This is a genomic window from Streptomyces sp. NPDC001717 (assembly GCF_042892775.1).
Classification (GTDB): domain Bacteria; phylum Actinomycetota; class Actinomycetes; order Streptomycetales; family Streptomycetaceae; genus Streptomyces.
The window spans coordinates 57672-112071 of record NZ_JBIAUK010000022.1 but is presented as its reverse complement, the minus strand read 5'-3'; the positions used below and the strand labels follow the sequence as shown (position 1 = coordinate 112071).

Here is a 54400-nt window from a genome sequence, read left to right as displayed (position 1 = left end):
CGACCGGCGGCTGGTGCTCATCGACAAGCAGGGGCTCACGGGGAAGAAGGTGGAGTACCACTCCATCCCCTACCGGAGCATCACGCACTTCGCGGTGGAGACCGCGGGGCACTTCGATCTCGACGCCGAGCTGAAGATCTGGATATCCGGCAGCTCGACGCCGATCGAGAAGACCTTCACCAAGGGCGTCGACATCTACGAGGTGCAGGCGATCCTGACGCAGTTCGTCGCCCGCTAGGCCGTCACAGGACGCGGGGGAGGCCGGTCACGGACATCACCATCGAGTAGAGCGAGGTGGTGGCCGTGATGAAGACGCGGTTGTTCTTGGGGCCGCCGAAGGCGAGGTTCGAGACCGGCTCGGGGACGCGGACTCGGCCGATCAGGGTGCCGTCCGGGGCGTGGCACCGGACGCCGTTCTCCATCGCGGCCGCCCACAGCCTGCCCTCGTCGTCGAAGCGGATGTTGTCGACGCCGGGGCAGGTGGCGAAGACCCGGTCGTTCGTGAGGGTGCCGTCGTCGGTGACCTCGAAGGCGCGGATGTGGCCGGCGCGGGTGTCGGCGGCGTACAGCTCGCTCTCGTCCGGGGAGAAGACGAGGCCGTTGGGGCCGAGGAATCCGTCGGCCACCATGCTGACGGTGCCGGTCGTGGGGTCGGCGCGGTAGAGGTTGCAGGCGCCTATCTCGCTCGGCGCCCGGTGGCCCTCGTAGTCGTTGGTGATGCCGAAGTCCGGGTCGGAGAACCAGATGGAGCCGTCCGAGCGCACGACCGCGTCGTTGGGGCTGTTGAGTCGCTTGCCGTCGTAGCGGTCGGCGATGACGGTCAGGCGGCCGTCCGGTTCGGTGCGGGTGACGCGGCGGTTGCCCTGCTCACAGGTGATCAGGCGGCCTTCGCGGTCGAGGGTGTTGCCGTTGGGGTGGCCGGCCGGGGAGCGGAAGACGGAGACCGCGCCCGTGGCCTCGTCCCAGCGCAGCATCCGGTCGTTCGGGATGTCGCTCCACACCAGTTGTCGCCAGGCCGGCAGATAGAGCGGGCCCTCGGCCCAGCGGCAGTCGTCGTAGAGCCGCTCCAGTCGGGCGTCGCCGTTGGCGCAGCGCCCGGTCTGGAAGCGGTCGTCCAGGATCTCGTACAAGGTGAGGTCGGCTATGGCAGACATCATTCCCCCTGAGAGCAGATTGCCGAATTGTGTTCGGCGTGATGTTGAGATTGCAGGATCCGGTACTGTCTTCGCAAGGGCCGACGGGCCCATGAGAGGAACTTCGCGTGGACGACATCGACCGGGCGCTCGTCCTGCGCCTGCAGCAGGACGCGGGGCAGTCGTACGCCGCTCTCGGTACGGCGGTCGGGCTCTCGGCGGGGGCGACCCACGAGCGGGTCCGCAAGCTGCGCGAGCGCGGGGTGATCCGGCGGACCACCATCGACGTGGACCCGGCCGCGGTCGGCAGTGGGGTACTGGCCTACGTCATGGTCGATTCCAACGCCTGGATGGGCGAGTCCGCCCCGGACTTCGCGGCGATCCCCGAGATCCAGGAGGCGCACATCATCGCCGGCAGTGCCTCGGTGATGGTCAAGGTGCGCACCGCCTCGACGGAGGGGCTGCAGGACGTCCTGCGGCGGCTCTACGGCATCGAGGGGGTCAGCGGAACGCACGCCACCGTCGTCCTGGAGACCTTCTTCGAGCGGCCGCTCCCCCTGTGACCTGGTGGTGCACCGGGATCCGGTGGAGCGGGGGCCGGCCGGCCATCGGGTGGTACGGCGAGGGGCGCGGCGAGCGGGTGAGCGGGCTCGTCCACGGCCGGCGGCTGGCCTTCGTGGCACGAGGGGAACGCCACTGCCTGGGTGTGCGGCGGGCCGGGAGGCGGACGGCGTGCCCCACCGCCGCCACCGTGCCGGGGCGGGCGGGGAACGCGCAGTGCCCCGAGTGCGCCCGGCTCGACCGGTCGTTCTCGGTGGCGGCCGACACCAATGCTGCCGATCCGCGCACCTACCGGGTCTACCTGGCCTGGTTCGGGCCCGGCCTGGTCAAGGTCGGCATCACCGCCGAGGAGCGCGGCTCCGTCCGGTTGCTGGAGCAGGGGGCCGTGACCTGGGCGTGGCTGGGACGGGGGCCGCTGATGGCCGCACGGCGCACCGAGGAGTTGTTGAGGGCGGCGCTCGGGGTGCCGGACCGGATCGCGTACGCGCGCAAGCGCGGGGTGCGGGCGCACCTGCCGCCGGCGTCCGAGCGGGCCCTGGAAGTCGCCGAGTTGCACGCGCGGGCGGCGGCGCTTGCGGGCTGGCCGGAGTCGTTGGAGCGGCTCGGATGCGAAGTCGTCGACCATGCGGGGTTGTTCGGGCTGAACGGGTGGGCCGGGTTGCCCGTACCGGCCCGGGTGGTCACGGCGATGGTGCCGGGTGGCGCCGTCGTGGGCACGCTCGTGGGCGCGGCCGGGCCTGATCTGCACCTCGCGGACGGGCTCGTGGTGGACACCCGGCTGCTGGCCGGTTGGGAACTCGTCGCCCCGGAGGCCGAAGCGGGCGCTCGGGCCGTGGTTCCGGTGGCGGAGATCGCTGCCCCCACCGATCCGGCCGCCGGGCAGGACGGGTTGTTCTGAGAGGCGGGGCGTCGGGGTCCGGGTGGGCTGCGGGCTTGGTCAAAACTTGGATCCCTTTGGGCTCCCGGGGCTGATTGTGGTGGACATGGCGGGGGAGCCCGGCCGAGGGTGGTGGTCATGAGCATTCAGCCGGTACAGGCCTTTGAACCGCCTTATGTCATGGCCGTTTTCAGCAATGTCCGCACCGACGACGACAGCGGATACCCCGAGACCCTCGCCCGGATGAACGAGATCGTCCGGGCCAACCCCGGGTTCCTCGGCTACGAGTCGGCTCGTACCCCGGGCGGGCTCGGGATCACCGTCGCGTACTTCCGGGACCACGAGTCGCTGGCCGTGTGGCGCCGGGACCTGGAGCACCAGGCGGCGATGAAGCAGGGTCGCGCCGACTGGTACGAGAGCTACACCCTGCACGTCGGGACCGTCGAGCGGAGCCACGGCTTTGGTCGCGACGCCTGAGGCACTCAGGGCCTTCCGGGAACGGCTCGGGCTGCCCGGACTGGTCGACGTCCACACGCACTTCATGCCCGCGCGGGTCCTGGACAAGGTGTGGGACTACTTCGACGCGGTCGGCCCGCTGACCGGGGTCGAGTGGCCCATCGTCTACCGGCACGAGGAGGAGCAGCGGGTCGCGCTGCTGCGGGAGTTCGGCGTCCGGTCCTTCACCGCCATGCTGTACCCGCACAAGCCGGCCATGGCCGCCTGGCTCAACTCCTGGGCCGCCGACTTCGCCGCCCGTACCCCCGACTGCCTGCACACCGCGACGTTCTTCCCGGAGGAGGGCGTGGGCCCGTACGTCCGGCAGGCCGTCGAGGCGGGGGCGCGGATCTTCAAGGCGCACATCCAGGTCGGCGGGTACGACCCGAACGACGAACGGCTGGAGCCGGTGTGGGGGCTGCTGGCCGAGGCCGGGATCCCCACGGTGATCCACTGCGGCTCCGGGCCCGTCCCGGGCAAGCACACCGGGCCCGAGCCGATCGCCCGGCTGCTGGCCCGCCACCCGCGGCTGCCGCTGATCATCGCCCACATGGGCATGCCCGAGTACGCGGACTTCCTCGACCTCGCCGACCGGTACGGAGAGGTCCGCCTGGACACCACGATGGCCTTCACCGACTTCGCGGAGCAGTTCACCGGCTTCCCGGCCGGTGATCTCGGGCGGCTCGCGGACCTCGGCGACCGGATCCTGTTCGGCACCGACTTCCCGAACATCCCGCACCCGTACGAGCACCAGCTCTTCGCCCTCGAACGGCTCGGCCTGGGCGACGACTGGCTGCGGGCCGTCTGCCATGACAATGCCGCCCGGCTGTTCGGCCTCGGTCCCGGCCTCGGTCCCGGCCTCGGTCCCGGTCCCGGTCCCGGTCTCTGAGTGTTGTCCCTGATCCGTTTCTCAGGGAATTCACAGGAAGGGGCAAGAAGGCTCTCAGAGGCTCGGGACAGCGTAGGGGTATGACTGCGACGACCAGCTTCCACGCGTCCATGTCCACGAGCACTCCCACGAGCCTGGTGCGGCCCGACGGAGGGCCCTGCCGGGTGCTCGTCGTCGACGACGAGGCCTCGCTCTCCGAGCTGCTGTCCATGGCCCTGCGCTACGAGGGCTGCGAGGTCCGCAGCGCGGGCGACGGGGCGGGCGCGGTCCGGGCGGCGAAGGAGTTCCGGCCGGACGTGGTGGTCCTCGACATCATGCTCCCCGACATGGACGGACTCGCCGTCCTCGGGCGGCTGCGTCGGGAGATCCCCCAGGTGCCCGTACTGTTCCTGACCGCCAAGGACTCCGTCGAGGACCGCATCGCCGGTCTCACCGCCGGGGGCGACGACTACGTCACCAAGCCCTTCAGCCTGGAGGAGGTCGTCGCCCGGCTGCGCGGGCTGGTCCGGCGCTCGGGCGCGGCGCAGGCGGCGCGCGGCGGTTCGGTACTCGCCGTCGGTGATCTGCGGCTCGACGAGGACAGCCACGAAGTGGTGCGGGACGGGCGGGACATCCACCTGACCGCCACCGAGTTCGAGCTGCTGCGCTACCTGATGCGCAACCCGCGCCGGGTGCTCAGCAAGGCGCAGATCCTGGACCGGGTGTGGTCCTACGACTTCGGCGGCCAGGCCAACGTGGTCGAGCTGTACATCTCCTACCTGCGTCGGAAGCTGGAGAGCGGCCCCGGCCTCGCACCGATGATCCACACCCGGCGGGGCGCCGGCTACCTGATCAAGCCGGCCGAGTAGTGGCCGTCCGCCCCGAGCGGCCACGCCTTGGGCCCCGACTGCGCCGGCCCTGGTCGCTGCGGACCCGGCTGGTCGTCTCGGCGGTGGCGCTGATCGCCGTCGTGGGCGCGGCCATCGGGACGGTCACCACCCTGGCGCTGCGTTCGTACCTGGTCGACAAGCTCGACCAGCAGCTGCGGATCTCCGTCGACATGGCCACGCGTCCCGGGCTGGGGAAGACGATCAGGGACGGGAGGTCGGTCGTCGGCGGCCCCGGTACCCCGCTGGGCAGCGTCGGGTTCCGCGTCGACTCCGACGGCAAGGTGTTCGAGGCCGACCGCAGCGTGCGCCGGGAAGACCCCGAGCTGGGCGACCGCCAGCCCCTCACCGAGGCGCAGACCACCGTCCTCGCCAAGGCCGCCCGTACGACCGGTCAGGGTCGCACCGAGCCGGTGAACCTGGACGTGCCGGGGCTCGGGGCGTATCGGGTACTGGCCGCGCCCGACGGGAGCGCCGTCCTCGGCTTCCCGCTCGCGGAGGTCGACTCCACCGTCCGGACCCTGGTCGTGGTGGAGGTCTGCGTCACGCTGGCCGGGCTGATCGCCGCCTCCCTCGCCGGGCAGGTCCTGGTCGGGGTCGCCCTGCGCCCGCTGCGCCGGGTCGCCGCGACGGCCACCCGGGTCTCCGAACTCCCCCTGCACAGTGGGGAACCCGCCCTGCACGAGCGGGTCCCCGACGCCGATCCGCGCACCGAGGTGGGTCAGGTCGGCGCGGCCCTCAACCGGATGCTGGGGCACGTCTCCTCCGCGCTCACGGCACGCCAGCAGAGCGAGATGCGGGTGCGCCAGTTCGTCGCCGACGCCAGCCACGAACTGCGCACCCCCCTCGCCTCCATCCGCGGGTACGCCGAACTGACCCGACGCGGCCGGGAGGAGCCGGGACCCGACACCCGGCACGCGCTGGGCCGGATCGAGTCCGAGGCCACTCGGATGACCGGCCTGGTCGAGGACCTGCTGTTGCTGGCCAGGCTCGACGCCGGCCGCCCGCTCGACGCCGGGAACACCGTCGTCGACCTGGCGCCGCTCGTGGTCGACGCCGTCAGCGACGCCCGCGTGGCCGGGCCCGAGCACCATTGGCGGCTGAACCTGCCGCAGGAGCCCGCGCCCGTACGGGGCGACCCGGCGCGGATCCAGCAGGTACTGGTCAACCTGCTCGCCAATGCCCGTACGCACACCCCGCCCGGTACCACCGTCACGGCGGACGTTTCACGTGAAACAACCGAGGGCGCGGTCCGGCTGCGGATCGAGGACGACGGGCCCGGGATCCCGCCCGCCCTGCTCCCCCACGTCTTCGAGCGCTTCGCCCGCGGCGACGCCTCGCGTTCCCGCGCCGCCGGCTCCACCGGGCTCGGCCTCGCCATCGTCCAGGCCGTCGTCACCGCCCACGGCGGGCAGGTCGACGTGACGAGCGGACCGGGGCGGACCCGCTTCGAAGTCCTGCTGCCGCAAGCCCCCGAGGGGGCGGTCACGGACTCACAGCCGGGGCACAGGCTCAGCACACATCGGTGACAGGGCGTCCGGCGACTGTCGGACCATGCCAACCGACACCTCTCCCGGGGCCCTGCCGGCGCGGGCGCCCCTCGCGCCCGTGCCCGGCCGGCCCGTCCTCGACGTGGTGATCCCGGTGTTCAACGAGGAGAAGGACCTCGGCCCCTGTGTGCGCAGGCTGCACGAGCACCTCACCCGCACCTTCCCCTACCCCTTTCGGATCACGGTCGCCGACAACGCGAGCACCGACCGCACCCCCGAGGTCGCGGCGGCCCTGGCCGCAACCCTGGACGGCGTACGGAGCGCCCGGCTGGAGGAGAAGGGCCGGGGCAGGGCCCTGCGCACCGTCTGGTCGGCCTCCGACGCCCCCGTCCTCGCGTACATGGACGTGGACCTCTCCACCGACCTCAACGCGCTGCTGCCACTGGTCGCCCCGCTGATCTCCGGTCACTCCGACCTCGCCATCGGCACCCGCCTCGCCCGCTCCTCGCGGGTGGTGCGGGGAGCGAAGAGGGAGTTCGTCTCCCGCGCCTACAACCTCCTCCTGCGCTCCTCCCTCGCCGCCCGCTTCAGCGACGCCCAGTGCGGGTTCAAGGCCATCCGGCGGGAGGTCGCCGAGCGGCTGCTGCCGCTGGTAGAGGACTCGGGCTGGTTCTTCGACACCGAGATGCTCGTGCTCGCGGAGCGGGCCGGACTGCGGATCCACGAGGTCCCGGTGGACTGGGTCGACGACCCCGACTCCACCGTCCACATCGTCCGGACCGCCACCGAGGACCTCAAGGGCGTCTGGCGGATCGGCAGGGCGCTGGCCGTCGGCGCGCTCCCGCTGGACCGGCTCGCCCGCCCCTTCGGCGACGACCCGCGCGACCGCGCGGCCCTGCCCGGGGTGGAGGGCGGGCTGGCCCGCCAACTCCTCGGCTTCTGCGCCGTCGGGGTCCTGTCCACCCTGCTCTACCTGCTCCTGTACTCGGCGTTCCGCGTCGGGACCGGCCCGCAGATCGCCAACGGCGCGGCCCTGCTGCTCTCCGCCGTCGCGAACACCGCCGCCAACCGGCGGCTCACCTTCGGTGTGCGCGGCCGGGACCGGGCCGTGCGCCACCAGGCCCAGGGCCTGGTGGTGTTCGCCATCGGACTCGCGCTGACCAGCGGCTCCCTCGCCGCCCTGGGAGCGGCCACCGCCGACCCCGCGCACAGCACCGAGTTGGCCGTGCTGATCACCGCGAACCTCGCCGCCACCGTGCTGCGCTTCCTGCTCTTCCGCGCCTGGGTCTTCCCCGAGCGCCGCGACACCCCCGTGAAGGACGACATTCGATGACCACGGCCGCACCGCCGCTCCACCCCGTCCCCGAGGCCCGGCCGCACACCGGCCGGCACGCCGTCGACAGGCCCCGCTGGGAGCGGCCCGCCTTCGCCGGGCTGCTGATCGCCACCGCCGTCCTGCTGCTGTGGGACCTGGGCTCCTCCGGCTACGCCAACTCCTTCTACTCCGCGGCCGTGCAGGCGGGCAGCGAGAGCTGGAAGGCGTTCTTCTTCGGGTCCTCGGACGCCGGCAACTCGATCACCGTCGACAAGCCCCCGGCCTCGCTCTGGCCGATGATGCTGTCGGTCCGACTGTTCGGGCTCGGCTCCTGGCAGATCCTCGTCCCGCAGGCCCTGATGGGCGTCGGTACGACGGCCGTGCTCTACGCCGCGGTGCGCCGGCAGTTCGGTCCCGGTGCGGCGCTGCTCAGCGGTGCGGCCTTCGCGCTCACGCCCGTCGCCGCGCTGATGTTCCGCTTCAACAACCCCGACGCGCTGCTGACCCTGCTGCTGACCGTCACCGTGTACTGCGTGCTGCGCGCCCTCGACGGGGCCCGTACCAAGTGGCTGGTCTGGGCGGGTGTCGCCGTCGGCTTCGCCTTCCTGACGAAGACGCTGCAGGCCTTCGTCATCCTGCCGCCGCTCGCCGTGGTGTACGCGGTGTGCGCGCCGACCCGGCTGCGCAGGCGGCTGGGTCAGCTGTCGCTCTCCGGGCTCGCGATGGTGGCGGCCGGTGGTTGGTGGGTGGCCATCGTGGAGCTGTGGCCGGCGTCCTCCCGACCGTACATCGGTGGTTCGCAGACCAACTCCTTCCTGGAACTGACCCTCGGCTACAACGGTCTGGGCCGGATCAACGGCAACGAGACCGGCAGCGTCGGCGGCGGTATGCGCACGGGCGGGCCCGGCGGCGCCGGGGCCTACGGGCTGCCCGAGGGCATGCCGGGCCTGCGGGGCGGGGGCGGTGGCTGGGGCGAGACCGGCATCGACCGGCTCTTCTCCGGCAACATCGGCGGTCAGATCTCCTGGTTGCTGCCGGCGGCCCTGGTGCTGCTGGTCGTCGGACTCGTGGTCACCTGGCGGGCCGGCCGGGCCGCCGATTCGCTGGAGGGCATGGCCCGGGCGGCGTTCCTGGTCTGGGGCGGCGCGCTGCTGATCACCGCGGTGGTGTTCAGCTTCATGCAGGGCATCTTCCACGAGTACTACACGGTGGCGCTGGCGCCGTTCGTGGCCGCGCTGGTCGGCATGGGCGTGGCCGTGCTGTGGGAGGAACGGGGCGGCAAGGCCGCCGTGTTCACCCTGTCCGGGGTGCTGGCGCTGACGGCGGTCTGGTCGTGGGTGCTGCTGGGCCGGGCCACCGGATACCTGCCGTGGCTGCGCTGGACGGTGCTGGTGGCGGGGCTGCTCGTCGCGGCGGCATTGCCGTTCGCCGGGGTGTTGGGGCGCAGGGGCGTGCAGGTGGTGGCGGCGGTCGGCCTGGGCGCGGCGCTGGCAGGGCCGTTCGCGTACTGCATGACGACCGTGAGCACCGGGCACACGGGGTCGATCGTGACGGCCGGGCCGGCGGTGGCGGGCGGTCGGGGCGGACCGGGCGGACCGGGCGGGATGAGGTTCGGCCCGGCCGGTGGACCGGCCACAGGAGGGCCCGGCGCCGGTCAGGGCGCCGGTCAGGGCGGAATGCCGGGCGCGATGCCCGGTGGAATGCCGCAGGGCGGCCCCGGAGGTCAGGGCGGCATGCCCCAGGGAGGCGTTCCCCAGGGCGGCATGTGGCAGGGCCAGGGCCAGGGCAGGGGACAGGGCTTCGAGCGCTTCGGCGGCGGTCAGGGCGGTGCCGGCGGCCTGCTGAACGGCGCCCGGGTCGGCGCCGAGGCGAAGGCGGCCCTGCGGGCCGACGCCGGCAAGTACACCTGGGCAGCGGCAGCCGTCGGCTCGCAGAACGCGGCGAGCTACCAGCTGGCTTCGGGTGAGCCCGTGATGGCGCTCGGCGGCTTCAACGGCAGCGATCCCTCGCCGACCCTGGAGCAGTTCAAGAAGTACGTGGCGGAAGGGAGGATCCACTACTTCATCGCACAGGGCGGAGCCGGCGGCGCGGCCGGCGGCGGCGAGGCCGGCGGTGGCCGCGCCGGCGGTGGTCCGGGCGGTGGTGCCGGCAGTCGGATCGAGAGTTGGGTCAAGGCGACCTTCAAGACCTCCACGGTCGGCGGTGCCACCTTCTACGACCTGACGGCCCCGGTGTCCGGAAGCTCCTGATCCGGCCCCACCGGCGCAACACCCCCTGGTGCTCTGGCATCGAGAGGGCGGACCGGGCATTCCGGGCTGATCCACCTGTCATGAGGAGGGTGCCTCCATGATGACCGCGGGCGATTCCGGTGAGATCCGGGCCAGTGTGTGGCTGGCCGACAGGTCCGCCGCACCCGCGAGACGTCGCAGTGAGGCACCCTCCGGGCTGGACCGGGAACGGATCACCGCCGCCACCGTCCGGCTGCTCGACGCCGACGGGCCGGCTCGGTTCTCGATGCGGCGGTTGGCCGCCGGGCTCGGGGTCACCGCGATGTCCCTGTACTGGTACGTGGACACCAAGCACGATCTGCTCGAACTCGCCCTGGACAGTGCCCTGGGCGAGCTCGCGCCCCCGGCCGGGCCCGACGGGTCCGAAGGCCGGCCCGGTCGGCTGAGGGCGCTGGCCCGCGGCTACCGGCGGGTCCTGGCGGACCACCCCTGGGTGGCTCCGCTCACCGCCGCCTACCCGAACATCGGCCCGCACGCCCGGGCCTTCGACGCCGGCCTCCAGCGACTGCTGGATTCGACCGGTCTGGCGGGTACCGCCCGGACCGGCGCCCACCTGGCCGTCTCGCAGTTCCCGCACGGCTGCGGGGGCACGGTCCGGCGGGCGCCGGAGGGCGACTTCTGCCTGGCGCTCGACGTCCTGATCGCGGGCATCGAGGCGAAGTCCACCGCCTGGCGCCGAGCGGGCGGCCCGACCAGGCCACAGCCCGGTCGAGCCGCCCGCTCACGTCGCCCGACGGGCCCGTCCGCTCAGGCCCGCAGCGAGGCCGTCTCCGCGGCGGAAGTCCCCTCCTCGGCCGACGACCCGCCGGAAGCCGCGGACGGGGCGTGGGCGGCCGGCTTCGACTTCAGCGCGACCTCCTTGATGAACAGCACCAGCACCAGCGAGAGCAGCGCGAACGGGGCGGCGTAGAGGAAGACGTCGCCGACGCCGTGCCCGTACGAGGACTCGACGACCGTGCGGATCGGCGCGGGCAGCTTGTCGAGGTCGGGGATCCCGCCACCGGCGGTGCCGCCGTGGCCCATGGCGGCGGCGGCCTTCGGGCCGAGCGCGGCGATCCCGTCCTGGACGTAGTGCGTGACCCGGTTGGCCATGACCGCGCCCAGCGCCGAGACGCCCATCGCGCCGCCGAGCGAGCGGAAGAACGTCACGACCGAGCTGGCCGCGCCCAGGTCCTCGGGGGCCACCTGGTTCTGCGTGGCGAGGACCAGGTTCTGCATCATCATGCCGAGGCCGAGGCCGGTCAGCGCCATGTAGATCGCGATGTGCCAGTACGGGGTGTCGTAGCGCAGCGTGCCGAGCAGACCCAGTCCGGCCGTCAGCAGCACGCCGCCGGAGACCAGCCAGGCCTTCCACTTGCCGGTCTTGGTGATCACCTGACCGGAAAGAGTGGAGGAGACGAAGAGCCCGCCGATCATCGGAATCGTGAGGATTCCGGACATCGTGGGGGACTCGCCACGGGCCAACTGGAAGAACTGGCTGAAAAACACGGTCCCCGAGAACATCGCGATGCCCACGAAGAGGGACGCGGCCGAGGCGAGGCTGATGGTCTTGTTGCGGAACAGCCGCAGCGGGATGATCGGGTCGCTCGCGCGGGACTCGACGAGGACGAAGAGCAGGCCGAGCAGCACGGCGCCGCCGGTCATCGTCCAGGTCTGCCAGGAGATCCACTCGTAGGAGCCGCCGGCCTGCGTGACCCAGATCAGCAGCAGCGAGACGGCGCCGCTGATCAGGAAGGCGCCCAGCCAGTCGACCTTCACGTCACGCCGGACGACGGGCAGGTGCAGCGTCCGCTGGAGCACGATCAGCGCGATCACCGCGAAGGGCACGCCGACGTAGAAGCACCAGCGCCAGCCCAGCCAGTCGGTGTCGGTGATGACGCCGCCGAGCAGCGGTCCGCCGACGGTGGCGACGGCGAAGACCGCGCCGAGGTAGCCGCTGTACCGGCCGCGCTCGCGCGGGGAGATCATCGCGGCCATGACGATCTGGGCGAGCGCGGACAGGCCGCCGACGCCGATGCCCTGGACCACGCGGCAGGCGATGAGCGTGCCGGTGTTCTGGGACAGACCCGCGACGACGGAGCCGAGTACGTAGATCACCAGGGATATCTGGACCAGCAGCTTCTTGCTGAACAGGTCGGACAGCTTGCCCCACAGCGGCGTCGCGGCCGTCATCGACAGCAGGGCGGCGGTGACGACCCAGGTGTACGAGGACTGGGTGCCGCCGAGGTCGCTGATGATCTGGGGCAGGGCGTTGGAGACGATCGTCGAGGACAGGATCGCCACGAACATGCCGAGCATCAGCCCGGACAACGCCTTCATGATCTGCGGGTGGGTCATGGACGGGGTGTCGGGGGCGGTGCCGGAGGCGGTGGTGGACGTGCCGCCTGTCGGCTTCTCCGTCGTGGCCATGTGTTTCCTTTGGTCTAGAAGCTCGATCGGAGTCGGGCCAGCAGGGTGTTGAGTACGTCGATGTCCTCGGCCGACCAGTCGGCCAGTGCCTTTTCCAGCGCTGCCGTGTACCGGGCTCCGAGCTCGGCGAGGAGCGCGTGCCCGGACGGGGTGAGCCGCAGGATCCGGCAGCGCCCGTCCCCCGGGTCGGTCTCCCGCGCGATCCAGCCGCGTTCGGCGACGTGCGTGACGTGCCGGCTGGTCACGGAGATGTCGACGGCCATGAGCTCGGTGAGCCGGCTCAGCCGCATCTCGCCGTGCCGGTCGAGGACGGTGAGGACGGCGGCCGCGCCGGGCGGGCAGTCGGGGGGCAGGACGCGGGCGAGGTCGCGCTTGACCGCGCCGATCCCGGTGAGCCGGCGGGCCAGCTCCTCGTACCGAGTGGTGGTGGTCACCGCACGCCCTCCCCATCTTGTTGCTTGAAGCAACCATAGAAGCGGATGGTTGCTACAGGCAAATGAATTCGGAGGGTGGAGCGGTAAAGGAATCGGAAAACCCGCTAGGGTCCTGACCCATGGCTGCGAACCACACCCCACAGGGCCCCGAGGGCGACTACGACCCCGCGGGCAGCACTCAGATGTTCCGGGCCTTCGTGGAGGAGGCCGCTCCGGTCTCGCCGACGGGGGCCGGCTCCCGTCGGCAGCGCCGCGAGGCGCAGGCGCAGGAGCGGTCCGGGACCCCGGTCGCGAAGATCGCGCTGGTGATCGCGCTCGTCGTCGTCATCGGCGCGGCGGCCTGGGTCGTCCTGCACTGAGGGCACTGCGGGCACTGCGGGCGCCGAGGGCGGGCCGAGGGCGGGCCGAGGGTGGGCCGAGGGCCCCGAGGCCCTAGTTCCAGGTGGCCGTGACCTTCCGGGTCTCCACGTGCATGCCCAGCGGCACCCGCCAGGCTTCCACGCACACCGTGTAGCCCTGGGTCTTCGAGCTGCCGCCCGCGATGGGCGCGGGCAGGGCCTGGGCCGTGGTGATCGTGGCCCAGTCGACGCCGAGGGCGCCGATGATGTGGGTCGCGAAGCTCACCGTGCCCGAACGTGCCGCCGTGGTGCCGGTGTTGGTGAAGGTCACGGTGACCCGCTCGCACCAGCGGTCGCCGGCGGCCGATCGGGTCGGTGTGGACAGCGTGAGGTTCGCGGGGGTCGTGGGCGGCGCGGGGGGCGTCGTGCCGGGCTTCGGCGGCGTGCCGCCGCCCGAGCCCGGGGTGCTGCCCGAGCCCGGTGTGCCGCCCGTCCCGGGCGGGGTGCCGGGGGCGGTGGTGGCCGAACCCCGGCCGGGGGCGTTCGCGGAGCCTCCGGAAGCGGCAGGTGCCGCTCCGCCCGGGGTGGAGCCGCCGGCGGACCCGGATCCCGCCGGGCCTGCGGACGTATCGGCCGACGTGCCGGCCGATGCCGTACTGGCGGAGACGGAAGCGCCGCCCGCCGCCGACGGACCGCCGAGCTGCTGGAATTCCACGGCGCCCTGGGGGGCCACGTTCTCGCCCGCCCCCCGCTCGGGGCCCGGGGCGGCGGCGCCCACGGCGACGTAGCCGTCCCGTGCCGGGCCCCCGCAGCCGGTGAGGGCGGCGACGGCGGTGCAGCACAGGGCGAGGAGGGCGGCCGGGGCGGCCGTACGGGATCCCGTTCGCATCGCGCCAGTCTTGCTGACGCTCCGTCAATTGGGAACCCGCGCGGCCCGATCGGCCCGGAGTGACCCCGGGTCGACCGTGGGCCGACCCCGCGTCACTCTCCGATGAGACCCGCGCGCAGCTGCGCCAGCGTGCGCGTCAGCAGCCGGGAGACGTGCATCTGGGAGATGCCGACCTCCTCGCCGATCTGCGACTGGGTCATGTTCGCGAAGAACCTCAGCATGATGATCTGCCGTTCCCTGGGCGGGAGTTTGGCGAGCAGCGGCTTGAGGGACTCGCGGTACTCCACGCCTTCGAGCGCGGTGTCCTCGTAGCCGAGACGGTCCGCGAGCGAGCCCTCGCCGCCCTCGTCCTCGGGTGAGGGCGAGTCGAGCGAGGAGGCGGTGTACGCGTTGCCGACGGCGAGGCCGTCGACGACGTCCTCCTCCGAGACCCCGAGCACGGCGGCGAGCTCCGGCACGGTCGGCGACCGGTCCAGCTTCTGCGCGAGCTCGTCACTGGCCTTGGTCAGCGCGAGCCGCAGCTCCTGGAGCCGGCGCGGGACGCGGACGGACCAGGAGGTGTCCCGAAAGAATCGTTTGATCTCGCCCACGACGGTCGGCATCGCGAACGTCGGGAACTCCACGCCGCGTTCGCAGTCGAACCGGTCGATCGCCTTGATCAGGCCGATGGTGCCGACCTGGACGATGTCCTCCATCGGCTCGTTGCGGCTGCGGAAGCGGGCCGCCGCGTACCGAACGAGTGGCAGGTTCAGCTCGATCAGGGTGTCGCGTACGTACGCCCGTTCGGGGCTGTCCAGGTCCAGGGTGGCAAGTCGCTGGAAGAGGGAGCGGGAGAGAGTGCGGGTGTCGATGGCTTCCGAGCGGTTGGACACTGCCGGCGGCGCAGCGCTCTTGACGAGCGTGAGCACCTTGGAGCTGCCCTGGTCTACGGACATGCCACCCCCTTGAGGTCGCGGACGGACGCGTACTGCGCGCCCGTCGGAGGAACGCAGCCTCCACCTGAATACCGGAGGCGGGGCTGCGGCAAACGCGGTTCCAGCAGAATGTCACATGTCGGCAACGCGCTGTAGCGCCATATCGACATATGTCTCCAGCGACAGAACAGGTCAGAAGGGGATCGGCCGGTTCTGTCGGGAAAACGGGTGGATGATCTCCACCCGTTCCGGTTACGCCTCGATCCTGTTTGCGGATCGCAGTCGGGCGAAGCTGCGGGCGAGCAGCCGGGAGACGTGCATCTGGGAAACGCCCAGCTCGGCGCTGATCTGGGACTGCGTCAGATTGTTGTAGTACCGCAGGAGCAGGATGCGTTGTTCGCGCTCGGGCAGTTGTACGAGGAGATGGCGTACGAGGTCACGGTGTTCGACGCCGGCCAGCTCGGGGTCCTCGTACCCGAGGCGGTCGAGCAGCCCGGGCATCCCGTCGCCCTCCTGGGCGGCCTCCAGCGAGGTCGCGTGGTAGCTGCGCCCCGCTTCGATGCAGGACAGCACCTCGTCCTCGGTGATGCGCAGCCGCTCGGCGATCTCGGGGGTGGTCGGGGTGCGGCCGTGGAGGGTGGTGAGGTCCTCGGTGGCGGCGTTGACCTGCACCCACAGCTCGTGGAGGCGGCGCGGGACGTGCACGGTCCGGACGTTGTCGCGGAAGTACCGCTTGATCTCGCCCACGACGGTCGGCATCGCGAAGGTCGGGAACTGCACGCCCCGGTCCGGGTCGAAGCGGTCGATGGCGTTGATCAGGCCGATGGTGCCGACCTGGACCACGTCCTCCATCGGCTCGTTGCGGCTGCGGAAGCGGGCGGCCGCGTAGCGGACGAGGGGGAGGTTGGCCTCGATGAGGGCCCCGCGCACCCGGTTGTGCTCGCTGGTGCCCGGTTCCAGGGCCTTCAGCTGGCCGAAGAGGACCTGGGTGAGGGCCCGGGTGTCCGCGCCCCGGCTCTGCGTCCGCTGGGCGCCGGGAGTGGGCGTGGGCGCCACCGGGGTGGTCGCCGGGGCGGGGGCCGAGGTGATGGCCGAGGTGATGGCCGACGTGGTCGTCGAGGTGGTCGCCGGGACGGGTGCCGGGGGCTCGTCCTGCTGGGGCGGGACCTGGGGGTCCTGATGGGCTTGATGGGCCTGATGCGCCTGGTGGGACTCCTGCTGAGGATCCTGCTGGGGTGGCACCTGAGGCGCTGTACTGGCCGGCACGGTCACGCCACCCCTTCAGTCAACTTCAGTCAACGCATCCGTCAAAAGCGGTCATAGCATCACAAGAGATGTGCACTGTGTGCAAGCACCGTATATAGCCGTGTTGAGGGCAAGTTGGGCATATCGTGGTATTCCATCCGGCTGCGGGTACGCAAAAAACCCCCACCCGTCGGAGTGGGGGGCCGGAAGTCCGGGAACCGCTTCAGCGTACGGGTCAGCGCACCAGTTCGGTCATGAACTCGCCGATGCCGGAGGCCGCGTCCGATATCCCCTGGAAGCCGATTTCCACGATCTCGGCCGCCCTCTTCGGCTGGGTGATGATGACGAAGAGGACGAAGACGGTCAGGGCGCTCGTGATGAGCTTCTTGGTGTCCACGGGCGCGCGGCCTCCCCAACCGGTCCTTTGTGAGTCGGGTGAGTCTAACCGGTCAGGATTGGGCACTCACCTGTCCTTTAAGGACCAATGACCCGGTGGGACGGGTCCTTTGCCGCTGGGGCGGCTTTCGCACGGGGCGCATGCTTGTGGTGAGCCCACCGGTTCTGGCAGGAAATCGGTGGGTGAGGGACAGGGCCTCACTGCGGGGTCCGAGCCGCAAGCTTCCCCCTGACTGCGGCCCGGGTCGGCAGGTTCCGTCCTCAACGGGGGAAGTGGCTTGTCCCCCCGATGCCACTTCCCCCGTCCCATACGTCGAAGGTCCCGGCCCCCGCGGTCGGGGCCTTCTTCGTGTGCGTGGTGGCCCGCGGCCCGCGCCCGCTGTTCCGGGTGCCTTATTCGATGCCGCCGGCGAGATCCGCGATGGGCTGTACGGGGGCGATGACGGGCGCCAGCTGGTTCGGCAGCTCCATCAGCTGGTTGAGCTGGTTCGCGCCCTCGCTGAGCTTCGAGCCGATCTCCTGGACCGAGGCGGGCGTCGCGCCGGCCGGCATGCCGGGGGCCGCCGTCGGCAGGTCGGGGAGGGAGAGGGGCGAGATCGGGGCGTCTGCGGCGGAGGCGGCGGGAGCGGCGAGGCCCGCGGCGGCCCCCGCGAGGGCGATGGCGGCGAGCATGCGCTGGGTCTTGGTCATGCCGTGACAACGGCCGAGGGGGCGGGCGGTCACGCCGTTGTCCTCCGGACAGGCGGGCGGTTGCTCCGGGGGTGCGGGTCGTGGGCCGGTGCAGGGCCGCTGCCGGGACTCCGCCCCGGACCCCGCGCCCCAAGCGCCGGCGGGGCCGGGTGTGGCCGGGTCGGGGCCGGGTGCGGCCCGGCCGAAGGTGGATGTGCCCGGATACGCCGAGAGCCCCGTCCCTTGCGGGGCGGGGCTCTCGATCGGAGCGGTAGTGGAGGGATTTGAACCCCCGATGGGTTGCCCCATACTCGCTTTCGAGGCGAGCTCCTTCGGCCACTCGGACACACTACCGAGATGGATCCTAGCCTACGGAGAGGCATCCTCTGAAATCGGCGTCCGGAGAGCCGGTCAAACCGGGCTAAACCCGCATCAGAGGGTGCGGAAGAAGTCCGTCAGCTGCCGGGCGCACTCCTCCGCGAGGACGCCCCGGACCACCTCCGGTCGATGGTTGAGCCGACGGTCCCGTACGAGGTCCCACAGCGAGCCCGCGGCGCCCGCCTTGTCGTCGTCCGCGCCGTAGACGACCCGGGCGACGCGTGACTGCACGAGCGCGCCCGCGCACATCACGCACGGTTCCAGGGTCACCACGAGGGTGCACCCCGGAAGGCGCCATTCCCCGAGGGCGGCAGCCGCCCGCCGCAGCGCGACCACCTCGGCGTGCGCGGTGGGGTCGCCGGTCGCCTCGCGCTCGTTGTGGCCCGTGGCGAGGAGCTCCCCCGCCGGGCCGAGCACGACGGCGCCGACCGGCACGTCGCCGGCCGGCACCGCCAGGGCGGCCTCCTGGAGCGCGAGGCGCATGGAGTCCCGCCAGGGATCCCGTACGGGATCCGGAGTGTGCGCGTCCTGCATGTGGATCACTAGCGGACGGCCTCCAGGACCTCGGTGGCGCCGAGGGACTCGGCGATCTCCGAGAGAGCGTCCCCGTCGAGGGTCATCAGCTGCTTGTTGGTCACCCCGAGGTCGTCCAGCAGCCGGGGGTCACCGAGCGGACCGGCCGGAACCGGCTCCGCGCCGCTCCCGCCCGCCTCGTCCTCGTCGGCGTCCTCGTCCGCGTAGGCGGACACGGAGTCCTCCTCGCCGTCCTCGGTGCCGTCCAGGTCGAGCTCGTCGAGTTCGTCGTCCTCCTCGTCGTTGCCCAGCAGCTCTTTGGTCAGCATCGAGCCGTAGGAGCTGCGGGCGGCCGCTGCGGCGTTCGATACGAAATACCGCGGGTCCTCCTCGCCGTCCACGCGGACGACGCCGAACCAGGCGTCCTCCTGCTCGATGAGGGCGACCACCGTGTCGTCGTCGACAGCGGCGGAACGGGCGAGATCGATCAGATCACTGAGGGACTCGACGTCGTCGAGTTCCATGTCGCTCGCTTCCCACCCGTCTTCGGTGCGCGCGAGCAGTGCGGCGAAGTACACCGTGACTCTCCCACTGGTCATAGGCGTGCCGGTTGGAGGTCCCCCCGGCCGGAGGTTGGGGCGGAACGGCTGTGGTGCGTCGTGCGGTGCTGCGGTGCTGCTGCGTTGCCGTCCGTGCCCCGCCCAATCGGCATCGTGGCAGAAACGGCGGCTTTGCGAGAGGTCTTCCGCGGTTGCGTCGTGCCGTGGCGCCTCCCGGGCCGGGGTCGTACGGGATCGGGAACGCGGCGTGTCGGGCCTCGGGTGCGGCATCGCTGCCGGGGCTCTGCCCCGCACCCCGCGCCTCAAACGCCGGCGGGGCCGGCGGGGACGGGGCGGCGGGACGGGAGGGCGGGTCTACCAGCGGAAGGTGCGCATGCGCATCTGCTGGCGCATGCGGGCCGCGCGGGCGCGTCGGGGCTGGACCCGGTCGCGCAGGGCACGGGCCTCCATCAGGTCGCGCAGGAACTGCGCTCGGCGCGCTCGGCGCTGTGCCGCGGTCTCCGGCGGTTCCGCCATGTCGTCGCTCGGCTGCGTGTCGGGCATCGGCCACCACCCCGTGCTGGTCGGTCGTCCCCCTCGCACCCACCTTCCCCCGAACAGCCGGTTTGATGCCACCCAAGTGCAGGTCAAGCAGGTCAGGCGTCGTCCGTGAGGGTCGGGACGACCGCCACCGGCCCGTGGGCGTGGTGGAGCACCGCGTGCGCCACCGAGCCGATCTGGAGGGACATCGCGGTGCGCCTCGGGTGATGGCGGCCGACCACGATCAGGGCCGCCGACCGGGAGGCCGTGACGAGCCGGCCCGCCGGGTCGCCGGGCACGGCGGCCTGCTCGACCGGGACGTCCGGGTACCGGGTCCGGAAGGGCGCCAGCCGCTCCGTCTGGGAGCGCAGCATCTCCAGCTCGGCCGGTACGGCGTCCTCCCCCTCCTCCGGCAGTCCCTCGGGCGGGATCACCACGAAGGGGGCGTCCACCACCATGGTCGGGACGGGCGGGATGACGTACGCGGAGACCACCTGGACGGCGGTCCCCCGCGCGGCGGCCTCCGCGAAGGCGAAGGCCAGTACGTCGTCGGGGGTCTCGGAGGCGTGCAGGCCGAGCACCACCCGCCCCGCCGACTCCTCCTTCTCGGCTCCCGCGGCACGTTCCGCGTGCGGGACGACCACGACCGGGCAGGGCGCCGTGGACGCCACGGCGCGGCTGTTGGAGCCCAGCAGCAGGCTGGCGAAGCCCCCGCGCCCCCGGGAGCCCATGACCAGCATCATGGCCTCCGCGCCGATGACGCGCAGGGCCTCGGGTACGGAGCCCTCCAGCGACTCGTACCGCACCCCTGCGGGCAGCTCGCCGCCGCTGCTGTCCAGCAGGGCCCGGATCCGGTCGTTCACCGGGTCGGCGTACTCCTCCGGCGCCGAGGCGTCGTGCAGCGAGGAACGGCGGCCGGCATACAACTGGGCCTCGTCGGGCAGGACATGGGCGATCAGCAGCTCCGTCCCGTGCCGGACGGCCGCCGCCCGTGCCCACTCCAGGGCCCCCAGGCTGTGTTCGGATCCGTCGACGGCTGCGATCACGGGTGCGTGCGTCATCAGTCCAGCGTGCGGGGCGTGCGGGAGGTCCGCATCCGGGGCCGTCCGGGGGGCGGGGTCGAGGGCGACGCGCGAAGGCGGCGTGTGGGGGCGGCGTGCGGGGGCGGCGTGCGGGGCGCGAAGGGGCCCGCTCAGCGCGTAGCCTTTTGGGTGTGGGTCGCGTCTCGCGGCCGTTTTTGCAGGTCGCAGGCCGAATTTTGGAGGATGTTGTGCGTTTGCAGGTAGTCGATCACCCCTTGGTGGCGCACAAGCTCACGACCCTGCGCGACAAGCGCACCGACTCGCCCACGTTCCGTCGCCTCGCCGACGAGCTCGTGACCCTGCTCGCGTACGAGGCCACGCGCGACGTGCGGACCGAGCAGGCCGACATCGAGACCCCGGTGGGCCCCACGACCGGCGTGAAGCTCTCGTACCCGCGTCCGCTGGTCGTGCCGATCCTGCGCGCCGGCCTCGGCATGCTCGACGGCATGGTGCGGCTGCTGCCGACGGCCGAGGTGGGCTTCCTGGGCATGGTCCGCAACGAGGAGACCCTGGAGGCCTCCACCTACGCGACGCGCATGCCGGAGGACCTCTCGGGCCGCCAGGTCTACGTCGTCGACCCGATGCTCGCCACCGGCGGCACGCTGGTCGCGGCGATCCAGGAGCTGATCAAGCGCGGCGCCGACGACGTGACGGCCGTGGTGCTGCTGGCCGCGCCGGAGGGCGTGGAGATCATGGAGCGCGAGCTGGCGGGCACGCCGGTGACGGTGGTGACGGCCGCCGTTGACGAGCGGCTCAACGAGCACGGCTACATCGTGCCGGGGCTGGGCGACGCGGGCGACCGCATGTACGGCTCGGCCGAGTAGCCCTCCCTGAGCGGTCGGGGTTTCGGCACTTCAGGGTTTCAGCACTTGACGGGCGCGGGCGCGGGGTTGGCCAGCAGGGCCAGCGCCTTGTCCGCCTCCGCCTTCGCGGTCAGCTCGGTGAAGGCGTCGCCCAGGATCAGGTCGATGTCCGCGCCTTCGCGGGTGTCGGTCTGCTGGGTGGCGCCGGCGAGCTGCGCGCCGAGTACCGAGTAGGCGGCCTTGTCGGTCGACGGGGAACCCAGCAGTATCCCGGCGCCGGGGACCTTCTTGTCGAAGTCGGCGGGGGCGTTGCCGACCTTGCCGATGACGAAGCCGCGCTTTTGCAGTTCGTCGCCGACGGCCTTGGCGAGGCCGGCCCGCGGGGTCGCGTTGTAGACGTTGACGGTGATCTCGCCGGGCTGCGGGAGGGCGACCGCCGGTTTCGGGGAGGCGACCGCGGGGGCGCCCTTGGCGGCGGCGGCCGCCGCCTTCTTCTTGCAGTCCTCCGCGGCCGCGGCCGCGTTCCGTTTGGCGGTGTCGCCCTGGAACACGTCGATGAGCTGCAGGGCTCCATAGCCGAGCAGGGCGAGCGCGAGGACCGAGCCGAGCACGGCGAAGACGATCCGACGACGGCTCCGCTTACGGCTCATGCGAGGGTAGGCGGCTCCCGTGACGCGGTACTTTCCGCCCATGCCGGGGGGAGTGAGCATGCTCATGGGCGCAGCGTAGTGCCGCCCGGGGGCGATGCCCACTCAATGATCTGCTGATAGGTCAATCGAGACCCGAAAGGCGCAATCCGCCGCGAAGCGGTCAGTCCATTTCGAGGACGCGCGCGTGCAGCACCTGGCGCTGCTGGAGGGCCGCGCGCACGGCGCGGTGCAGCCCGTCCTCCAGGTAGAGGTCGCCCCGCCACTTCACGACGTGGGCGAAGAGGTCGCCGTAGAAGGTGGAGTCCTCGGCGAGCAGCGTTTCCAGGTCCAGCTGCCCCTTGGTCGTCACCAACTGGTCGAGCCGGACCGGGCGCGGCGCGACGTCCGCCCACTGCCGGGTGGTTTCCCTGCCGTGGTCGGGGTACGGCCGTCCGCTTCCGATGCGCTTGAAGATCACACGGAAAGCCTACCGGGCCCGCGCCTGCGGGCGCAGCCTCGCGACGTTGGTGCAAAAGTGTCAGGCAGGGCTATTTCGGGAGTGATGCATGAGCGAGAGCACCGACGCCGCCGTCTCGACGGACCATGCCGAGCAGACCGGACCGGCCGCGGAGATCGCCGCCGGATACGCCTTCACCGGGCCGGCGCTCGACCTGGGAGCCCTGCTCTGGGACGGGTCCTGCCTGCCCGAACGGCAGATCCGCATCCCCCTGTCGATGCTGGGCCGGCACGGTCTGATCGCGGGCGCCACCGGCACCGGCAAGACCAAGACGCTCCAACTGATCGCCGAGCAGTTGTCCGCCCAAGGCGTACCCGTCTTCCTCGCGGACATCAAGGGAGACGTCTCGGGGATCTCCGCGCCGGGCACGGCGGGCGAGAAGGTCGCCGGGCGGGCCCGGGAGGTGGGCCAGAACTGGGAGCCCACCGGATGCCCGAGCGAGTTCTACTCCCTCGGCGGCATCGGGCCCGGCATCCCGATCCGCTCCACCGTCACCGGCTTCGGCCCGGTCCTGCTGTCGAAGGTGCTCCGGCTCAATCAGACGCAGGAGCAGTCACTCGGCCTGATCTTCCACTACGCCGACTCCAAGGGCCTGGAGCTCATCGACCTCAAGGACCTGCGCGCCGTCGTCGCCTTCCTCGTCTCCGACAAGGGAAAACCCGAGCTCAAGGGGATCGGCGGACTGTCCACCGTGACCGCCGGGGTGATCCTGCGGGCCCTGACCGCCTTCGAGCAGCAGGGCGCCTCGGAGTTCTTCGGCGAGCCCGAGTTCGACACGAGCGAGCTCCTGCGCACCGCCGCCGACGGCCGCGGCACGGTCTCCCTGTTGGAACTCCCGGCCGTCCAGGACAAACCGCAGCTCTTCTCCACCTTCCTGATGTGGCTGCTGGCCGACCTCTACACCGACCTGCCGGAGGTCGGCGACCTGGAGAAGCCCAAGCTCGTCTTCTTCTTCGACGAGGCGCACCTGCTCTTCAACGGCGCCTCGAAGGCCTTCCTCGAATCCATCACCCAGACCGTCCGCCTCATCCGCTCCAAGGGCGTCGGCGTGTTCTTCGTGACCCAGACCCCCAAGGACGTACCGGCCGACGTGCTCGCCCAGCTCGGCAACCGGGTGCAGCACGCGCTGCGCGCCTTCACCCCCGACGACGCGAAGGCGCTGAAGGCGACGGTGAAGACCTTCCCCAACTCCCCGTACGACCTTGAGGAACTGCTCACGGGGCTGGGCACCGGAGAGGCCGTCGTCACCGTGCTCAGCGAGAACGGCGCCCCCACCCCGGTGGCCGCGACCCGACTGCGCGCCCCGCGGTCCCTGATGGGGCCGATCGACGCGGCCGCACTGGAGCAGGCCGTGAAGTCCTCGCCGCTGTGGTCGCGTTACGCGGAGCCGGTCGACCGCGAATCGGCGTACGAGAAGATCAGCGCCGAACAGGCCGCCGCCGAGGCCGAGGCGGAGGCGGCAGCGGCCGCCGCGGAGGCGGAGAAGCAGGCGAAGGCGGCCGAGAAGGAAGCGGCCCGGGGTGCGCGGGGCGCTCCCAAGCCGGAACCGTCACTGGCCGAACAGGTCGTGGGGAGCGGCCTGTTCCGCTCGCTGGCCCGGTCGGTCGGGACCCAACTCGGCCGCGAGATCTCCCGCTCGATCTTCGGTACGGCCAGGCGGCGGCGGTGATCGGGGCGCGGCGCGGGCCGTCGGTTCGAGGCGGAGTCGAGCGAACCGATTGCCGCTGTGCGGCCGCTCGCTGACAGACTCGACGCATGCGGACCGAACTCACCGACACCACCTCCAGCAAGGTCAACCGGGCCCTGCTCGACGCCCGCCGGGCCATAGGCAGTCCCACCATGGGGCTGGTGCTGACCCTCGTCGTCGTCACCGACGAGGAGAACGCGTACGACGCCGTGCGCGCGGCCTCGGAGGCCTCGCGGGAGCACCCGTGCCGCATCATCGCGGTGATCAAGCGGGTCTCGCGCGGCCCGCTCACGCTCCGGGCGACCCGGATGGACGCCGAGCTGCGGGTCGGCACCGACGCCGGCACCGGGGAGATCGTGATGCTGCGCCTGCACGGGGCGCTGACCGAGCACACCGCCTCGGTCGTGCTGCCGCTGCTGGTGCCGGACGCTCCCGTGGTGGCGTGGTGGCCGGCCGACGCCCCCGCCGACCTGGCCGGGGACCCTCTGGGCGCGCTCGCACAGCGCCGGATCACCGATGCGGCGGCCGCCGCGGACCCGGTGGCCGTGCTCGACGAGCGGGCCGCGGGCTACCACCCGGGCGACACCGACCTGGCCTGGACGAGGCTGACCCAGTGGCGGGCGCTGCTGGCCGCCGCGCTCGACCAGAAGCCGCTGCCGGTGACGGGGGCGACGGTGGAGAGCGAGGCCGACAACGTGAGCGCCGAGCTGCTGGCCCGCTGGCTGGAGGACCGGCTCGGGGTGCCCGTGGAGCGGGTGGAGAGCCCCGGCCCGGTGATCACCCGGGTGACCATGCGCACCACCGGCGGGGAGATCCGCGTGGACCGCCCCGCGGGTGCGCTGGCCACGCTGGTGCTGCCGGGGAGCGTCGACCGCAAGGTGGCCCTGAAGATCCGCGGCAACGCCGAACTGATCTCGGAGGAGCTGCGGCGCCTCGACGCCGACGTGGTCTACGGCTCCGCGCTGCGGCGACGGCCGCTCCAGGCGGCGCTCTCCGCGTAGTGGTTGTCGTAGGCCGTCGAGCTGTCCTTGATGTCCTGCACGGTGGCCTCGCCCGCGTTGACCCGGCCCAGGAGCCGGTAGTAGTCGAAGCGGCCCATGCCGGGGGTGAAGCCGACGAAGACGCTCGCGGTGTGTCCGGCGGCCGGGGCGAAGGCGTGCTTCACGCCCGGTGGGATCGCGATGAAGTCGCCGGCCCCGAGGGTCTGGATCTCGTCGCCCACGAGTACGTCGAGCCGGCCCTCGGTGACGTGGAAGAACTCGGTGGCCTTGGTGTGGAAGTGCACCGGGGCCCCGGCGGCGCCCTCGTCGAACGTGGCCGTGTTGCAGGTGAGTTCGGCCGTGTCCGTGAGCAGCGTGATGAGGCTGCCGGGGGCGTCCTGGATGGCTTCGGCGGTGGCGGCGCGGGTGGCGGCGATCTCTGTCATGTCCCCCAATCTACGGTCCGGATAGACCGGCCACTGGGGTCAATCAAGGGCCTGTCAGGCCGGTCAATTCCCGTGATTCGCCGGCCACGTCCAGCCCCGCCGGAGGGAGCAGCCGTCTCGGCCCCGCCGGCGTTCGATGCGCGGGGTCCGGGGCGGAGCCCCGGGCGGCCGGGCGGCACCCGAAGCGCCGCGTCACCGGACCGGGTTCACTCGCCGCCCCGGGCGGCCCTCGCCGCGGCCTTCATCTCCTGCTTGTGCGCCCGCACCTTGGCCAGCGACTCCGGACCCGTGATGTCCGCCGCCGACCGGTAGACGTTCGCCTGCCCGTAGCCGCCCGCCGCCTCCCGCCAGCCCTTCGGCCGCACCCCCAGCCGCTTGCCCAGCAGCGCCAGGAAGATCTGCGCCTTCTGCTCCCCGAAGCCCGGCAGCGCCTTCAGCCGCTTCAACAGCTCCGCGCCCGTACCCGCGTCGGCCCAGACGGCCGCCGCGTCCCCCTCGTAGTGCTCGACGAGGTACGCGCACAGTTGTTGGACGCGCTTCGCCATCGAGCCCGGATAGCGGTGCACGGCCGGCTTTTCCGAGAGCAGCGCGGCGAATGCCTCGGGGTCGTAGGCGGCGATCTCGTGCGCGTCCAGATCGTCGGAGCCCAGCCGCTGGGCGATCGTCCACGGCCCGGAGAACGCCCACTCCATCGGCACCTGCTGGTCCAGCAGCATCCCGACCAACGCGGCGAGCGGGCTCCGGGAGAGCAGCGCGTCGGCCTCGGGCTGCTGCGCCAGCCGGATGGTGATCTCGTTGTCCATGGCTCCAGGGTCCCCCGCGGACGCGCTTCCCGCGCGGTTGTCAGACCCCGCCCCTAGCGTGGTTCGTGCAGTCGAACAGTCGAAGAGCAAGCCAAGGAGTCGATCGATCATGGTTGAGTTCACCGAAGGCGCGCCGTGCTGGGTGGACGCGATGTTCGCCGATGTGGAGGGCGCCAAGTCCTTCTACGGCGATGTGCTGGGCTGGACCTTCGGGGATGCCGCCAGCGAGTACGGCAATTACACGCAGGCGTATTCCGACGGAAAGGCCGTGGCCGCCGTCGTCCCGCCGATGCCGGGGGTCGAAGCGCCCTCGCAGTGGTGTCTGTACTTCGCCTCGCCCGATGCGGCGGCCACCTCCGCGAAGGTCACGTCGGCCGGCGGCGAGGTGCTGATGGGCCCGATGCAGGTCGGCACGTTCGGCACGATGCTGATCGCGAAGGAACCGAGCGGGGCGGTCTTCGGCGTCTGGCAGCCGGGCGACCACAAGGGCTTCGAGAAGATGGGCGAGAACGGGTCGTTCGCCTGGGCCGAGGTCTTCACGCGGGACGCGGCCAAGCCGGACGCGTTCCTGCCCAAGGTCTTCCCGTACGGCGTGCAGCAGATGGATCCGGGCGAGTCCGGGATGGACTACAAGATCTTCAGCGTCGGCGGCCCCGAGAACCCGGTCATGGGCCGGATGCCCATGGGCGAGGAGTTCCCGCCCGAGATCCCGTCCTACATCCAGATCTACTTCGCCGTCCCGAACTGCGACGAAGCGGTCGCGAAGACCCAGGCGCTCGGCGGAAAGCTGCACTTCGGCCCGATGGACAGCCCGTTCGGCCGGTTCGCCGCGGTGACCGACCCGCAGGGCGCGGCCTTCGCGGTGATCGACCCGGCGACCACGGTCGGTGAGATGCCGAAGTTCGAGTGACCCGAATGGGAAGCCCCGGCTCCCGTACGCATGCCCGTGCCCCTGCCGGGGATTCACGCCAGGGGCACGGGGGTGTGGGGGTGTCGGCCTCAGCCGCGGGAGTCGTCCGCGACGAGGGGGGCGTAGGCGAACCACCCGCGGTCCGTGGGCCGGACCGGCACCACCGCGGGCCGGAGCGGGGCGGGCGCGAGGAGCACGTGCCCGTACGGGGGCCACGGGTAGGCGCTGCCGCTCTGCGGGGCTGCGGCCTGCGCGGGGGCGCAGGTGATGAGGGCCGAGCTGAAGGCGAGTACCGCGGCGGCGGCGATGTTCTTGATCACGGGTGGAGGAATATCGGCCGGGGGCGCCGCCGAACAGGTTTCTGATCCCGCCTTCACCCGTATGCCGGAGCCGGTTCACCGCAGAAACGAACCTTCACCGTCAGCCACGGATCAGCGACATCAGCAGCCCGTGGGTCTCGGCGTCCGCGGCCACCACGAGTCCACGGCCCGACTCCCCGAGCGGGGCGCCGTCGATCCCGGTGACCACGCAGCCCGCGGCCCGGCACAGGGCGATGCCCGCGGCGAAGTGGACGCTCCCGGAGAGGTCCCCGCCGTCGGTGACGTACGCGGCACGCTTGCCCGCGGCGACCCACGCCAGCGCCAGCGTCGTGGACACGACGCGCGGCCGGAAACGCTCGACGAACACGGGGTGGGCCAGCAGGTCCACGGCCCGGAAGCCGGGAGCGCCGGGGAACGGCGGGTCGAGGTTCACGTCCACCAGCCGGGTGGCGGAGGACGGCTCCAACTGCGCGTCCGCGGCCCCCTCCCGGCGCAACCAGGCGATCTTGCCGTCGGTCGCGAACACCTCGCCACCGAACGGGTCGGCCACGGCGGCGGCACCGTCGCGCAGGGCCACGTTGACGGCCACCAGCATGGTGCCGACGGCGTAGTTCAGCGTGCCGCACAGGGGATCCACCAGCCACTGCCGCCCGGCCCCCTCGCCTCCACGCCGCCCGCCCTCCTCGCCGAGCACCGCGTCGTCCGGTCGCGCGGCCCGGATGACACCGAGGATCGCCTCCTCGGCCTCGATGTCGGCGGCGGTGGCGAAGTCCCCGGCACCCTTGTCGATGCGGTCGAGCCGCCGGCCGTACATCCCCCGGACCACGTCCGCACCGGCCTGCGCCGCGGCTATCGCGACTCCGGTGTCGTCGAGCTTCGCGTATGAGTCGATCATGACGGGCAGGCTATCCGCGTAACGCGGTCAAGCGACGTAAGCGGTGTAGATCTCCGTGCAGTCACCACACCTGCCGGGTGCCGGGCTGCGGAAGGCGCGGTCGCAGGTGGGGCAGGTTTGGAACGGGTCCGGCGGTACGTGGTCGTGCGCGCGGTGCACCGGCCCGAGCAGCGGCGGCAGTTGGGCCGAGAGGCGGTGCGCGATCAGCCCGGCCGGATTGCGGGGCTGGGCGGGGAGGTTGGCCGTCAGCGCGCACACCACCGCGTCCGCGGACGCTCCGCGCTCCAGCCAGCTCTCGACGCCGGGAGCGAGCCGGCGGATGTCCCGCTCACCGAGCAGCAGCCGGTGGTCGACGCGCCGCAGCCGCGCGAGCAGCTCGCTCGCGGCCCGGTGCCGGGCGGGGGAGACGTCGCTGGGTGTCGGAACGGGCGGTGCGGGGGTCGCGGCAGGGGCTTCGGGCCGGGGCTCGGGCGCGGGCTCCGGTTCGCGTGCCGGCTGCGGCTGCGGCTGCGGATCGGGCCGGAGGTTCGCCTCGGGTGCCACGGGTGCGGGCACGGGCACGGGCACGGGCTCCGCGTGAGGACGGGAACGCGGCTTGGGCGGCGGCGGCGGGGGCGTCGGCTCGGGGCGTCGCACCTCGGGGACGGCTCCCGGGCGGTTGTGGGACACCGTACGGGTGATGATTCGCCCACCGGGCAGATGTTCCCGCGTTCGGCTGAGATAGCCCGTGTGCTCCAACTCCCGCAGGGCGGCGGCGATCCGGATCTCCCCTTCGGTGAACCGCCCGGCCAGGTCCTTGATGCCGATGCGCGTCCCACCGGGCACCGACTGGATGTAGACGGCGAGCCCGATCGCGGTGAGCGACAACTCGCGGTGCTGGGCGAGGTGGTTGCCGACGACGGTGAAGTGCGAGGTGTGCTTGACGTGTGCGTGGCGTACTCCGGACGGGAAGACCGGGCGCGCGTTAAAGTGCTTGGAAGCCATGGGAAGCCTGTTACTTCCTCGTTGGTCAGGCCCTCGTCCGGGATTGCCGTCCCGGCGGGGGCCGTCTCATGTCTGGGGTGGTCGGGCAGAGCATATGCCAGCCAACCGCCGCCAAATCCAGCTGAGTTGGCATATGTCACTCGTGTGAGTGAGCGGCCGATTCCGGGAGGCTGGAGGGGTCTGGCGGGGTTCTTTCTCTCGTTATTGCGGAGCAAGAGAAAAATCGTGGATCCCCGCATCGCGTCGGCCCACGAACCGGTGGACCCGCTCCCCCGCCCCTGAGACCCAGGTCACATTCACGACCTGTCACAGCCTCCCGAGCAGCGGTGTCTCAAGGGTCGTAGCCACCGAGAACGGCAGAGGAGAAGACCATGGGTCCCCGACTGGACATCTTCGGCAACGAGACCGCGGGCAAGGTCATGAAGCATTTCATGGCGGCCGGCACGGCGATCAAGGGCTCCGCGCTGCCGGCCGCCACGCAGGAGCTGGTGGCGCTGCGCGCGAGCCAGATCAACGGGTGTGGTTTCTGCATCGACATGCACACCAAGGACGCGACCGCCGCCGGTGAGAGCGCGGTACGCCTCCACCTGGTCGCGGCCTGGCGCGAGGCGACGGTCTTCACCGAGGCCGAGCGGGCGGCGCTGGAGCTGACCGAGGAGGGCACCCGCATCGCGGACGGCGCCGGCGGCGTGCCGGACGAGGTGTGGGAGAACGCGGCCAAGCACTACGACGAGGACCAGCTGGCCGCTCTGATGATCCTGATCGCCATGATGAACACCTTCAACCGACTGAACGTCATGCTCCAGATGCCCGCGGGCGACTACCAGCCGGGCCAGTTCCACTGACCGATCAGGTCATCCGCAGGACCGGTACAGGTCCCGGAGCAGGGCGATCTCCGCTCCGTGGTGCAGGAGTTCCTGGTTGACCCACCACGCGATCTCGATGAAGGGCTCCTCCGCGTCGCCGCCGTGCGGGTACGTGCAGTACCCGACGGTGTCCAGCGCGGCCTCGTCGACACTCAGCAGGGCTCGGCGCCAGGCCGTGGCGGCGGTGGCGAAGGCGGTCACCGCCCCCGCGGCGGTGCCCTTCGCCCGGTAGTCGTCCCGGGTCAGGGTGTGGGTGCCCGCCGTGTGGTCGGCGCGGAGGGTCAGCATCTCGGTGAGGTGGCTCAGGCGCCACGCGATCGTGGTGAACGGCGGCGGCCACGGGTGCGGGTACGCCGCCGCGTCGCGCCCCCAGTCGCCGGCGCCGGCCAGGAACGTGGCGCGGGAGCCGGGGCCGTCCGCGTGCCGTCGTATGGACCAGCAGTCCGGGACCGGCTCCCAGAGGTATTCCTCGTCCGTCATGGGGCCGACCTTGATGTCCGTGCCGTCGCCGCTGTCCATGGCGGGCCCCGACATGCGGTCGGCGAGGCGGGTGCGCGCGAAGTCGAACTGGGCGAGCAGCGGGGCCAGGCGGGGCGGGGTCACGAGAGGGCTCCTGTCAGACGTCGAAGGGCTGGAAGTGCACGAGGGCGGTCTTCCCGTCGGCCTCGTACCGCACGGTGATGTCGACGGCCATCGCGCCGCCGATGGCGGGCGGCTTCAACTCGACGTGGGCGCAGGCGTCGACGGTGCCGGGGCGGCAGGAGTCCGGGCCGAGGGCGGTACCGGGATAGGTGGCGGTCAGCCACGTGTCGAAGTCCGCCCGGTCGATGCGGAATTCGACGTCGTAGGAGATGTCGCGCGAGCGCATCGCCGCGCACGTCGCGTCGTGCGCGCCGCTCGGGAGCCCGGGCCGGTCCGCGAAGTGCATGGCCTCGGCGCAGGATGCGGGCTCCCGGGCGCCTGGGCCGTCGTCGTCGGTCAGGACGCCGACGGCCTTCCAGGCAAGCCAGCCCGTGCCCGCGAGAACGGCGGCCCATACCGCGACGAGTGCCCAGGTCTGTTTCACGCCGGGGAGACTAGTCGCTGATCAGTTCGGGACGTACGGGTTTTCGTGGCCGGGGGCGGGGGTCCGGGCGGGTGCAACGGCAGCCACCAGCCGACCGGGTGGTTGCGGTTGGCGGATGCGAGGGGGTGAATGCGTGTCGGTGCGAAGGGGCATACGGTCGAACTCGTGCGGTTCCCAGCCGACCCGCGCGAAGTCGCTACGTAAGAGGTCGAACCAGCATGAGCCTGAGCATCCGCAACCAGATCGCCGGCACCGTCACCGCCGTCACCGCAGGTGAGGCCATGGCGACGGTCAAGGTCCGGCTGGACGGCGGTCAGGACGTCACCGCCGCCATCACCGTCGACGCCGTCAAGGACCTCGGCCTCTCCGAGGGGGACGCCGTCAAGGCGCTCGTCAAGGCCACCGAAGTCGCCCTCGCCACCGGGCCGGTCGACGGGATCTCCATTCGCAACCAGATCGCCGGGACGGTCACCGACGTGTCCGCCGGGCCCGCCATGGCGTCCGTGAAGGTCGACGTGAACGGCGGCTCCCTGACCGCGGCCATCACCGCCGACGCCGTCGAGGCGCTCGGGCTGGCCGCCGGGTCGTCCGTCACCGTGCTGATCAAGTCGACCGAGATCTCGCTCGCGACCGCCTGACGCCCTACGTGCCCAGGTTCGGCGGGGAGAGCGCGCCGAACCAGACGTGGGTGACCGCGCTGACGTAGCGCGCCCCGCACCGGTCCGTCGGGACCACCAGCTGGCAGCCCGGTCCGTCGAGGTCCTCCCCGTCGAGCCGGGTGGCCAGCAGGACCGGGCCGTCGGCGAAGTCGGCGTCCAGTTCGGCCCAGGACAGCACGCTGTGGTGGCCGTCCCCGCCGCTGATCGCCAGCATGAAGCGGCTCCGGTCCTTGCGCCGCCGCGCGTCGAAGGCCGGGCCCGCGTCCAGGATCACGTCGTGCAGCAGCGCGCCCTCGAACACGTGGTGCTGTGGCCCGTTCGTCGCGCAGTCGAACGTGACCGCCGCGCGGTGCTGCCGCCATTCACGCAGGTCGGCGACGCTGAGGGTCGCCGGGTGGTCCAGATCGCCGTGCAGGATGAGTTTGGCCATGGGTACCTCATGCCCGGCACGCCCACCCTCGGAACCTCATATGCCAGGTTGATGGGTTGATGCAAGTGGCAGCTGAGCGTGTTTCAGGCATTCTCACCTTGCATTTTCGCGTCCTCCATCCTCTGCCACACCACGTCGCGCAGCACCGGCATCTCCGTGAACCGGACCCCCGTCGCGTCACGCAGCGCATTGGCGAACGCGGGCCCCACCGGGTTGAACGGGCTCTCGCTCATCGACTTCGCGCCCAGCGGCCCGATCGAGTCCGAGGTCTCCGTGAAGTGGACCTCGGTGCGCGGGACGTCCGCGTACTGCGGGAGCCGGTATCGGCGGAAGGCGGCCGTCGTGACCTCCCCGCGCTCGTCGACCCGTACGGTCTCGAAGAGGGTGGCGCCCAGGGCCTGTGCGACGCCGCCCTCCACCTGGCCCAGGCACTGCATCGGGTTCATGACCTTGCCGGCGTCCGCCGCGTGCACGCTGCGCAGGATCTTCATCTCGCCGGTGTCGGGGTCCACGGCCAGCCGGAACCACTGGGCGTTGAAGGCCACCGAGCGCGGAGTGCCGCCGAAGTGCCCCTCGGCGGTGATCTCGCTCGCCTTCCCCTTGGTGTGGGCGGCCTCGTACAGCTCCTTGAGGGTGACGGTCCGGCCCGCGCAGTCGAAGGACTCGGGGCCGAGCACGCACAGGTGCCGGGCGACGCCCGTGTGCGCGGAGGCGAAGGTCTTCATGCGCTCGGCCAGCGAGGTCGCGGCGAGCATCACCGCCTTGCCGGCCACCACGGTGCCGGCCGATCCGAAGGCGCCGGTGTCGTGCCGGACCACGTCGGTGTCGGCCTGGCGGACGGTCAGCCGGTCGGCCGTGGTGTTCAGCATGTCCCCGGCGAGCTGCTTGTGGACGGTGGTGGTGCCGTTGCCGAACTCGGCGGTGCCGACGGCGATGTCGTACGTACCGTCCTGGAGCAGGGTGATGGTGGCGTCGGCGTAATGGCCGCGCGGCGGGCTCGTGGCGATCATCGACACGGCGGTGCCCTGGCCGGTCACCCAGCCCGGGGGCACGTCCTCGTGGCCGGCGTCCTCGGCGATGGCCTGGCGCACCACGGCGAGGCACTCGGCCAGGCCGTAGCCGGCGATGAACAGGTCGTCGTCGTGGCCGATCGGGGTGTGCATGTGGTCGAGCGGCCCGATGATGTTCTTCTCGCGGAACTCCAGCGGGTCCATGCCGAGGCGCCGCGCGACCTCGTCCATCGCCGACTCCAGGGCGAAGGTGGTCTGGCCGAGCCCGTAGCCGCGGAAGGCGCCCGACGGGACGACGTTGGTGTAGACGGAGTACGCCTCGACCTTCTTGTGCGGCGCGTTGTAGATGACGAAGGACTCGCCGGCGCTGTGGTACATCACGCCCGGGCCGTGGTTTCCGTACGCACCGGTGTTGGACACGATCCGCATGGAGATGGCGGTGAGCTTGCCGTCGGCGCGGGCGCCCAGCTTGATCCGGACGGTGAACGGGTGCCGGGTACTGGCGCCGTGGAACTGCTCGGCGCGGGTGAACTCCAGTTTCACCGGTCGGCGCAGCTTCAGCGCGGCCAGGACCACGATGTCCTCGGTGAACATCTCCTGCTTGCCGCCGAAGCCGCCGCCGACCCGGCCCGCGACGACCCGGACCTCGTCCTCGCCGAGCCCGTGGAGCGCGCACAGGGCCCGCCGGGTCAGGAACGGGGTCTGGGTGGAGGAGCGTACGGTGATCCGCTCGCCGGTCCCGTCCTCCTTCGGCTCGAAGTACGCGACGCAGCCGTGCGTTTCGAGGCTGGCGTGCTGCACGCGCTGGGTCCGGAAGGTCTCCTCGTAGACGACGGCGGCCTCGGCGAAGCCCTGCTCCACGTCGCCGATCTCGCCGTGCACCTCGCCGGCCACGTTGCTCTGGACGCGGGCGATGCGCGCCTCGGGTCCCTTGCCCGCGTGGATGACGGGGGCGCCGGGGGCCATGGCCTCTTCCGGGTCGATGACGTGGGGGAGTTCCTCGTACGTGACCCGGACGCGGCGGCAGCCCTCCTCCGCGGCACCCTCGCTGTCGGCGACGACGGCGGCCACCCGCTGCCCGATGAAGCGGACGACGTCGTCCAGCAGCCGGGTGTCGTCCGGGTCCTCGTGGGGGTGCTCGTGGCGGGCGCTGGAGTAGAGGACGTCGGGGACGTCCTCGTGGGTGAAGACGGCCCGCACCCCGGGGACGGCCAGGGCCTCGGAGGTGTCGATCGCGGTGATCCGGGCGTGCGGGTGCGGGGAGCGCAGCAGCTTCATGTGCAGCAGCCCGGGCACCTCGATGTCGAAGGTGTAGCGGGCGGTGCCGGTGACCACCTGGGGGGCGGCGGGCGCACCGAGGTTGCGGCCGACGGCGCAGCCCGCCTCGGGCTCCTCGACGTGCTTCACGCCGCGTACGGCGTCCTCGATGGCGCGGTAGCCGGTGCAGCGGCAGATGTTGCCCTTGAAGGCGCGCGCCAGGTCGTCGAGCTTGCCGTCGCAGTGGGGGGTGCCCTTCTCGGCCTCCAGGGCGGCGGTGGTCATCACGAACCCGTTGGTGCAGAAGCCGCACTGGAAGCCCTGCGCCTCCAGGAACCTGCGCTGCACCGGGTGGAGTTCGCCGTCGGGGTGGGCCAGGCCCTCCAGGGTGGTGACCGAGCGGCCCTCGGCGCGGACGGCCGGGTAGAGGCAGGAGTGCACGGGCTGTCCGTCGACGTGGACGGTGCAGGCGCCGCAGTCGCCCTGGTCGCAGCCCTTCTTCACGCCGAACCAGCCGCGCTCGCGGACGTAGGTGCGCAGGCACTGGCCGGCGCGCGGCTCGTCCTGGAAGCGCTGCTTGTTGATCTCGATCTCGTAGCTCATCGGGAAGCCTCCTCCAGGGTGTGCCGGGTGTGCCGGGTGGGTCGGGTGAGTTCGACGCGGATCTGCTCCGCGAGGTGCAGGGTCATGTGGCGCCGCCAGGCGGGCGCCCCGTGGATGTCGTCGAACCACTCGTCGGGGCGGACGGTGTCGTCGATCGCGGCCCGCAGCTCGGCGGCGGTCGGCCACAGGGGGAACCAGAAGCGGAAGGGGCGGGTCGTGGCGGCCGTGACGGTCGCGGTGAAGGAGCCGTCCCGGGGGTCGGCCGTGCCGATGATCAGCGCGGCGGAGCGGCCCAGTCCGTAGAGGGAGGCCTGGCGGAAGGCCGTACGGCACTCCAGCGAGCGGGCCGGGATGCGGACCGAGCGCAGCAGTTCGCCTTCGTACAGGTCCTTGATGCCGGCGCCGCGGATGAACTCGGTGACGGCCAGGCGGCGGGTGGCGCCGTCCTGTCCCTGGAGCAGGACGGTGCCGTCGAGGCCGGCGGCGAGGGAGATGATCGGGCCGGCGGGCAGGCCGTTGCAGAGGTTGCCGCCGACGGTCGCCATGTTCCAGATCTTGAAGCTGGCCAGGAAGGCCCGGCAGCACTGCTCGATCAGTGGGGCGGCGGGGGCGGACAGGCTGCGGCCGAAGCGGGAGAGCTCGGTGATGGTGCAGGTCGCGGCGATGTCGAGGGAGCCGTCGGGCTGCCAGGTCAGGGGCGGCCAGCCCATCCGGGAGAGGTCGATCAGCCGGCGGAGGTGCGGTTGCGGCTCGGAGAAGAGGTACGTGCCGCCGCCGAGCCAGGCGTCGCCGGGGCGCCACGGTTCGCGGCGGCGCGCGTCGCGTACGTCGAGCACCGTGTTCAGATCCATTTGCGCCACCAGCCTTCCCCGAGCGTTCCCCATTCCGGGCGTCTTTCGCCAGTGAAGCAACGCGATCGGGGGTGGGACGACTGGTCCCGGGCACGGAATCGAAGGAGCCCGGGAGGGTTCTCCATGGATAATCATCCAAGAGGCTGATTGGCTGGATCACCTTGCATTTACGATGAGAGTCCCCGTATTCACCTGGCGAATGTGGATCACGGTCCACCGCAAGGAGTCCCTGCCATGCGCGTCCTCGACCTGCTCCAGTCCGACGATCTCGGCCTCACCCTGCTCTGGGGCGAGGAGACCCTTCTCGGCCACGAGGTCAGCGGGGTCACCTCCACCGACCTGGAGGACCCGGGCCGCTTCCTGGGGCCCGGGGACCTCGTCCTCAGCGGGCTGGTGTGGTGGGCCGACGGCGAGCCGGCGAAGGCGGATCGTTTCGTCGGGGCCCTCGCCGACGCCGGAGCCAGCGCCCTGCTCGCGGGCGAGGAGACCCACGGGCGGGTCCCCGAGGAGGTCGTCGCCGCCTGCCGGGCCCGCCGGGTGCCCATCGTGGCCGTCCCCGCGCAGACCAGCTTCCGGGCGGTGACCGAGGCGGTGTACCTGCGCCAGTGGGGCGACCTCAGCCGCCGCCCGACCCGCAACCCGGTCTTCGCGCTGCCCGAGAACGTGCGCGGCGACCTCAGCCGCCTCGTCGAGAGCGGCGCCGGCCCGGCGGAGCTCCTCGAGCGGGCCTGCGGGTATCTGGGCCGGGTGAGCGGCTACCTGCTCACCGCGAGCGGGCGCACGGTGGCCCGTACGCCCTCCGCGCCCGCGATCCCCGCACGGCGGGCGGTGGCCTCGGGCGCGCGGGCGGGGCTCTGGCTCCGGGTCGAGGCGGAGAGCAGCCCGTACGACGCCTGGCAGCTGCACGTACCCGACCCGGACGCGGCGCCGCCGCGCGTACTGCACGAGATCGCCGAGGTGCTGGCCCGCCACCGCGACGGCCGACGGCGCCGGGACGAGGCGCGCCGGGCGGTGGGCGAGGAACTGACCGGGCTGCTGTCCGCCGAACCGGCCCCGGAACCGACCGCGTTGGAAGAGGCGCTCGCCGCGGCCGGCCTCCCGCCCGGCGGTCCGTACCGCGTGCTGGCGTCCACCTCGGGCGACGCCCTGGCCGAGGCGCTGGAGCACCTGGGCGGGATCCCGTACGCCGTGGGTCGCTCGGTCGCCGTGCTGTACGAGGACCCGGGCGAGGGGAGGGACGTCGTGGGCGGGCTGCGAGGGGTGTGGCCGCTGCTGCGGGCCTGCGCGCCGCCGGAGACCGAACTGCACCTCGGCGTGGGGGCGCCGGCCACCGGGGCGGAGGCGCTACGCGCGTCGCTCATCCAGGCCCGCTTCGCCCTGACCGCGGCGGACGAGACGGTGCCGGTGCGCGGGACGGAGCAGTTGGACACCCTCGGCGAACTCCTCGCGGGGGTACCGCCGCAGGTGCGGTCGCTGTTCGCGAGCCGGACGCTGGGGGAGCTCGGCGACGGGATGCTGCGGGAGACCCTGGAGGTCTTCCTGGCGAACAACTGCTCGTGGGCGCGCACGGCGGAGGCCATGCACCTGCACGTGAACACGGTGCACTACCGGATCGAGCGGGTGGAGACCCTGACGGGCCGTGACCTCTCGCGGCTGGACCACAAGCTGGACCTGTACGCGGCACTGCGCTGCGGGTGAGCCGCCCCCCCGGGGAGCCGTTCGCGCACGCGGCTCCCGGGGAGGTCCCGACGCCCTGTTTCAGCGGCCGAGCACCGCCGGCTGGTCCTCGGCGCGGAACGGTGCGAAGCCCCGGTTGTCCTTGCATCCGAGGTTTTCGTACGTGTTGACCTTGGTCACCGGGTCGGTGCCGGTCAGGTGGATCTTGCAGGCCTGCTTGATGAACCGGCCCTCGACCCCGCCGGGGAAGTCGATCTCCTTGTTCCACAGGTACGGGGAGCTGTAGTCGTTGGCCCAGGCGGTGGAGTTCACGTCGATGCCGCCGGGCGCCTCGATCTCGTACACCCAGCCCGTCTTGGCGCTGCCGTAGGTCGCGAACTTCTCGGCCACCCACTTCTCGCAGCTGGTGCTGAGGTGGGCGCTGGTCTGGCCGCCGCCCTTGACGATGTACTCGGCGAGCGGGGTCAACTGGTCGCCGCGCGGGGTGAATCCGGTGCGGAAGAGCTCCTCGACGTTCTCCCGGGTGTCGCCCCGCCACAGGGTGTTGTCGTCGACGCGCCAGTGCCAGTTCTCGGACTTCGCCGCGGCCTCGACGGCGCGGGCGATGAACGGGTTGGTGGTCGTGCCGTACCAGTCCCACGCGTCGAACTCGGCGACCGGGCCGCAGGGGCCGGTGTCGGGGGCGGGCGCCGGGAGCGAGGGCGCGGCCGTGGCGGGCGACGCGAGGGCGGCGGGTGACGCGAGGGCGGCGGCGGAGGCGAGCGAGGTGGCGGCGAGGACCCGCAGAGCGGCCTTCAGCATGGTGAGAGCCCATCAGTTGATCAACGTGACGGGCCCTTTTATAGCGAGATGTCCGGGCCGGGATCGAGGCCGACGGAAGCCGATCACTCGGACGAGTGGCTCGGCCGCGCGGGGCTCTCTCCGGAAGCGATGGCCCGAGCGGGAGGGGTGGGTGCCTCCAGATTGAGCGCCATGCGCTCCAGGACGTCGACGGCGGTGCGGTACTCCTCGTCGGAGATGCCGTGCGCCGACAGGGCACGGAAGGCGTCGACGCGTGCGGCGACCTCCGTCAGGCGGGTGCGCCCGTCCTCGGTGAGGGCCAGGCGGCCCGGCCGGGAGCGAACTGCCCAGCCGTCTCCGACGACCGTCCCGATGGCGTCGGCCAGAGCGTCGGGAGTGGCGTTGGCGGCGAGGAAGCCCATTACGGAGGCGTCGGTGGCCTCCGGGTCGTCCGCGACGACGTTCAGGACCTGCCAGGCGAGCCGGGTGAGGCCGAAGTCGGCCAGGGCGGCGTTCATGCGGGCGGTGAGGGCCTTGTCGGTGCGGCTGAGCCAGTAGCCGATGGGCTTCACGTCGGGTTCCCGTTCTGGGTGGTGGCGGGCAGCAGGCGGACGAGACCGCGGCACGGGAGCGTGGCGGCGGCCGCCACGGTGAGGCTGTGGACGGCGGCGGCACCGCTGCCGCCCGAGGCGTGGATGGGGATCCCTTGGGGGTCAGTGCCCGGTGAAGGCGGCGGAGTTCTCCTCGGCCCACTGGCGGAAGGTGCGCGCGGGGCGGCCCAGGAGGGTGGCGGTGGTGTCGGCGATGGCTGCGGGGCCCTGTTCGGCGGCCTCCCACAGGTCGAGGAGCGAGCCGACCATGTGGGCGGGCATGTGGGCGCCCATCTGCTGCGCGGCCTCGGCGCGGGTGATGTGCTCGACGCGGATCGGGCGGCCGATGGCGTCGGAGAGGACGGCGAGCTGCTCGCGGAAGGTGAGCGACTGGGCGCCGGTGAGGGTGACGGTGCGGCCGGTGAGGGAGTCGCCGGTCAGTGCCTCGACGGCGATGTCGGCGATGTCCTCGGGGTGGATGGGCGCGATGTGCGCGTCGGGGTGGGCGAGCTGGACCGGCTCGCCCCGGGCGATGGACCGGGCCCAGCCGAAGGCGTTGCCGGCGAAGGCGTCCGGACGCAGGAAGGTGCAGGTCAAGTCGGAGTCGGCGAGGGCGCGCTCGACCTTGAGGCTGTGGCTCGCGAGCGGGTCGTTCTCGGCGTTCGGGCCTGCGACGGAGGACGAGGAGAGCAGGACGACGTGCTCGACGCCGGCGGCCTCTGCGGCCTTGACCAGCTCGCGGATGCCGGCGGGCTGCGGATAGAGGAAGACCTGGCGGACACCGCGGAGCGCGGCTTCGTACTCCTCGGGGGGGCCAGGGCGGTCGAGGACGAGCCGTACGGTCTCGACGCCGTCGGGGACGGTCAGCTCGGTGGGGTCGGCGCTGGCGGCGCGGACGGTGAGGCCGGCGGAGTGGAGGCGGGCGATGACGGCCCGGCCGACCTTGCCGCGGGCGCCGGTGATGAGGACGGTCATGGGAATCTCCGGTCGTTTCGTTGTCTGCGTACATATGCATGCTTGCATGCACACGTTTTCAGGTCAACACATGTATTCATGGGGTCACATAGGTAGGCTGCGGCCATGACGAAGCACGAGCCGGAAACGGCGGAAGAGCTGCTGAACGCCGTCGGCCCGGCGTTCGGCAAGCTGCGGCGCTCCTCGCTCCTGGAGGTCGAGAACCCGATCTCCCAGAAGGACCTCAGCCGCACCCTGGTCCTGAACGTGGTCCTGGAGGTCGGGGGCGCGGGGGGCGAAGGCGGTGAAGCCCGCGAGGTCACCGTCGGCGGCGTGGCCGAGCACCTGGGCGTCGACCCCTCCGTGGCCAGTCGCATGGTGTCCGACTGCATCTCCGCCGGCTATCTGATCCGCGCCGCCTCCCAGCAGGACGGCCGCCGCACGGTCCTCCACCTCAGCCCCGAGGGCGAGGAGTTGATGGCCCGCTTCCGCCGCCACCAGCGCGCGGCCTACGACTACATCACCGCGGACTGGTCGGAACGCGACCGCCTCGACCTGGCCCGCCTGATGCTGAAGTACGTCGCCTCGCAGGAAGCGCTGCGGCGCCGCTGATGATGCGGGAGTCGGCCGCGGCCGGGCCATAGGGCCACCTTATGGCCCTATGGATTGCGCGTCCCTACCGCTCGTTGGGCTTTCGTTCGAAGGTGGAATGGCAATCCCCCCAATGAAGTAGGGACGCCATGTACACCATCCTCTTCCTCTTGATCACCGCATGCGTGTGGGCGGTCGTGCGCGACCGCCCGCGCGGGTCACGGCTGTTGCCGTGGGCGGGGACCCTGGCGCTCACCACGCTCGCGTTCCTCCCCCACCTCGACCGTGCCTTCGGCCTGAGCTTCTGAGGAGGAGCCCACGATGACCAGCACCACCGCCCCCGCACCCGCTCTCGCCCCCGCGGCCCGGCTCTCCAACCGCCTCGGCCTCTGGTTCGCCCACGCGTATGTCCTGGGCATGTGCGCCACCATCGGCGGCGCGTACGTCTTCCAGTTCGGGCTGTGGGAGTACCCCTGCCCGATGTGCCTGCTCCAGCGCATGTTCATGCTGCTCAGCGCGCTGGGCCCCGCCATGATCGTGGCCCGCTCGCGCAAGGGCCCGGTGACCACCGCGGAGTTCGCCTCCGGATGGGGCGTCGCGATCGTCTCGGCGCTGATCGGCGGCACCGTCTCCGGCGCGCAGGTCCTGATGCACATCGTGCCCCCGGACCCCGGCTACGCCGGCGCCCTGTTCGGCCTGCACCTCTACACCTGGGCCGCCATCACCTTCGGCCTCGCCGTGCCGGCCGGCGCCGTGAACCTGGTCCTGACCCGCTCGGCCCAGCCCCTCGACGCCGCGCAGTCCTCGCCCGCCCTGCGCCGGACGGCCGCCATCACCCTTGGCGTCCTCGCCTTCTTCGCCGTGACCAACCTGCTGGCCTGCTTCTTCCTGCAGGGCTTCCACTGGCAGATGCCCGGCGACCCCACCGGCTACCAGTTCTTCGCCGACCTCTTCTGAGGCCCGGCGGACCAGACGGCCGGTGCCCGCCTGACGGCGGCGAGGGCGGGCGCCGGCTCCTCGGTGGGAAAGCCGAGCGCCAGAGGAACGCCGCGCCGGCGATGGTCTTGAGGCTGGGCTTCCCCTTGGCCTTCTCGATGTCGTCGAGGATGTCCTTCGCGGCCTGCACCATGGCCCGTTTGAGCTCTTCGAAGACGTCGTGGTTCAGCTCCACGGCGGCCTCCGCGTACTCTCGCAGGCAGTCGCTGATCTTGATCGCCACGTCCTTCAGCACGGTCATCACCGGCTCGCTGCCCGTGGCCGCCTGTGCGCCGTACGGGCCTGTGGTGTGCGCCCATTGGATGCCGTGCCGGGACTGACCCCATGCCGTCCCGCCCCACAGGGCGCTGCAGAACGTCCGCATGGCCGCTTCCCAGTCGGCCTTCTGGTGGTTGGTGATCGTGCCGACGATCATCGTCAGGCCGTCCGCCGCGCCGGTCACGACGGTCGAGACGTTCATCCAGCTGTGGCAGTGCGAGTTGAGGCAGTGCTGCTCCGGGAAGGGGTGGACGTCCGCCACCTTGCCGAGCCGGAAGACGTGCTTCGCGACGGGCTGCAGGATGTCCCGGACGATCTCCGGTATGCCCTCCATCGCGCCGCGGATCAGGTCGTCACCGCCGTCGTCGTCGCCCCACTTGATGTCGGGGACGCTGCCGAACTTGGGCTCCTTGTCGATGACCGTAGGCAGCGGGCGCTGCTCCGGTGCCTGGCCGGGCTTGGGGTGGGCCGCCGCATCGGCCTTGGTGAAGGCGTTGGCGGTCTCCGTGAAGCCGACGGCGACGCCGCCGACGCTGACCACACTCTTGGCCCACACCTCCAGCCAGCGGTTGCCGATCTTCTTGTAGGCCTCGGCGAACGCCTGGGCGTTCGTGCCCGCCCCGCCGGCGTCCGGGTACTTCTGCAGTTCCTGCAGGAGCGTGTGCGCACCGCGCATCATGCCGTCCTGCTGCCCGGCGACCCGGCGACCCGGCCCGACACGGTCCACAGGTGCGACGGCTTGACGTCGATGTTGCTGCCTCCCGCAGGCGGCGACGGGTGGGTCCGGCCATCAGGCACCGCCTCCCCAGCCCTGGAGCACGGACTTGTTCGCCGCGGCGTAGTTGAGGTGGCCCTTGACCACGACCTCATGGAGCCAGGCCTGCGCGGCCTTGAGGTCCTGGGCCGAGCGGTCCCACTTGTCCAGCTCGTCGATGAAGGCCTCCCGGGCCTCGCCTTCCCAGCTCAGAACGGCCTTCTTGGCGCGCTCGTAGAGCAGTTCCAGCTTCTCGTTGAGGGCCTTGAGGATCTCCTCCAGATCTTCCGACAGGCGCTGCAGGGTGGCGAAATCGACAGTTATCCGGTCGTCGTCCGACATGGCGTTGCTGTTCCTCGCTGCTCTCAGATGTCCTGCAGACGGCTGTGCGGGGCCGCGGCCGGCTGGTTCGGCACGGTCAACGCCTCGGCGGAGACGGACACGTCCTCCCGGCTCTGTACGCGCTTGAATGCGGCCAAGACCTCCAGCTCCTGGGCCGTGAAGCCGTCACGGGAGGCCCTGGTGGCCTCTCCGAGGAGGGAGAGCACCTGCCGGATCCGCACGGCGTCCTCGGCGGCTCCCCGGTGCAGGGCGCGGTACGCCGTGGCCGTGGGCCCCAGCCAGCCCGCCGCGATGCTGTCGACCACCCGGTCCATGTCGCGGATCTGCCGCTCCAGATGCCCCTGCATCTGATCGAGGTCGTCCGCGAGCTTCGTGAGGTTGTCCTCCGAAACATTGAGATCGCCGTCCGCCATGTCCACCCCTGAGACCAGGGCATGCCGAAGAGCCGGACCGCAATCAGCGGTCCGGCTCTTCGTTGCATGGCGGGCTGGGCCGCTCTGCGGGATGGGCTTGACCGGGTCGGTCTCCCACCTCCACACTCGGTGTATGACATTTGTACGACAGTTTGGAGGAGGCGTGGAGACCACAGCAGCTCAGAAGAGGAAGGCCGCCAAGAAAGCCGCTGCGACGGCGGTGAAGCGAAGTGCGGCGGCGGCTGGGCTCGGGCCGAGTCGGTTGGCGCAGGTCCGGCTCCGTGGCGATGAGATGCAGGCCCTTCAGGAGGTCATGCGGACACTGCACCTCAACTCGACCTCGGATGCCCTTCGCGAAGGGCTGAGGCTGCTCGCGCGGGAAGCGGCCGAGGTTGGGGCAGTGGAAGAGATCCGCGCTTTCTACCAGGAGCAGGGCGCGCCTCTGCCCGAGGGCGTGGTCGAGCCGACCGATGAAGAGCTCGCGGCAGCGGACGAGATGCAGTGGTGAGCCCCGGCACGGCGCTGCGTGGCGAAGTATGGGTCTGCGCACTTCCACAACCGGTCGGGCCGCACCCCGTCGTCGTCCTCACCGTCAACCGGATCGCGGAGCCGCTCGCCTCGGTGACGGTCGCGCTGATCACCGGCACGTCCGGTCCGCAGGTCACGCATGTTCCGATCGGGCCTGATGCCGGACTGACGAAGTACGACGAGTCGTACGTGAACTGCGCTGACCTTCACACGGTTGCGAAGTCCAGGTTGCGGAGGAAGCTGGGGCTGCTTGCTCCGGGTGAACTGCACCGTGTGGAGGATTCGGTCCGTCTCATCCTCGGGCTGCAGCGCTGACCTCGTGCGCTGCCTGACCTAGGTCGGCATGACGCCCTGGATGCGGGACAGCGTGAAGACTCGTTCGGCGTCTCGCAGGTGGCACCACGCTTCGAGGTAGGGCGGGTCGAGTTCGAGGCGGCTGAGGGTACGGACAGTGCGGCTGCCCGAGGCGGCGACGTAGTCGACCGTGATGGCGGTGCCTGCGTCGAGGGCGTGGGCGAGCTGGCGGACGTCGGTGTAGGTCAGCTGTGTGGCGTGCCCGGCGACGATCTCCTCGGTACCCGTTCCGAAGGCGACTCCGGTGCCGAAGGGATCGGGCTCGGGGGCGGTTGGCGGGACGGTCAGCAGCCGGGCTGCCGCAGTGTGTGCGTCCACAGTCGTCGACACCTCTACCCCCCGGTGCGCCGTGGAACCCGCGCCCGTCTTCGCGGAGCCCTTCCGTGGAGTTGGAACAGCACTGGTCAGCCGAGGCGGGACCTTTTCGATGCGCACTGTTCCGTCGGCGGCCTCGGCTACGGGGGCGTAGCCCGCGCTCCGGAGCGCGGCCAGGGCCTTGTCGGGCGCGGCGGCGCTGACGAGCACCGTCGGCGCGAGATGCCGCAGCCCGAGTGGGGCGAGTCCTCGGTGGGCCGCGAGCTCGGCCAAGAGAGCCGGCTCGTCGCCGTGGATGACGCAGGTGGCGGGGGCGATGCGTACCCGGCCGTGACGGCGTGCCGCATCGGCGATGAGGTAGGACAGCGGCTGTGGCAGAGGCCCCGCCGCAATGGCGGCCAGATCGGCCGAGATCTCGTCCGGAGTGCGGCCGGCGTCCAGGGCGCGGCGGATGCTGTCGGCGCTGAACCGCCATACTGAGGCCGCCCCGCTGCTCTCACGTGCCGCGGTCGCATCCAGGAGCCCGGCGAGGCTCGCCGTGGGCGTGCCGCTGACGACGGCCGTGAGGTCGCCGCCGAGCCGGGCTGTTCCGGTGGCGTCGGGCAGCAGTCGCCGGCACTCGGCGGTCAGTTCCTCGGCGTTACCGGCCAGCAGAGCCGCGCCGATCGGGGAGAGGGAACCTCGGGCGACGACGCCCAGCAGCTCGGCCTCGCGGACCGTAGTGGCGAATGGTGTCTCATCCTGGAATGACGGGTGGGCGAGCGGGCGGTGCCATGCCACGAGCGGGCCCAGATCCGTGGCGACCCGCGCGCGCCGCCCTTCCGGGAGCTGTGCCGCTGCGGCGAGGAGCCCACCGCGCGCCTGCAGGCAGCCGTCGCAGAGAGGCATTCCGGCCAGGGCGGGGAGCACCTTGTCGTCCTCGTCGCGGGTCTGGGACGGGGTGAGCGGCAGCTTCCACCAGGCCTGAAGGAGCACGGCGAACTGGGCCGCGGGTTCCTGCGCCGCCCAGGCGTCGTACTCCTTGCTGGGCGCGACCAGGCGCCCTTCCGTGGCCAGGAGCCCGACCGAGTACGCGGTCTCCAAGGCGATGCGCACCACGACGTCAACGGCATGTGCGGCCTTGCCGATTCGGCCCAGTTCGCGCGCGCCGACCCCACCGGACTTCAGTCGGGCCGGTGGAGCCGCCGAGCAGACCGACAGGACCGAGGCGGCGTGGGCCGCGAAGGCCGTGGCTGCCGCTGCTGCCTCTCGGTTCACTTCCACAGCGGTGACGGGCACCAGCTCCACGGCGGGCGGTACGGGTTGGAACGGGGCGTGCCAGTCGGGCCCGCGCAACGCGAGCGCCACCTCCGCGGGCATGCGATCCCTCCCGTATCCGTGGTGATCGCGGACAAGGAAGCCCCGGTCCAGGGCCCATCGTGTGCCCGGCCGGGAATCGGTCCCGGGAGCCCCGAACACGATGAACTCCGTCTGCGGTGAAACCGACTCCGCTCGTCGCTGAAGCAGCTCCCGGGCGGCAGAAGGCGCCTTCGCGATCAGGGAGGTCACACGCTCCGGATCGCCGTGGTGTTCCGAGACAGCGGCCGCGCGCTGCTGCCTGGTGCCGGCCGGCTTGATGCCCAGTGCCACGAGCATGCCGCGCAGTTCCTCGGAGGTCACGCCCTCCAGCAGCTTCTCCAGTGGAGCGTCCAGCCCCAGGGGGGCGTCCCACGCATGCCGCAAGGGCGCGGCCATGTGGAGATGCCCGTCACCGTCCGGCCAGACCAGCGCGTGATCGGCCAGAGTCTCCAATACGACGTCGAGTTCCCGGGCGGCAGCGGGCGCCGTCGCTCCCAGCGTCCTCGCCAGGGCGCCGCGCGACGACACCCCCAAGGCGGCCAGCGTTTCGGCTACCTGCAGGCACGGCAGCGGGAGCCGCGACACAGCGGGCGCCACCGACCCCCGCCGCTGAAGGCGTTCCGCCACCTCCTCCATCGAGCGGGGCTCCGGAGCGGCCACAGCGTCCTGCCGCGCCGCGATGACGCGTGCCAGCCGCGCGCCGTCGAGACCGGCAAGCCAGGCGGTCAGCGTGGATCGGGACGTCATGACAGCACCTCGCCCGGCGGAGAACGTACAAGAAGGCCAGATCCGGCCCACACCGGGACCAAGCATTGCGCATCCCATCGATCCGCAGGTGCCGTACGGACGGGTTCACCCGACGGGCGAGCCACCGACAGGCCGATCGCCGACGCTCTCGACATACGCCCTACATGTCATGAATGTCGGGAACAAGTGAGACCGCACATGAGACCAGGAAACGCCGAAGACCCCGGCCGCTGAAGCGGTCCGGGGTCTTCGTTTCGCCTTGTCAGGCGACTGCGGAGGATACGAGATTCGAACTCGTGAGGGGTTGCCCCCAACACGCTTTCCAAGCGTGCGCCCTAGGCCACTAGGCGAATCCTCCGCCGCAAACAATACAAGACGTTGAGGGGTGCTCGCGAACGTGATCGTCGGGCGGAGGAGCGGACCGGGGTCGGGGCGGGGTCCGGCTCGATTCCGGGGGCTTCCATCCGCTAGGGTGGGCGCAGCCCCTCACGTGGCGCTATCTCACCCAACTCCCCCAGGGCCGGAAGGCAGCAAGGGTAAGTGGGCTCTGGCGGGTGCGTGGGGGGCGCTTTGCGTTCCGGGGCGGGTCCGGGGGCGTCGGCGGGCCGCCGTTGTCGGTGGGCCCGGATAACCTCGTAGACGTGTCGTCCCTTGCGCTGTACCGCCGCTATCGCCCCGAGTCGTTCGCCGAGGTCATCGGGCAGGAGCATGTCACTGCCCCGCTGATGCAGGCCCTGCGGAACAACCGGGTCAATCACGCGTACCTGTTCAGCGGGCCGCGCGGCTGTGGAAAGACGACCAGCGCGCGCATCCTCGCCAGGTGCCTGAACTGTGAGCAGGGTCCCACTCCGGACCCGTGCGGGGAGTGCCAGTCCTGCCGCGACCTCGCCAGGAACGGGCCGGGGTCCATTGACGTCATCGAGATCGACGCCGCCTCCCACGGCGGTGTGGACGATGCCCGTGACCTGCGGGAAAAGGCCTTCTTCGGGCCCGCGTCCAGCCGGTACAAGATCTACATCATCGACGAGGCCCACATGGTCACCTCGGCGGGCTTCAACGCCCTGCTGAAGGTGGTCGAGGAGCCGCCGGAGCACCTCAAGTTCATCTTCGCCACCACCGAGCCCGAGAAGGTCATCGGGACCATCCGGTCCAGGACGCACCACTACCCCTTCCGGCTCGTGCCGCCCGGCACGCTGCGGGACTACCTCGGTGAGGTCTGCGGGCGCGAGGGCGCCCAGGTCGAGGACGGCGTGCTGCCGCTCGTCGTGCGCGCCGGCGCCGGATCCGTGCGTGACTCGATGTCCGTCATGGACCAGCTGCTGGCCGGTGCGGGTGAGGAGGGTGTGACGTATGCCATGGCCACCTCCCTGCTCGGCTACACGGAGGGCGCGCTGCTCGACTCCGTCATCGACGCGTTCGCCTCGGGGGACGGTGCCGCCGCCTTCGAGGTCGTCGACCGCGTGGTGGAGGGCGGGAACGACCCCCGGCGCTTCGTCTCCGACCTGCTGGAGCGGCTGCGCGACCTCGTGATCCTGGCCGCCGTGCCCGACGCCGGGGAGAAGGGGCTGATCGACGCCCCCGCCGATGTCGTGGAGCGGATGCAGGCCCAGGCGTCCGTCTTCGGGGCCGCCGAGCTGTCGCGCGCCGCCGATCTGGTCAACACCGGCCTGACCGAGATGCGCGGCACGACCTCGCCGCGGCTGCAGCTGGAGCTGATCTGCGCCCGCGTGCTGCTGCCGGCCGCCTTCGACGACGAGCGGTCCCTCCAGGCACGGCTCGACCGCCTGGAGCGCAGCGGTGCCGCCGCCTTCGCCGCCGGGCCGCCGCCCGGCATGGCGCCCGCCATGGGCTACGTACCCGCGCCCGAGGCGCACGGCATGGCGCCCGTCGGGCCGGGCGGGGGCGTCGCCGCCGCGCGTGCCGCCGTACAGGCCCAGGCGCCCCAACAGGCTCCCGCGCAGGTCCCGCCGCCCGTCGCCCCGCCCGTCGCGGTTCCCGAGCCGGTACGAGCGCCCGAGCCGGCGGCGCCGCCCGCCGCCGCCCCCGCCGCAGGGGCCTGGCCGACCGCGGCCGCGCCCGGTCAGGGCGTCCCCGCGGCGGCGCAGCCCCCGGTCGCGACCCCGGCCCCGGCCCCGGGCGCCTGGCCCGGAGCAGGTGCCGGTGCGGGTGCCGGTGCCGGTGCCGGACAGGGTGCCCCGGCCGCAGGGGCCTGGCCGAGTGCGGCCGCGCCCGGCCAGGGGATCCCCGCGGCTGCCCAGGCCGCCCCCGCCGCGCCGGCGCCCACCGCCGTGGCCCCCGCGGCCCCGCCGTCCCCCGGGATGGCCGCCGGAGCCGGCCAGGTCCAGGCGATGTGGCCGGGCATCCTGGAGGCCGTCAAGAACCGCCGCCGCTTCACCTGGATCCTGCTCAGCCAGAACGCCCAGGTCACCGGCTTCGACGGAACCACGCTCCAGCTCGGCTTCCCCAACCCCGGAGCCCGCGACAACTTCGCGAGCAGCGGCAGCGAGGACGTGCTCAAGTCGGTCCTGGCCGAGCAGTTCCAGGTCAACTGGAAGATCGACGCCGTGGTGGGCGGCGGAGGCGGCCAGCCCGCCCCCCAGGCCGGGTACTCGGCTCCGCCCGCGCCCGCCTACAGCCCGCCGCCCGCCGCCCCGCAGGCCCAGGCTCCGTACCAGGCCCCGGCGCAGGCGCAGGCCCCCGCGCACGCCCCCGCCCCGCAGCAGCCGCAGTACCAGCCGCCCCAGCAGTCCGCCCCCGCGTCGCAGCCGCCCGCGCAGCAGGCGCCCCCGCCCGTCGCCCCCGAGGACGACTTCGCGGAGGACGACGACCCGGACCTCGTCGAGAGCGCGCTGACCGGACACGACCTCATCGTGCGCGAGCTCGGAGCCACCGTTGTGGAGGAATACACGAACGAGTAGGGGCATCCCATTGGGTGGCCGCACGAAAGGGAATCCGGAGCGCGGGCTACGCTTCATGGCGTGAAGGTCCTCGTCATCGGCGGCGGCGCCCGCGAACATGCCCTGTGCCGCTCTCTGTCCCTCGACCCCGACGTCTCCGCGCTGTACTGCGCCCCCGGTAACGCGGGGATCGCGGAAGTGGCCGAGCTGCGGGACGTCGACCCCCTCGACGGCGACGCCGTGGCGCGCCTCGCCACCGAGCTCGACGCCACCCTGGTCGTCGTCGGCCCGGAGGCCCCGCTGGTCGCCGGAGTCGGCGACGCCGTCCGCGCGGCCGGCATCCCCGTCTTCGGCCCGTCCGGCGAGGCCGCGCAGCTGGAGGGCTCCAAGGCCTTCGCGAAGGACGTGATGGCCGCGGCCGGCGTCCCGACCGCGCGCAGCTACCTGTGCACCACCCCGGAAGAGGTGGACGCGGCCCTCGACGCCTTCGGCGCCCCGTACGTCGTCAAGGACGACGGCCTCGCGGCCGGCAAGGGCGTCGTGGTCACCGAGGACCTCGCCGCCGCCCGCGACCACGCGCTGGCCTGCGACCGCGTGGTCATCGAGGAGTACCTCGACGGCCCCGAGGTCTCCCTCTTCGCCATCACCGACGGCGTCACCGTGCTCCCGCTCCAGCCCGCGCAGGACTTCAAGCGCGCGCTCGACGGCGACGAGGGCCCCAACACCGGTGGCATGGGCGCCTACTCCCCGCTGCCCTGGGCCGACCCGAAGCTGGTCGACGAGGTCATGGCGAGCGTGCTCCAGCCGACCGTCGACGAGCTCCGCCGCCGCGGCACCCCCTTCTCCGGCCTGCTGTACGCGGGCCTCGCGCTCACGAGCCGCGGCGTACGGGTCATCGAGTTCAACGCCCGCTTCGGCGACCCCGAGACCCAGGTGGTCCTGGCCCGGCTGCGCACCCCGCTCGCGGGCGTGCTGCTGAACGCGGCCAACGGCACCCTGGACACCCAGGCCGAGCTGCGCTGGAGCGAGGACGCCGCCGTGACGGTGGTCATCGCCTCCCACAACTACCCGGACACCCCCCGCACCGGGGACCCGATCGAGGGCCTCGCCGAGGTGGCCGCCGAGGACGGACCCGACGCGTACGTGCTGCACGCCGGCACCCGCCGCGAGGGCGACGCCGTCGTCAGCGCGGGCGGCCGCGTCCTGTCGGTGACGGCGACCGGTTCCGACCTGGCACAGGCCCGCGAGAAGGCGTATAAGGCCGTGGCGCGGATCCGGCTGGACGGATCCCAGCACCGTACGGACATCGCCGCCAAGGCGGCTCGCAACGGCTGAGCCCCTGCTGACCAGTGGCTGCGCGAACCCGCGGGCCCGGAGCGCACACCCCGCGCCCGGGCCCGCGGGCGTGTTCGCGTACGAGTGCATCCGGCCGCGTTCGAACGCACCCAGCTTTACCCAAAGCCATTCCATCGGGTGATCTCACCCGGTCTGCCTGACGCCCGGACGAGCCCCAACTAGGGTGCGATGCCAAGCATTCCGGCACTTGGCCCACCGGCATTGCGATGTCGGTGGCGGGTGTCACAGTGGGGGAGTGAGCAACGTCGCCGCAGGGCAGAGGGGGTGAGGTCCGGCCGTGTCCGGAACCGGTTCGATCGTGGAAGTGAGCGCGCCGTCCGCGCGTTCCCGAGCCCTGGCCGTGCTGCGCGTGCGCAGTACGGCCCTGGCCCTCGGGCTGCTGCCCGCCGCCCTCGCGGTGGTGCTGGTGAGCGCCCGGATGACGGGCCGGCTGGCCGGTGACCCCTGGCCCGTGGTGACCCTCGTCGTCTGCGTGGTCGCCGCCCTGGTGCTGCTCGTCGGCGGGATCTTCGCCGCCGTGGTGCTGAGGGCGAGCCCCGCCGTCACGCCCACCGTGCCGCTCCCGGAGGGCTCCGCGCCCGACCTCTACCGGCTCGTACGGGACCTGGCCGACCGGATGGACGTCCCCGCGCCCTCCGCGATAGCCCTGACCCCGGACTGCGACAGCTGGCTGGAGGACCGCTCCCACGCGGCGCACCGCCAGGGCGGCACGCGCACGTCCGCCGGCGGCGGACCCACGGGCCCGGAGACGGAACCGGGCGCCGCACCGGTGCTGGTGATCGGCTCGCCGTTCCTGTGGTGGATGCGGGTCGCCGAACTGCGGGCGGTGCTCGCGCCGGTCGTCGCCGGCACGGGACCTTCCGCGCACCCCGACATAGCCGACGCCCGCGGTTTCGTCCGCGGACTGGACGCCGCCGTGGACGTGGGCAACCGCCGCGGCCTCGGTTGGATCGCCGCCGGCGCCCGGCTGCTGCTGCGGCTGTGCCGGGTGGACGCCGCCGAGATGGAGCGCGGGGTGGCCGCGGCCGCCTCGGACCGCGCACAGGGTGTGGACTACGGGCTGCGCATCGTCGCCCAGGAGCAGGTCGGCCTCGCCTACGCGGGCTGGGACCGGCTGCTGACCCGGGTCGCGCTGCCCGCCTGGCGGATGGGCCGCTGGCCCGCGCACCTCGACGCGGGGGTGGTCTCCGCGCTGACCGAGCTGTCCCGGCGGGACCGGCTGGCCGACGGGTTCACGTCGCGGCTCGGCGAGCGCCCCGCCTGCGATCTGCTGGAGCGCCCCGGAGTCGTCGACGAGGCGGCCTCCCTGCTGGCCGCCCGGCTCTTCCACGGTGGTCCGGCCGAGGCCGGGCCGGACTGGTCCCCGGTGGACTGGTCGGCGTATCCGGAAGAGGTCGTGGACCGGAAGTGGCGCACCGAGGCGGCCCGGCTGCACGCCGCGCTGGACGCCCTGGCCGTCCCGGCGCTCCCGGGCACGGCCGCCGTCGGCGCCTCCGCCTCCGCGGCGCCCGCCTCCCCGGCACCCGCCGGGGACGGCTTCGCCGGGCCCACCCTGGAGCGGGTGCTCGGCCACCTCACCGATCCCTCGGGCAGCGGTGCGGCCGGCGAGGCGCTGGCCGGGCGGCTCAGCGGGGACCTGGCCCGCGAGGAGCGGGACGCGGGGGCCGCGCGCCCCCGGACCGCGAAGGAGCAGGGCGGGGACTGCGTACCGCTGTTCCCGCTCCAGCCGCCGCGCACCGGGCGGGACCTGCTGGCCGACCACGTCACCGCGATGGTGTGCTGCGCCGCCGTGGACTCGGCGGGGGCGGCTCCCGGCCTCGACTGGCTGGACGGCCCGGTGCTGCTCGTCGACGGTGCCCGCTGCTCCGACCTGGCGCCGCTCGTGCTGTGCCTGGTCGAGGACGGAGACCCGGAGCCCCTGCGGAACTGGCTCGCGGAATTCGGCGTACGGCCCGAGAAGCCCGTCCGACTCGTCTGAAGGAGTGCCCTGACGGGCCACGGATCGCACGCACAAGCGGATTTCGATGTTCCGGTCACGTCAATTCGCGACGAACGGTGACGGACTGAGTGCGTTATGTGATGTGCTGGGACCGGCTCGATGCTTGCACGTGTGGGGGAGCGAGGGAGGGGAGCGGACACATGGGTGCCGACCAGATCCGACGCTGGGAGTCAGGTGCGCTCGCGCACGCGGTGAACGACCCCTTCGGACAGGGCCCCCTGCCCTGGTTCCGGGGCAGCGAGCTCTACTTCGACGACACCGGCCACGTCGTCCCCTGGTACGTGGACCCGGCCGCGGCGGTGGCGGGCGCGGCCTCCGGCACCGGCGCCGGCCGGATCCCCCGTGCCCGCGGCACCGGCGGCCCGCTCACCGCCGACGACGTGCACCGCCAGATCAAGGGCTTCGCCTCCACCGGAGCCGTCGCCCCCGGCGAGGCCATCGACTTCCACATCACCGTCGACCCGCCCCAGCAGTTCTCCGTCGACGTCTACCGGATCGGCCACTACGGCGGCGACGGCGCTTCGAAGATCACCACCAGTCCGCGGCTCTCCGGCATCGTCCAACCGGCCCCGCTCACCGCCGACCGGACCGTCTCCTGCCACCACTGGTGGCTCTCCTGGCGCCTCCAGGTGCCCTCGTACTGGAGCATCGGCGCCTACGTGGCCGTCCTCACCACCGCCGACGGCTACCGCTCCCACATCCCCTTCACGGTCCGCGACGACCACCCCGCGGACCTGCTCCTGCTGCTCCCCGACATCACCTGGCAGGCCTACAACCTCTACCCGGAGGACGGCCGCACCGGCGCCAGCCTCTACCACGCGTGGGACGACGAGGGCCGTCTCCTCGGCGAGCAGGACGCGGCCATCACCGTGTCCTTCGACCGCCCCTACGCGGGCGCGGGCCTGCCCCTGCACGTCGGCCACGCCTACGACTTCATCCGCTGGGCCGAGCGCTACGGCTACGACCTCGCCTACGCCGACACCCGCGACCTGCACGCCGGCCGCGTCGACCCCAGCCGCTACCGCGGCCTGGTCTTCCCCGGCCACGACGAGTACTGGTCGGGTCCCATGCGCCGCACGGTCGAGCGCGCCCGCGACAACGGCACCTCGCTCGTCTTCCTCTCCGCCAACACCATGTACTGGCAGGTCGAGCTCGGCCCCTCCCCCTCCGGGATCGACGACCGGCTCCTCACCTGCCGAAAACGCCGCGGTCCCGGCCGCCCCAGCCTCTGGCGCGAAGTGGACCGCCCCGAGCAGCAGTTGCTGGGCATCCAGTACGCGGGCCGGGTCCCCGAGCCCGCACCCCTGATCGTGCGCAACGCCTCGCACTGGCTCTGGGACTCCACCGGAGCCGGCGAGAACGACGAGCTGCCCGGCCTGGTCGCGGGCGAGGCCGACCGCTACTTCCCGCGCACCCAGCTCCCCGTGCACCAGGACCGGATCCTGCTCGCGCACTCCCCGTACCTCGACACCGAGGGCCATCGCCGCCACCAGGAGACCTCCCTGTACCGGGCCCCCAGCGGCGCGCTGGTCTTC

At 72.1% G+C, this 54400-nt stretch carries 56 protein-coding genes, 2 tRNA genes, 1 other RNA gene and 1 pseudogene (2 of these 60 only partly in view); 28 read left to right on the top strand and 32 right to left on the bottom strand.

The annotated features are described in order from the left end of the window. Positions 1 to 238 carry the 3' portion of a PH domain-containing protein gene (locus ACFYZL_RS28555; RefSeq protein WP_384746031.1) on the top strand. Its footprint begins 128 nt before the window's first position, so 238 of the gene's 366 nt are visible here — the last part of the coding sequence; its start codon lies beyond the left edge, outside the window; its stop codon occupies positions 236 to 238. 4 nt (positions 239 to 242) lie between these two features. On the opposite strand, the gene ACFYZL_RS28550 is transcribed toward ACFYZL_RS28555, so the two are convergent. Further along, complete coding sequence (locus ACFYZL_RS28550) at positions 243 to 1154, bottom strand: SMP-30/gluconolactonase/LRE family protein (protein WP_384746040.1); 912 nt, start codon at positions 1152 to 1154, stop codon at positions 243 to 245. A 107-nt stretch (positions 1155 to 1261) separates the two neighbouring features. On the opposite strand from ACFYZL_RS28550, the gene ACFYZL_RS28545 reads away from it, so the two are divergent. The 9 genes and pseudogenes from ACFYZL_RS28545 to ACFYZL_RS28505 all read left to right on the top strand — a co-directional run. Beyond that, positions 1262 to 1696 (top strand): Lrp/AsnC family transcriptional regulator, encoded by a 435-nt coding sequence (locus ACFYZL_RS28545; protein ID WP_384586491.1) that lies wholly within the window; start codon positions 1262 to 1264, stop codon positions 1694 to 1696. Beyond that, positions 1693 to 2592, top strand: a complete 900-nt coding sequence (locus ACFYZL_RS28540) for a DUF2797 domain-containing protein (protein ID WP_388682836.1) — start codon at positions 1693 to 1695, stop codon at positions 2590 to 2592. The genes ACFYZL_RS28545 and ACFYZL_RS28540 overlap by 4 nt, the downstream gene beginning before the upstream one ends. Before the next feature lie 117 nt (positions 2593 to 2709). Then, a complete protein-coding gene (locus ACFYZL_RS28535) occupies positions 2710 to 3048 on the top strand; it encodes an antibiotic biosynthesis monooxygenase family protein (protein WP_384746033.1) in 339 nt (112 codons plus the stop codon). After that, positions 3032 to 3955 carry an amidohydrolase family protein gene (locus ACFYZL_RS28530; RefSeq protein WP_388682833.1) on the top strand — a complete coding sequence of 308 codons (924 nt, stop codon included), beginning with the start codon at positions 3032 to 3034 and terminating at the stop codon, positions 3953 to 3955. Before ACFYZL_RS28535 ends, ACFYZL_RS28530 begins: the two co-directional genes overlap by 17 nt. A gap of 80 nt (positions 3956 to 4035) precedes the next feature. After that, entirely contained in the window at positions 4036 to 4803 is a 768-nt protein-coding gene (locus ACFYZL_RS28525; protein ID WP_384746035.1) for a response regulator transcription factor, read from the top strand. Positions 4804 to 4841: 38 nt separating this feature from the next. Further along, positions 4842 to 6350: a sensor histidine kinase gene (locus ACFYZL_RS28520; protein WP_384746041.1), complete on the top strand. Its 1509-nt coding sequence runs from the start codon at positions 4842 to 4844 to the stop codon at positions 6348 to 6350. 25 nt (positions 6351 to 6375) lie between these two features. Then, positions 6376 to 7644 carry a glycosyltransferase gene (locus tag ACFYZL_RS28515; protein ID WP_384746036.1) on the top strand — a complete coding sequence of 423 codons (1269 nt, stop codon included), beginning with the start codon at positions 6376 to 6378 and terminating at the stop codon, positions 7642 to 7644. Continuing rightward, positions 7641 to 9875, top strand: coding sequence for an ArnT family glycosyltransferase (locus ACFYZL_RS28510; protein WP_388682829.1), 2235 nt, complete (start codon positions 7641 to 7643; stop codon positions 9873 to 9875). The genes ACFYZL_RS28515 and ACFYZL_RS28510 overlap by 4 nt, the downstream gene beginning before the upstream one ends. Before the next feature lie 97 nt (positions 9876 to 9972). Beyond that, positions 9973 to 10473: pseudogene (locus ACFYZL_RS28505) on the top strand (TetR/AcrR family transcriptional regulator); the annotation flags it as partial. A 188-nt stretch (positions 10474 to 10661) separates the two neighbouring features. Here ACFYZL_RS28505 and ACFYZL_RS28500 read toward each other — a convergent pair. Beyond that, the gene (locus tag ACFYZL_RS28500) at positions 10662 to 12323 is read right to left on the bottom strand and encodes an MDR family MFS transporter (RefSeq protein ID WP_388682827.1); all 1662 of its coding nucleotides are present in this window, start codon (positions 12321 to 12323) and stop codon (positions 10662 to 10664) included. 14 nt (positions 12324 to 12337) lie between these two features. Next, positions 12338 to 12757 carry a MarR family winged helix-turn-helix transcriptional regulator gene (locus ACFYZL_RS28495; protein WP_384748505.1) on the bottom strand — a complete coding sequence of 140 codons (420 nt, stop codon included), beginning with the start codon at positions 12755 to 12757 and terminating at the stop codon, positions 12338 to 12340. A gap of 119 nt (positions 12758 to 12876) precedes the next feature. On the opposite strand from ACFYZL_RS28495, the gene ACFYZL_RS28490 reads away from it, so the two are divergent. Beyond that, complete coding sequence (locus tag ACFYZL_RS28490) at positions 12877 to 13116, top strand: hypothetical protein (protein ID WP_388682824.1); 240 nt, start codon at positions 12877 to 12879, stop codon at positions 13114 to 13116. Positions 13117 to 13189: 73 nt separating this feature from the next. Here the strand turns inward: ACFYZL_RS28490 and ACFYZL_RS28485 are convergent, their stop codons facing one another. The 10 genes from ACFYZL_RS28485 to ACFYZL_RS28440 form a co-directional block, all read right to left on the bottom strand. Next, complete coding sequence (locus ACFYZL_RS28485; RefSeq protein WP_384748511.1) at positions 13190 to 13984, bottom strand: hypothetical protein; 795 nt, start codon at positions 13982 to 13984, stop codon at positions 13190 to 13192. Positions 13985 to 14076: 92 nt separating this feature from the next. Beyond that, on the bottom strand, positions 14077 to 14919 hold the full coding sequence (locus ACFYZL_RS28480) for an RNA polymerase sigma factor SigF (protein WP_384586467.1): 843 nt from the start codon (positions 14917 to 14919) through the stop codon (positions 14077 to 14079). 231 nt (positions 14920 to 15150) lie between these two features. Further along, a complete protein-coding gene (locus tag ACFYZL_RS28475; protein WP_384748514.1) occupies positions 15151 to 16164 on the bottom strand; it encodes an RNA polymerase sigma factor SigF in 1014 nt (337 codons plus the stop codon). Positions 16165 to 16378: 214 nt separating this feature from the next. Next, positions 16379 to 16540 carry a hypothetical protein gene (locus ACFYZL_RS28470; protein WP_365172386.1) on the bottom strand — a complete coding sequence of 54 codons (162 nt, stop codon included), beginning with the start codon at positions 16538 to 16540 and terminating at the stop codon, positions 16379 to 16381. Positions 16541 to 16932: 392 nt separating this feature from the next. Next, positions 16933 to 17262, bottom strand: a complete 330-nt coding sequence (locus ACFYZL_RS28465) for a hypothetical protein (protein WP_384748518.1) — start codon at positions 17260 to 17262, stop codon at positions 16933 to 16935. A 215-nt stretch (positions 17263 to 17477) separates the two neighbouring features. Further along, a tRNA-Ser gene (locus tag ACFYZL_RS28460) sits at positions 17478 to 17562 on the bottom strand. A 78-nt stretch (positions 17563 to 17640) separates the two neighbouring features. Beyond that, positions 17641 to 18120 carry a tRNA adenosine(34) deaminase TadA gene (gene tadA / locus ACFYZL_RS28455; RefSeq protein WP_384586497.1) on the bottom strand — a complete coding sequence of 160 codons (480 nt, stop codon included), beginning with the start codon at positions 18118 to 18120 and terminating at the stop codon, positions 17641 to 17643. An 8-nt stretch (positions 18121 to 18128) separates the two neighbouring features. Continuing rightward, a complete protein-coding gene (locus tag ACFYZL_RS28450; RefSeq protein ID WP_384586461.1) occupies positions 18129 to 18677 on the bottom strand; it encodes a hypothetical protein in 549 nt (182 codons plus the stop codon). 336 nt (positions 18678 to 19013) lie between these two features. Next, entirely contained in the window at positions 19014 to 19202 is a 189-nt protein-coding gene (locus ACFYZL_RS28445) for a hypothetical protein (RefSeq protein WP_384748521.1), read from the bottom strand. 92 nt (positions 19203 to 19294) lie between these two features. Further along, entirely contained in the window at positions 19295 to 20239 is a 945-nt protein-coding gene (locus tag ACFYZL_RS28440; protein WP_384748524.1) for a universal stress protein, read from the bottom strand. Between the two features lie 209 nt (positions 20240 to 20448). Here ACFYZL_RS28440 and upp point away from each other — a divergent pair, with 209 nt between their 5' ends. Beyond that, positions 20449 to 21084 carry a uracil phosphoribosyltransferase gene (gene upp, locus ACFYZL_RS28435; protein ID WP_376659269.1) on the top strand — a complete coding sequence of 212 codons (636 nt, stop codon included), beginning with the start codon at positions 20449 to 20451 and terminating at the stop codon, positions 21082 to 21084. Between the two features lie 38 nt (positions 21085 to 21122). On the opposite strand, the gene ACFYZL_RS28430 is transcribed toward upp, so the two are convergent. Both ACFYZL_RS28430 and ACFYZL_RS28425 read right to left on the bottom strand, forming a co-directional pair. Then, positions 21123 to 21779, bottom strand: coding sequence for a LytR C-terminal domain-containing protein (locus tag ACFYZL_RS28430; RefSeq protein ID WP_384748527.1), 657 nt, complete (start codon positions 21777 to 21779; stop codon positions 21123 to 21125). 94 nt (positions 21780 to 21873) lie between these two features. Further along, positions 21874 to 22170 (bottom strand): type II toxin-antitoxin system VapB family antitoxin, encoded by a 297-nt coding sequence (locus ACFYZL_RS28425; RefSeq protein WP_030010424.1) that lies wholly within the window; start codon positions 22168 to 22170, stop codon positions 21874 to 21876. An 88-nt stretch (positions 22171 to 22258) separates the two neighbouring features. Here ACFYZL_RS28425 and ACFYZL_RS28420 point away from each other — a divergent pair, with 88 nt between their 5' ends. Beyond that, positions 22259 to 23878, top strand: coding sequence for a helicase HerA-like domain-containing protein (locus tag ACFYZL_RS28420; protein ID WP_388682816.1), 1620 nt, complete (start codon positions 22259 to 22261; stop codon positions 23876 to 23878). 86 nt (positions 23879 to 23964) lie between these two features. Further along, positions 23965 to 24897: a glucose-6-phosphate dehydrogenase assembly protein OpcA gene (gene opcA, locus ACFYZL_RS28415; RefSeq protein WP_384748533.1), complete on the top strand. Its 933-nt coding sequence runs from the start codon at positions 23965 to 23967 to the stop codon at positions 24895 to 24897. Here opcA and ACFYZL_RS28410 read toward each other — a convergent pair. Both ACFYZL_RS28410 and ACFYZL_RS28405 read right to left on the bottom strand, forming a co-directional pair. Continuing rightward, the gene (locus ACFYZL_RS28410; protein ID WP_384748536.1) at positions 24846 to 25322 is read right to left on the bottom strand and encodes a cupin domain-containing protein; all 477 of its coding nucleotides are present in this window, start codon (positions 25320 to 25322) and stop codon (positions 24846 to 24848) included. The two genes, opcA and ACFYZL_RS28410, sit on opposite strands and share 52 nt — an antisense overlap. A gap of 206 nt (positions 25323 to 25528) precedes the next feature. Then, a complete protein-coding gene (locus tag ACFYZL_RS28405; protein ID WP_388682813.1) occupies positions 25529 to 26125 on the bottom strand; it encodes an HhH-GPD-type base excision DNA repair protein in 597 nt (198 codons plus the stop codon). A gap of 109 nt (positions 26126 to 26234) precedes the next feature. Here ACFYZL_RS28405 and ACFYZL_RS28400 point away from each other — a divergent pair, with 109 nt between their 5' ends. Continuing rightward, positions 26235 to 27035: a VOC family protein gene (locus ACFYZL_RS28400; RefSeq protein ID WP_388682811.1), complete on the top strand. Its 801-nt coding sequence runs from the start codon at positions 26235 to 26237 to the stop codon at positions 27033 to 27035. A gap of 89 nt (positions 27036 to 27124) precedes the next feature. Here the strand turns inward: ACFYZL_RS28400 and ACFYZL_RS28395 are convergent, their stop codons facing one another. The 3 genes from ACFYZL_RS28395 to ACFYZL_RS28385 form a co-directional block, all read right to left on the bottom strand. After that, entirely contained in the window at positions 27125 to 27355 is a 231-nt protein-coding gene (locus ACFYZL_RS28395) for a hypothetical protein (RefSeq protein WP_384748545.1), read from the bottom strand. Between the two features lie 100 nt (positions 27356 to 27455). Continuing rightward, positions 27456 to 28250 carry an inositol monophosphatase family protein gene (locus ACFYZL_RS28390; RefSeq protein ID WP_388682808.1) on the bottom strand — a complete coding sequence of 265 codons (795 nt, stop codon included), beginning with the start codon at positions 28248 to 28250 and terminating at the stop codon, positions 27456 to 27458. Between the two features lie 27 nt (positions 28251 to 28277). Then, a complete protein-coding gene (locus tag ACFYZL_RS28385) occupies positions 28278 to 29234 on the bottom strand; it encodes a helix-turn-helix domain-containing protein (protein WP_388682806.1) in 957 nt (318 codons plus the stop codon). Positions 29235 to 29605: 371 nt separating this feature from the next. Here ACFYZL_RS28385 and ACFYZL_RS28380 point away from each other — a divergent pair, with 371 nt between their 5' ends. Then, positions 29606 to 30079 carry a carboxymuconolactone decarboxylase family protein gene (locus tag ACFYZL_RS28380; RefSeq protein WP_388682804.1) on the top strand — a complete coding sequence of 158 codons (474 nt, stop codon included), beginning with the start codon at positions 29606 to 29608 and terminating at the stop codon, positions 30077 to 30079. A 9-nt stretch (positions 30080 to 30088) separates the two neighbouring features. Here ACFYZL_RS28380 and ACFYZL_RS28375 read toward each other — a convergent pair whose 3' ends face one another. Then, entirely contained in the window at positions 30089 to 30703 is a 615-nt protein-coding gene (locus tag ACFYZL_RS28375) for a DinB family protein (RefSeq protein ID WP_384748556.1), read from the bottom strand. 13 nt (positions 30704 to 30716) lie between these two features. Then, positions 30717 to 31166 carry a hypothetical protein gene (locus tag ACFYZL_RS28370; RefSeq protein ID WP_384748559.1) on the bottom strand — a complete coding sequence of 150 codons (450 nt, stop codon included), beginning with the start codon at positions 31164 to 31166 and terminating at the stop codon, positions 30717 to 30719. A gap of 218 nt (positions 31167 to 31384) precedes the next feature. Here ACFYZL_RS28370 and ACFYZL_RS28365 point away from each other — a divergent pair, with 218 nt between their 5' ends. After that, positions 31385 to 31804 carry a molybdopterin-binding protein gene (locus ACFYZL_RS28365; RefSeq protein WP_384748562.1) on the top strand — a complete coding sequence of 140 codons (420 nt, stop codon included), beginning with the start codon at positions 31385 to 31387 and terminating at the stop codon, positions 31802 to 31804. Positions 31805 to 31808: 4 nt separating this feature from the next. On the opposite strand, the gene ACFYZL_RS28360 is transcribed toward ACFYZL_RS28365, so the two are convergent. The 3 genes from ACFYZL_RS28360 to ACFYZL_RS28350 all read right to left on the bottom strand — a co-directional run bounded on the left by ACFYZL_RS28360 (position 31809) and on the right by ACFYZL_RS28350 (position 35976). Then, a complete protein-coding gene (locus ACFYZL_RS28360) occupies positions 31809 to 32255 on the bottom strand; it encodes a molybdopterin-dependent oxidoreductase (protein WP_384586431.1) in 447 nt (148 codons plus the stop codon). An 83-nt stretch (positions 32256 to 32338) separates the two neighbouring features. Beyond that, positions 32339 to 35125, bottom strand: coding sequence for a molybdopterin-dependent oxidoreductase (locus ACFYZL_RS28355; protein ID WP_388682800.1), 2787 nt, complete (start codon positions 35123 to 35125; stop codon positions 32339 to 32341). Continuing rightward, entirely contained in the window at positions 35122 to 35976 is an 855-nt protein-coding gene (locus ACFYZL_RS28350) for an FAD binding domain-containing protein (RefSeq protein ID WP_384748568.1), read from the bottom strand. Before ACFYZL_RS28350 ends, ACFYZL_RS28355 begins: the two co-directional genes overlap by 4 nt. Positions 35977 to 36210: 234 nt before the next feature. Between ACFYZL_RS28350 and ACFYZL_RS28345 the strand changes: the two genes are divergently transcribed. Next, a complete protein-coding gene (locus tag ACFYZL_RS28345; RefSeq protein WP_388682797.1) occupies positions 36211 to 37674 on the top strand; it encodes a PucR family transcriptional regulator in 1464 nt (487 codons plus the stop codon). Between the two features lie 60 nt (positions 37675 to 37734). Here ACFYZL_RS28345 and ACFYZL_RS28340 read toward each other — a convergent pair whose 3' ends face one another. The 3 genes from ACFYZL_RS28340 to ACFYZL_RS28330 all read right to left on the bottom strand — a co-directional run bounded on the left by ACFYZL_RS28340 (position 37735) and on the right by ACFYZL_RS28330 (position 39998). Further along, positions 37735 to 38454, bottom strand: a complete 720-nt coding sequence (locus ACFYZL_RS28340; RefSeq protein WP_384748573.1) for a hypothetical protein — start codon at positions 38452 to 38454, stop codon at positions 37735 to 37737. 83 nt (positions 38455 to 38537) lie between these two features. Beyond that, a complete protein-coding gene (locus tag ACFYZL_RS28335; RefSeq protein WP_384748576.1) occupies positions 38538 to 39005 on the bottom strand; it encodes a MarR family winged helix-turn-helix transcriptional regulator in 468 nt (155 codons plus the stop codon). Positions 39006 to 39146: 141 nt separating this feature from the next. Beyond that, positions 39147 to 39998, bottom strand: a complete 852-nt coding sequence (locus ACFYZL_RS28330) for an NAD(P)H-binding protein (RefSeq protein WP_388682793.1) — start codon at positions 39996 to 39998, stop codon at positions 39147 to 39149. Between the two features lie 105 nt (positions 39999 to 40103). On the opposite strand from ACFYZL_RS28330, the gene ACFYZL_RS28325 reads away from it, so the two are divergent. From ACFYZL_RS28325 to ACFYZL_RS28315, 3 genes are all read left to right on the top strand, one after another. Further along, positions 40104 to 40589, top strand: a complete 486-nt coding sequence (locus tag ACFYZL_RS28325) for a MarR family winged helix-turn-helix transcriptional regulator (protein WP_384748581.1) — start codon at positions 40104 to 40106, stop codon at positions 40587 to 40589. Between the two features lie 128 nt (positions 40590 to 40717). Further along, positions 40718 to 40876, top strand: coding sequence for a hypothetical protein (locus ACFYZL_RS28320; protein WP_384748584.1), 159 nt, complete (start codon positions 40718 to 40720; stop codon positions 40874 to 40876). 13 nt (positions 40877 to 40889) lie between these two features. Beyond that, a complete protein-coding gene (locus ACFYZL_RS28315; protein ID WP_388682790.1) occupies positions 40890 to 41525 on the top strand; it encodes a disulfide bond formation protein B in 636 nt (211 codons plus the stop codon). A gap of 1087 nt (positions 41526 to 42612) precedes the next feature. Here the strand turns inward: ACFYZL_RS28315 and ACFYZL_RS28310 are convergent. After that, the gene (locus ACFYZL_RS28310; protein ID WP_384748589.1) at positions 42613 to 42918 is read right to left on the bottom strand and encodes a WXG100 family type VII secretion target; all 306 of its coding nucleotides are present in this window, start codon (positions 42916 to 42918) and stop codon (positions 42613 to 42615) included. Between the two features lie 23 nt (positions 42919 to 42941). Next, positions 42942 to 43331 carry a WXG100 family type VII secretion target gene (locus tag ACFYZL_RS28305; protein WP_388682788.1) on the bottom strand — a complete coding sequence of 130 codons (390 nt, stop codon included), beginning with the start codon at positions 43329 to 43331 and terminating at the stop codon, positions 42942 to 42944. 163 nt (positions 43332 to 43494) lie between these two features. Between ACFYZL_RS28305 and ACFYZL_RS28300 the strand changes: the two genes are divergently transcribed. Both ACFYZL_RS28300 and ACFYZL_RS28295 read left to right on the top strand, forming a co-directional pair. Beyond that, positions 43495 to 43839, top strand: coding sequence for a hypothetical protein (locus ACFYZL_RS28300; RefSeq protein ID WP_384748595.1), 345 nt, complete (start codon positions 43495 to 43497; stop codon positions 43837 to 43839). Further along, entirely contained in the window at positions 43836 to 44174 is a 339-nt protein-coding gene (locus ACFYZL_RS28295) for a type II toxin-antitoxin system PemK/MazF family toxin (protein ID WP_267032369.1), read from the top strand. Before ACFYZL_RS28300 ends, ACFYZL_RS28295 begins: the two co-directional genes overlap by 4 nt. Before the next feature lie 18 nt (positions 44175 to 44192). Here the strand turns inward: ACFYZL_RS28295 and ACFYZL_RS28290 are convergent, their stop codons facing one another. Next, complete coding sequence (locus ACFYZL_RS28290; protein ID WP_388682785.1) at positions 44193 to 46613, bottom strand: helicase C-terminal domain-containing protein; 2421 nt, start codon at positions 46611 to 46613, stop codon at positions 44193 to 44195. Between the two features lie 273 nt (positions 46614 to 46886). After that, positions 46887 to 46971: transfer RNA gene (locus ACFYZL_RS28285), tRNA-Ser, on the bottom strand. Positions 46972 to 47090: 119 nt separating this feature from the next. Here ACFYZL_RS28285 and ffs point away from each other — a divergent pair. The 5 genes from ffs to ACFYZL_RS28260 form a co-directional block, all read left to right on the top strand. Continuing rightward, an RNA gene (gene ffs / locus ACFYZL_RS28280) (signal recognition particle sRNA small type) lies at positions 47091 to 47189 on the top strand. A 65-nt stretch (positions 47190 to 47254) separates the two neighbouring features. Then, positions 47255 to 49531, top strand: a complete 2277-nt coding sequence (locus ACFYZL_RS28275; RefSeq protein WP_388682782.1) for a DNA polymerase III subunit gamma and tau — start codon at positions 47255 to 47257, stop codon at positions 49529 to 49531. Positions 49532 to 49591: 60 nt separating this feature from the next. Then, positions 49592 to 50845, top strand: a complete 1254-nt coding sequence (gene purD, locus ACFYZL_RS28270) for a phosphoribosylamine--glycine ligase (protein ID WP_384750208.1) — start codon at positions 49592 to 49594, stop codon at positions 50843 to 50845. Positions 50846 to 51143: 298 nt separating this feature from the next. Further along, a complete protein-coding gene (locus tag ACFYZL_RS28265) occupies positions 51144 to 52844 on the top strand; it encodes a hypothetical protein (protein ID WP_384750210.1) in 1701 nt (566 codons plus the stop codon). Positions 52845 to 53005: 161 nt separating this feature from the next. Beyond that, a protein-coding gene (locus ACFYZL_RS28260) for a N,N-dimethylformamidase beta subunit family domain-containing protein (RefSeq protein ID WP_388682779.1) crosses the window boundary here: on the top strand, positions 53006 to 54400 show its 5' portion. 111 nt of this gene lie beyond the right edge of the window; the window shows 1395 of its 1506 coding nt (coding positions 1-1395); its start codon is at positions 53006 to 53008; its stop codon lies beyond the right edge, outside the window.

Excerpts from the sequence above, each read along its gene's own strand:
- ACFYZL_RS28550 (WP_384746040.1), bottom strand. The coding sequence starts at position 1,154 with ATGTCTGCCATAGCCGACCTCACCTTGTACGAGATCCTGGACGACCGC.
- ACFYZL_RS28535 (WP_384746033.1), top strand. The coding sequence starts at position 2,710 with ATGAGCATTCAGCCGGTACAGGCCTTTGAACCGCCTTATGTCATGGCC.
- ACFYZL_RS28525 (WP_384746035.1), top strand. The coding sequence starts at position 4,036 with ATGACTGCGACGACCAGCTTCCACGCGTCCATGTCCACGAGCACTCCC.
- ACFYZL_RS28515 (WP_384746036.1), top strand. The coding sequence starts at position 6,376 with ATGCCAACCGACACCTCTCCCGGGGCCCTGCCGGCGCGGGCGCCCCTC.
- ACFYZL_RS28510 (WP_388682829.1), top strand. The coding sequence starts at position 7,641 with ATGACCACGGCCGCACCGCCGCTCCACCCCGTCCCCGAGGCCCGGCCG.
- ACFYZL_RS28500 (WP_388682827.1), bottom strand. The coding sequence starts at position 12,323 with ATGGCCACGACGGAGAAGCCGACAGGCGGCACGTCCACCACCGCCTCC.
- ACFYZL_RS28490 (WP_388682824.1), top strand. The coding sequence starts at position 12,877 with ATGGCTGCGAACCACACCCCACAGGGCCCCGAGGGCGACTACGACCCC.
- ACFYZL_RS28485 (WP_384748511.1), bottom strand. The coding sequence starts at position 13,984 with ATGCGAACGGGATCCCGTACGGCCGCCCCGGCCGCCCTCCTCGCCCTG.
- ACFYZL_RS28480 (WP_384586467.1), bottom strand. The coding sequence starts at position 14,919 with ATGTCCGTAGACCAGGGCAGCTCCAAGGTGCTCACGCTCGTCAAGAGC.
- tadA (WP_384586497.1), bottom strand. The coding sequence starts at position 18,120 with ATGCAGGACGCGCACACTCCGGATCCCGTACGGGATCCCTGGCGGGAC.
- ACFYZL_RS28445 (WP_384748521.1), bottom strand. The coding sequence starts at position 19,202 with ATGCCCGACACGCAGCCGAGCGACGACATGGCGGAACCGCCGGAGACC.
- ACFYZL_RS28440 (WP_384748524.1), bottom strand. The coding sequence starts at position 20,239 with ATGACGCACGCACCCGTGATCGCAGCCGTCGACGGATCCGAACACAGC.
- ACFYZL_RS28430 (WP_384748527.1), bottom strand. The coding sequence starts at position 21,779 with ATGAGCATGCTCACTCCCCCCGGCATGGGCGGAAAGTACCGCGTCACG.
- ACFYZL_RS28420 (WP_388682816.1), top strand. The coding sequence starts at position 22,259 with ATGAGCGAGAGCACCGACGCCGCCGTCTCGACGGACCATGCCGAGCAG.
- opcA (WP_384748533.1), top strand. The coding sequence starts at position 23,965 with ATGCGGACCGAACTCACCGACACCACCTCCAGCAAGGTCAACCGGGCC.
- ACFYZL_RS28410 (WP_384748536.1), bottom strand. The coding sequence starts at position 25,322 with ATGACAGAGATCGCCGCCACCCGCGCCGCCACCGCCGAAGCCATCCAG.
- ACFYZL_RS28405 (WP_388682813.1), bottom strand. The coding sequence starts at position 26,125 with ATGGACAACGAGATCACCATCCGGCTGGCGCAGCAGCCCGAGGCCGAC.
- ACFYZL_RS28400 (WP_388682811.1), top strand. The coding sequence starts at position 26,235 with ATGGTTGAGTTCACCGAAGGCGCGCCGTGCTGGGTGGACGCGATGTTC.
- ACFYZL_RS28390 (WP_388682808.1), bottom strand. The coding sequence starts at position 28,250 with ATGATCGACTCATACGCGAAGCTCGACGACACCGGAGTCGCGATAGCC.
- ACFYZL_RS28385 (WP_388682806.1), bottom strand. The coding sequence starts at position 29,234 with ATGGCTTCCAAGCACTTTAACGCGCGCCCGGTCTTCCCGTCCGGAGTA.
- ACFYZL_RS28380 (WP_388682804.1), top strand. The coding sequence starts at position 29,606 with ATGGGTCCCCGACTGGACATCTTCGGCAACGAGACCGCGGGCAAGGTC.
- ACFYZL_RS28365 (WP_384748562.1), top strand. The coding sequence starts at position 31,385 with ATGAGCCTGAGCATCCGCAACCAGATCGCCGGCACCGTCACCGCCGTC.
- ACFYZL_RS28360 (WP_384586431.1), bottom strand. The coding sequence starts at position 32,255 with ATGGCCAAACTCATCCTGCACGGCGATCTGGACCACCCGGCGACCCTC.
- ACFYZL_RS28355 (WP_388682800.1), bottom strand. The coding sequence starts at position 35,125 with ATGAGCTACGAGATCGAGATCAACAAGCAGCGCTTCCAGGACGAGCCG.
- ACFYZL_RS28350 (WP_384748568.1), bottom strand. The coding sequence starts at position 35,976 with ATGGATCTGAACACGGTGCTCGACGTACGCGACGCGCGCCGCCGCGAA.
- ACFYZL_RS28345 (WP_388682797.1), top strand. The coding sequence starts at position 36,211 with ATGCGCGTCCTCGACCTGCTCCAGTCCGACGATCTCGGCCTCACCCTG.
- ACFYZL_RS28340 (WP_384748573.1), bottom strand. The coding sequence starts at position 38,454 with ATGCTGAAGGCCGCTCTGCGGGTCCTCGCCGCCACCTCGCTCGCCTCC.
- ACFYZL_RS28330 (WP_388682793.1), bottom strand. The coding sequence starts at position 39,998 with ATGACCGTCCTCATCACCGGCGCCCGCGGCAAGGTCGGCCGGGCCGTC.
- ACFYZL_RS28325 (WP_384748581.1), top strand. The coding sequence starts at position 40,104 with ATGACGAAGCACGAGCCGGAAACGGCGGAAGAGCTGCTGAACGCCGTC.
- ACFYZL_RS28320 (WP_384748584.1), top strand. The coding sequence starts at position 40,718 with ATGTACACCATCCTCTTCCTCTTGATCACCGCATGCGTGTGGGCGGTC.
- ACFYZL_RS28315 (WP_388682790.1), top strand. The coding sequence starts at position 40,890 with ATGACCAGCACCACCGCCCCCGCACCCGCTCTCGCCCCCGCGGCCCGG.
- ACFYZL_RS28310 (WP_384748589.1), bottom strand. The coding sequence starts at position 42,918 with ATGTCGGACGACGACCGGATAACTGTCGATTTCGCCACCCTGCAGCGC.
- ACFYZL_RS28305 (WP_388682788.1), bottom strand. The coding sequence starts at position 43,331 with ATGGCGGACGGCGATCTCAATGTTTCGGAGGACAACCTCACGAAGCTC.
- ACFYZL_RS28290 (WP_388682785.1), bottom strand. The coding sequence starts at position 46,613 with ATGACGTCCCGATCCACGCTGACCGCCTGGCTTGCCGGTCTCGACGGC.